This is a genomic window from Poseidonocella pacifica, from assembly GCF_900111875.1.
Classification (GTDB): Bacteria; Pseudomonadota; Alphaproteobacteria; order Rhodobacterales; family Rhodobacteraceae; genus Poseidonocella; species Poseidonocella pacifica.
Window position 1 is genome coordinate 1 of record NZ_FOJU01000005.1, and the last position, 56,527, is coordinate 56,527.

The 56,527-nt window shown below is 60.5% G+C and carries 54 protein-coding genes, 1 tRNA gene and 4 pseudogenes; 31 read left to right on the forward strand and 28 right to left on the reverse strand.

What is annotated here, in order from left to right; genetic code table 11:
- Positions 1–18: 18 nt before the first annotated feature.
- Positions 19–95, forward strand: a tRNA-Met gene (locus tag BM234_RS13970).
- Here the strand turns inward: BM234_RS13970 and BM234_RS13975 are convergent.
- The 4 genes from BM234_RS13975 to BM234_RS13995 all read right to left on the reverse strand — a co-directional run bounded on the left by BM234_RS13975 (position 74) and on the right by BM234_RS13995 (position 3,431).
- Positions 74–1,777: a recombinase family protein gene (locus BM234_RS13975; RefSeq protein ID WP_092066075.1), complete on the reverse strand. Its 1,704-nt coding sequence runs from the start codon at positions 1,775–1,777 to the stop codon at positions 74–76. The two genes, BM234_RS13970 and BM234_RS13975, sit on opposite strands and share 22 nt — an antisense overlap.
- Positions 1,774–2,202, reverse strand: coding sequence for a recombinase family protein (locus tag BM234_RS13980; protein WP_092066077.1), 429 nt, complete (start codon positions 2,200–2,202; stop codon positions 1,774–1,776). The genes BM234_RS13975 and BM234_RS13980 overlap by 4 nt, the downstream gene beginning before the upstream one ends.
- 585 nt (positions 2,203–2,787) lie before the next feature.
- Entirely contained in the window at positions 2,788–3,237 is a 450-nt protein-coding gene (locus BM234_RS13990) for a hypothetical protein (RefSeq protein WP_092066081.1), read from the reverse strand.
- The gene (locus BM234_RS13995) at positions 3,234–3,431 is read right to left on the reverse strand and encodes a hypothetical protein (protein ID WP_139226808.1); all 198 of its coding nucleotides are present in this window, start codon (positions 3,429–3,431) and stop codon (positions 3,234–3,236) included. The genes BM234_RS13990 and BM234_RS13995 overlap by 4 nt, the downstream gene beginning before the upstream one ends.
- A 529-nt stretch (positions 3,432–3,960) precedes the next feature.
- On the opposite strand from BM234_RS13995, the pseudogene BM234_RS14000 reads away from it, so the two are divergent.
- Positions 3,961–4,441: pseudogene (locus tag BM234_RS14000) on the forward strand (IS5 family transposase); the annotation flags it as partial.
- On the opposite strand, the gene BM234_RS17870 reads toward BM234_RS14000, so the two are convergent.
- The gene (locus BM234_RS17870) at positions 4,436–4,687 is read right to left on the reverse strand and encodes an ImmA/IrrE family metallo-endopeptidase (protein ID WP_483878460.1); all 252 of its coding nucleotides are present in this window, start codon (positions 4,685–4,687) and stop codon (positions 4,436–4,438) included. The pseudogene BM234_RS14000 and the gene BM234_RS17870 overlap by 6 nt on opposite strands.
- Before the next feature lie 177 nt (positions 4,688–4,864).
- Positions 4,865–5,575 carry a winged helix-turn-helix transcriptional regulator gene (locus BM234_RS14005; RefSeq protein WP_092066085.1) on the reverse strand — a complete coding sequence of 237 codons (711 nt, stop codon included), beginning with the start codon at positions 5,573–5,575 and terminating at the stop codon, positions 4,865–4,867.
- A gap of 176 nt (positions 5,576–5,751) precedes the next feature.
- On the opposite strand from BM234_RS14005, the gene BM234_RS14010 reads away from it, so the two are divergent.
- The 14 genes and pseudogenes from BM234_RS14010 (at position 5,752) to BM234_RS14060 (ending at position 15,566) form a co-directional block, all read left to right on the forward strand.
- Entirely contained in the window at positions 5,752–5,958 is a 207-nt protein-coding gene (locus BM234_RS14010) for a DUF1127 domain-containing protein (protein ID WP_092066087.1), read from the forward strand.
- 52 nt (positions 5,959–6,010) lie between these two features.
- Positions 6,011–6,907 (forward strand): class I SAM-dependent methyltransferase, encoded by an 897-nt coding sequence (locus BM234_RS14015; protein ID WP_092066663.1) that lies wholly within the window; start codon positions 6,011–6,013, stop codon positions 6,905–6,907.
- Positions 6,908–7,007: 100 nt separating this feature from the next.
- Positions 7,008–7,715 carry an OsmC family protein gene (locus BM234_RS14020; protein WP_217645976.1) on the forward strand — a complete coding sequence of 236 codons (708 nt, stop codon included), beginning with the start codon at positions 7,008–7,010 and terminating at the stop codon, positions 7,713–7,715.
- Positions 7,716–7,827: 112 nt separating this feature from the next.
- Positions 7,828–9,063 carry an NAD(P)-binding domain-containing protein gene (locus BM234_RS14025; protein ID WP_092066091.1) on the forward strand — a complete coding sequence of 412 codons (1,236 nt, stop codon included), beginning with the start codon at positions 7,828–7,830 and terminating at the stop codon, positions 9,061–9,063.
- A gap of 17 nt (positions 9,064–9,080) precedes the next feature.
- Positions 9,081–9,671, forward strand: coding sequence for an OsmC family protein (locus BM234_RS14030; protein ID WP_092066093.1), 591 nt, complete (start codon positions 9,081–9,083; stop codon positions 9,669–9,671).
- A gap of 55 nt (positions 9,672–9,726) precedes the next feature.
- Positions 9,727–9,825: pseudogene (locus tag BM234_RS17855) on the forward strand (GFA family protein); the annotation flags it as partial.
- 19 nt (positions 9,826–9,844) lie between these two features.
- Entirely contained in the window at positions 9,845–10,156 is a 312-nt protein-coding gene (locus tag BM234_RS14035; RefSeq protein WP_483878461.1) for a GFA family protein, read from the forward strand.
- 56 nt (positions 10,157–10,212) lie between these two features.
- Complete coding sequence (locus BM234_RS17570; protein ID WP_217645977.1) at positions 10,213–10,359, forward strand: nitronate monooxygenase; 147 nt, start codon at positions 10,213–10,215, stop codon at positions 10,357–10,359.
- A 195-nt stretch (positions 10,360–10,554) separates the two neighbouring features.
- On the forward strand, positions 10,555–10,677 hold the full coding sequence (locus BM234_RS17750; protein WP_281247975.1) for a hypothetical protein: 123 nt from the start codon (positions 10,555–10,557) through the stop codon (positions 10,675–10,677).
- A gap of 3 nt (positions 10,678–10,680) precedes the next feature.
- A complete protein-coding gene (locus BM234_RS17575) occupies positions 10,681–11,112 on the forward strand; it encodes an NAD(P)H-dependent flavin oxidoreductase (protein ID WP_217645978.1) in 432 nt (143 codons plus the stop codon).
- Positions 11,113–11,809: 697 nt separating this feature from the next.
- The gene (gene osmF / locus BM234_RS14045; RefSeq protein WP_092066095.1) at positions 11,810–12,718 is read left to right on the forward strand and encodes a glycine betaine ABC transporter substrate-binding protein OsmF; all 909 of its coding nucleotides are present in this window, start codon (positions 11,810–11,812) and stop codon (positions 12,716–12,718) included.
- A gap of 210 nt (positions 12,719–12,928) precedes the next feature.
- Positions 12,929–13,903 (forward strand): ABC transporter permease, encoded by a 975-nt coding sequence (locus BM234_RS14050; protein ID WP_245752660.1) that lies wholly within the window; start codon positions 12,929–12,931, stop codon positions 13,901–13,903.
- Entirely contained in the window at positions 13,900–14,835 is a 936-nt protein-coding gene (locus BM234_RS14055; protein ID WP_092066097.1) for an ABC transporter ATP-binding protein, read from the forward strand. Before BM234_RS14050 ends, BM234_RS14055 begins: the two co-directional genes overlap by 4 nt.
- Entirely contained in the window at positions 14,832–15,566 is a 735-nt protein-coding gene (locus tag BM234_RS14060) for an ABC transporter permease (RefSeq protein ID WP_092066099.1), read from the forward strand. The genes BM234_RS14055 and BM234_RS14060 overlap by 4 nt, the downstream gene beginning before the upstream one ends.
- Before the next feature lie 643 nt (positions 15,567–16,209).
- Here the strand turns inward: BM234_RS14060 and BM234_RS14065 are convergent.
- The 5 genes from BM234_RS14065 to BM234_RS14085 all read right to left on the reverse strand — a co-directional run bounded on the left by BM234_RS14065 (position 16,210) and on the right by BM234_RS14085 (position 19,589).
- Positions 16,210–16,818, reverse strand: coding sequence for a protein-methionine-sulfoxide reductase heme-binding subunit MsrQ (locus tag BM234_RS14065; protein WP_092066101.1), 609 nt, complete (start codon positions 16,816–16,818; stop codon positions 16,210–16,212).
- A gap of 87 nt (positions 16,819–16,905) precedes the next feature.
- Entirely contained in the window at positions 16,906–17,751 is an 846-nt protein-coding gene (locus BM234_RS14070) for an NAD(P)H-binding protein (protein ID WP_092066103.1), read from the reverse strand.
- A gap of 64 nt (positions 17,752–17,815) precedes the next feature.
- On the reverse strand, positions 17,816–18,313 hold the full coding sequence (locus tag BM234_RS14075; RefSeq protein ID WP_245752661.1) for a nuclear transport factor 2 family protein: 498 nt from the start codon (positions 18,311–18,313) through the stop codon (positions 17,816–17,818).
- 34 nt (positions 18,314–18,347) lie between these two features.
- On the reverse strand, positions 18,348–19,190 hold the full coding sequence (locus BM234_RS14080; protein WP_217645979.1) for a nuclear transport factor 2 family protein: 843 nt from the start codon (positions 19,188–19,190) through the stop codon (positions 18,348–18,350).
- Positions 19,191–19,280: 90 nt separating this feature from the next.
- Positions 19,281–19,589: a DUF2218 domain-containing protein gene (locus BM234_RS14085; protein WP_092066107.1), complete on the reverse strand. Its 309-nt coding sequence runs from the start codon at positions 19,587–19,589 to the stop codon at positions 19,281–19,283.
- 95 nt (positions 19,590–19,684) lie between these two features.
- On the opposite strand from BM234_RS14085, the gene BM234_RS14090 reads away from it, so the two are divergent.
- Together BM234_RS14090 and BM234_RS14095 are read left to right on the forward strand one after the other, a co-directional pair.
- Positions 19,685–20,593: a LysR family transcriptional regulator gene (locus BM234_RS14090; RefSeq protein ID WP_092066109.1), complete on the forward strand. Its 909-nt coding sequence runs from the start codon at positions 19,685–19,687 to the stop codon at positions 20,591–20,593.
- Positions 20,594–20,677: 84 nt separating this feature from the next.
- Positions 20,678–21,475 (forward strand): annotated as a pseudogene (locus tag BM234_RS14095) (transposase).
- A gap of 241 nt (positions 21,476–21,716) precedes the next feature.
- Here BM234_RS14095 and BM234_RS14100 read toward each other — a convergent pair.
- The gene (locus BM234_RS14100) at positions 21,717–26,663 is read right to left on the reverse strand and encodes an ExeM/NucH family extracellular endonuclease (RefSeq protein WP_092066111.1); all 4,947 of its coding nucleotides are present in this window, start codon (positions 26,661–26,663) and stop codon (positions 21,717–21,719) included.
- Positions 26,664–26,848: 185 nt separating this feature from the next.
- Between BM234_RS14100 and BM234_RS17665 the strand changes: the two are divergent.
- Positions 26,849–27,351, forward strand: a pseudogene (locus tag BM234_RS17665) (transposase family protein); the annotation flags it as partial.
- A 323-nt stretch (positions 27,352–27,674) separates the two neighbouring features.
- Here the strand turns inward: BM234_RS17665 and BM234_RS14110 are convergent.
- From BM234_RS14110 to BM234_RS14145, 8 genes are all read right to left on the reverse strand, one after another.
- The gene (locus BM234_RS14110) at positions 27,675–28,526 is read right to left on the reverse strand and encodes an ABC transporter permease (protein ID WP_092066115.1); all 852 of its coding nucleotides are present in this window, start codon (positions 28,524–28,526) and stop codon (positions 27,675–27,677) included.
- 3 nt (positions 28,527–28,529) lie between these two features.
- Positions 28,530–29,387: an ABC transporter permease gene (locus BM234_RS14115; protein WP_092066117.1), complete on the reverse strand. Its 858-nt coding sequence runs from the start codon at positions 29,385–29,387 to the stop codon at positions 28,530–28,532.
- Positions 29,387–30,478 (reverse strand): ABC transporter ATP-binding protein, encoded by a 1,092-nt coding sequence (locus BM234_RS14120; RefSeq protein ID WP_092066119.1) that lies wholly within the window; start codon positions 30,476–30,478, stop codon positions 29,387–29,389. Before BM234_RS14120 ends, BM234_RS14115 begins: the two co-directional genes overlap by 1 nt.
- A gap of 56 nt (positions 30,479–30,534) precedes the next feature.
- Complete coding sequence (locus BM234_RS14125; RefSeq protein WP_092066121.1) at positions 30,535–31,596, reverse strand: extracellular solute-binding protein; 1,062 nt, start codon at positions 31,594–31,596, stop codon at positions 30,535–30,537.
- Between the two features lie 342 nt (positions 31,597–31,938).
- Complete coding sequence (locus BM234_RS14130) at positions 31,939–34,044, reverse strand: catalase (protein WP_092066123.1); 2,106 nt, start codon at positions 34,042–34,044, stop codon at positions 31,939–31,941.
- Between the two features lie 299 nt (positions 34,045–34,343).
- Positions 34,344–35,648: a TRAP transporter large permease gene (locus BM234_RS14135; RefSeq protein ID WP_092066125.1), complete on the reverse strand. Its 1,305-nt coding sequence runs from the start codon at positions 35,646–35,648 to the stop codon at positions 34,344–34,346.
- Between the two features lie 54 nt (positions 35,649–35,702).
- Positions 35,703–36,287 carry a TRAP transporter small permease subunit gene (locus tag BM234_RS14140; protein WP_245752662.1) on the reverse strand — a complete coding sequence of 195 codons (585 nt, stop codon included), beginning with the start codon at positions 36,285–36,287 and terminating at the stop codon, positions 35,703–35,705.
- Positions 36,288–36,297: 10 nt separating this feature from the next.
- Positions 36,298–37,287, reverse strand: coding sequence for a TRAP transporter substrate-binding protein (locus BM234_RS14145; protein WP_092066129.1), 990 nt, complete (start codon positions 37,285–37,287; stop codon positions 36,298–36,300).
- Positions 37,288–37,519: 232 nt separating this feature from the next.
- Between BM234_RS14145 and BM234_RS14150 the strand changes: the two genes are divergently transcribed.
- A complete protein-coding gene (locus tag BM234_RS14150) occupies positions 37,520–38,422 on the forward strand; it encodes a LysR substrate-binding domain-containing protein (protein ID WP_092066131.1) in 903 nt (300 codons plus the stop codon).
- Positions 38,423–38,569: 147 nt separating this feature from the next.
- Here BM234_RS14150 and BM234_RS14155 read toward each other — a convergent pair whose 3' ends face one another.
- Positions 38,570–39,610, reverse strand: coding sequence for an L-idonate 5-dehydrogenase (locus BM234_RS14155; protein WP_092066133.1), 1,041 nt, complete (start codon positions 39,608–39,610; stop codon positions 38,570–38,572).
- Between the two features lie 9 nt (positions 39,611–39,619).
- Positions 39,620–40,567, reverse strand: coding sequence for a 2-hydroxyacid dehydrogenase (locus tag BM234_RS14160; protein ID WP_092066135.1), 948 nt, complete (start codon positions 40,565–40,567; stop codon positions 39,620–39,622).
- Positions 40,568–40,688: 121 nt separating this feature from the next.
- Between BM234_RS14160 and BM234_RS14165 the strand changes: the two genes are divergently transcribed.
- Genes BM234_RS14165 through BM234_RS14175 form a run of 3 tightly spaced genes read left to right on the forward strand, consistent with a single transcriptional unit; the run spans position 40,689 to position 43,066 of the window.
- Positions 40,689–41,480 carry an SDR family oxidoreductase gene (locus tag BM234_RS14165; RefSeq protein WP_092066669.1) on the forward strand — a complete coding sequence of 264 codons (792 nt, stop codon included), beginning with the start codon at positions 40,689–40,691 and terminating at the stop codon, positions 41,478–41,480.
- Positions 41,467–42,030, forward strand: coding sequence for a gluconokinase (locus BM234_RS14170; protein WP_245752663.1), 564 nt, complete (start codon positions 41,467–41,469; stop codon positions 42,028–42,030). Before BM234_RS14165 ends, BM234_RS14170 begins: the two co-directional genes overlap by 14 nt.
- A gap of 10 nt (positions 42,031–42,040) precedes the next feature.
- Positions 42,041–43,066, forward strand: a complete 1,026-nt coding sequence (locus BM234_RS14175) for a substrate-binding domain-containing protein (protein ID WP_245752664.1) — start codon at positions 42,041–42,043, stop codon at positions 43,064–43,066.
- Between the two features lie 30 nt (positions 43,067–43,096).
- On the opposite strand, the gene BM234_RS14180 is transcribed toward BM234_RS14175, so the two are convergent.
- Positions 43,097–43,771 carry a 4-carboxy-4-hydroxy-2-oxoadipate aldolase/oxaloacetate decarboxylase gene (locus tag BM234_RS14180; RefSeq protein WP_092066137.1) on the reverse strand — a complete coding sequence of 225 codons (675 nt, stop codon included), beginning with the start codon at positions 43,769–43,771 and terminating at the stop codon, positions 43,097–43,099.
- Positions 43,772–43,989: 218 nt separating this feature from the next.
- On the opposite strand from BM234_RS14180, the gene BM234_RS14185 reads away from it, so the two are divergent.
- The 8 genes from BM234_RS14185 (at position 43,990) to BM234_RS14220 (ending at position 50,711) form a co-directional block, all read left to right on the forward strand.
- Entirely contained in the window at positions 43,990–44,445 is a 456-nt protein-coding gene (locus BM234_RS14185) for an acetyl-CoA carboxylase biotin carboxyl carrier protein (protein ID WP_175501279.1), read from the forward strand.
- Complete coding sequence (gene accC / locus BM234_RS14190) at positions 44,442–45,812, forward strand: acetyl-CoA carboxylase biotin carboxylase subunit (protein WP_092066141.1); 1,371 nt, start codon at positions 44,442–44,444, stop codon at positions 45,810–45,812. The genes BM234_RS14185 and accC overlap by 4 nt, the downstream gene beginning before the upstream one ends.
- A complete protein-coding gene (pxpB, locus tag BM234_RS14195) occupies positions 45,805–46,458 on the forward strand; it encodes a 5-oxoprolinase subunit PxpB (RefSeq protein WP_092066143.1) in 654 nt (217 codons plus the stop codon). Before accC ends, pxpB begins: the two co-directional genes overlap by 8 nt.
- Positions 46,455–47,423 (forward strand): 5-oxoprolinase subunit C family protein, encoded by a 969-nt coding sequence (locus BM234_RS14200; protein WP_092066145.1) that lies wholly within the window; start codon positions 46,455–46,457, stop codon positions 47,421–47,423. The genes pxpB and BM234_RS14200 overlap by 4 nt, the downstream gene beginning before the upstream one ends.
- A 1-nt stretch (position 47,424) precedes the next feature.
- Positions 47,425–47,817, forward strand: coding sequence for a biotin/lipoyl-containing protein (locus BM234_RS14205; RefSeq protein ID WP_092066147.1), 393 nt, complete (start codon positions 47,425–47,427; stop codon positions 47,815–47,817).
- Positions 47,814–48,575: a LamB/YcsF family protein gene (locus BM234_RS14210; RefSeq protein WP_092066149.1), complete on the forward strand. Its 762-nt coding sequence runs from the start codon at positions 47,814–47,816 to the stop codon at positions 48,573–48,575. The genes BM234_RS14205 and BM234_RS14210 overlap by 4 nt, the downstream gene beginning before the upstream one ends.
- A gap of 56 nt (positions 48,576–48,631) precedes the next feature.
- Positions 48,632–49,408, forward strand: coding sequence for an SDR family oxidoreductase (locus BM234_RS14215; RefSeq protein WP_092066151.1), 777 nt, complete (start codon positions 48,632–48,634; stop codon positions 49,406–49,408).
- A gap of 94 nt (positions 49,409–49,502) precedes the next feature.
- Positions 49,503–50,711 (forward strand): aspartate transaminase, encoded by a 1,209-nt coding sequence (locus tag BM234_RS14220; protein ID WP_092066153.1) that lies wholly within the window; start codon positions 49,503–49,505, stop codon positions 50,709–50,711.
- Between the two features lie 149 nt (positions 50,712–50,860).
- Here BM234_RS14220 and BM234_RS14225 read toward each other — a convergent pair whose 3' ends face one another.
- The 5 genes from BM234_RS14225 to BM234_RS14245 form a co-directional block, all read right to left on the reverse strand.
- On the reverse strand, positions 50,861–51,832 hold the full coding sequence (locus tag BM234_RS14225; protein WP_092066155.1) for an ABC transporter ATP-binding protein: 972 nt from the start codon (positions 51,830–51,832) through the stop codon (positions 50,861–50,863).
- Entirely contained in the window at positions 51,829–52,821 is a 993-nt protein-coding gene (locus BM234_RS14230; RefSeq protein WP_092066157.1) for an ABC transporter ATP-binding protein, read from the reverse strand. The genes BM234_RS14225 and BM234_RS14230 overlap by 4 nt, the downstream gene beginning before the upstream one ends.
- Position 52,822: 1 nt before the next feature.
- Complete coding sequence (locus BM234_RS14235) at positions 52,823–53,701, reverse strand: ABC transporter permease (protein WP_245752665.1); 879 nt, start codon at positions 53,699–53,701, stop codon at positions 52,823–52,825.
- Positions 53,694–54,614 (reverse strand): ABC transporter permease, encoded by a 921-nt coding sequence (locus BM234_RS14240; RefSeq protein ID WP_092066159.1) that lies wholly within the window; start codon positions 54,612–54,614, stop codon positions 53,694–53,696. The genes BM234_RS14235 and BM234_RS14240 overlap by 8 nt, the downstream gene beginning before the upstream one ends.
- Before the next feature lie 70 nt (positions 54,615–54,684).
- A complete protein-coding gene (locus BM234_RS14245) occupies positions 54,685–56,310 on the reverse strand; it encodes an ABC transporter substrate-binding protein (RefSeq protein WP_175501280.1) in 1,626 nt (541 codons plus the stop codon).
- Between the last annotated feature and the right edge of the window lie 217 nt (positions 56,311–56,527).

The following is a 56,527-nucleotide window of genomic DNA, read 5'->3' on the forward strand; positions in this document are numbered from 1 at the left end:
ATCCGCAGGGCCAATTGGCGCGGGATGGAGCAGTCCGGTAGCTCGTCAGGCTCATAACCTGAAGGTCGTAGGTTCAAATCCTACTCCCGCAACCAACTTCAGCGAAAATTGCATCACCACGAACGGCGTCGAGTTCCCTCGGCGCCGATTTGCGTAGCATCTCCAACAAGTTGCCCTCGATTGTCAGCGAGTGGCCTTGCGCCTTGTCATCCCAGTTGACGACGATCCGATCCATTAGTTCATGCAGCTCGTCCGCGGCTCTGCTGACGATGCTCGCCTCGGTCAGTCTGGTGGCAAGATTGTCCACGAAGTCCCGGTAGAGCTCCGGCAGGTCCTCGGGCAACTCGATATCGGGCGGGACGATCTCGTCGCGGGTGGCCGCGAGGCGCGCGAGGGTTGCATCGATCTTTCTCGACTCGGCGACGATCGAGTCCGACGCCAGACCCTGCTTCGCGAGGGCGATCAGATTGCGTTGCTCCATCTCCAGCTGCCGCACCCGCGCATCGTGAAGGCGCAGCGTGTCCTCCGCGGCGCCTTGGGCCGCCTGCAACTGGTGGTGAACGCGATCCCGGAACCGTGCGTAGGCCTCCGGCTTCAGCAGGTCGTCCCGCAAGCCCGACAGCACCAGAGGTAGGGCCACGCTCTCCCGCAGGCCCCGGAACCCGATGCAAACGCTGGGGCCCTTCTCCTTGGCGTCGGCGCAGTAGTAGGTTTTGTATTTGCCAGCCCCGGCGACGGTCATCCGTCCGCCACAGAGCCCGCAGTGCAGGAGCCCAGACAGCAGATACTTGCGACGGCGCAGGGCCTGGCCCGACGAAAGCTTGTTCCGGTCAGTTGCGGCCATCTTCAATCCCCGCTTCGTCTGCGCCGCCTGGCGCGCCTTCACGGCGTCCCAGAGCTCCTGACTGACGATCCTCAGCTCCGGCACCTCGACGATATGCCAGTCGCTCTCCGGGTTCAGCCTCGAGCGCTTTTTCTCAGTCTGGTGGTGCTTCGTGTAGGACAGGCGGTTCCAGATACGGCGCCCGACATAGAGCTCGTTGTTGAGAATACCGGTGCCGCGCTCGCGGTTGCCGTTGATCGTGTTTTGCTTCCAATGGCCCGACGACTTGCGCTTCGACCCCACGGACGGGGAGGGGAGGCCCTCCTCGTTGAGGCGGCTGGCGATCTTGATGGGCGAGACACCGGCAGCGTAGTCGTGGAAGATGCTCCGCACGACCGCGGCTTCGATCTCGTCGATGGCCAGGGTGCCCTTCACCGGAGCACCGCGCTCGTCAGTGCCGGGGCGATATCCATAGATGCGGCCGCCGCCGCTCAGGCCCCTCAGCACCTTGCCCTCGATGCCGCGGCGCACCTTGTCCGAGAGCTCCTCGAGGAATATGGCGCTCATCATTGACGAGAGTCCCAGTGTGAGCGCATCCACCTTGCCGCGCCCGATTGTGTGGATCTCGACACGCGCGGTTTTCGCGGCCTTGTAGAAGCCCGCCAAGTGCTCCTGGTCGCGAGAAATCCGGTCGAGGGACTCTGCGAGGACGATGTCGAACCCCCCTCGGTGGAGCGCGTCCGACAGGCGCATGAAGTCGGGCCGGGTCCGGCCCGCCGTGCCGCTGACCGCGCTGTCCGAGAAGCGCTCGACGATCGTCCAGCCCTGCTGCCGGGCGTAGCGCTCTGCCTGGCGGAACTGATCCTCGACCGACATCGGGTTCTGCATGTCCGTCGAGTAGCGTGCGTAAAGTGCGACGCGGCGGGGCGCTTCGGTCGTCGTATACTGGCTCATACCGTCGTCCCCCTGTCGGATCGGCGTTGACGCTTGGCGATGTTCTTCTCGCTGGGTCGCGGCATCAGGTCCTCCACCGAGCCAGTCCGGCAGGCATAGGAAATGTCGGCCCCCAACGCCGCGCACGATGCCTTGAAGCCCGCGAGCATCTGCGCATCCCGAAACAGGCGGGACGGCTCTGTCGCAATGACGATGGTGGCCTGTCGCTCGCGCAGGCGCCAGAGCAGCCCGCGAAGGCCCGGACGATCCTCTCCCACGCCAGTGACCCCGTTATCGTTGAAGATGCCTTCGATGCTATAGCCTTTGGCGACGGCGTAGGCAGTGCATTTGGCGCGCTGGTCGGCAATCGCGGCGTCATTGCGGATAGCCGAGCGCGCGTAGATCACAGCCTTGGGCGGGGAAGTCGGGGTGGTTTGTGTAGTCATGGAAACCTCTTTACGGGGCAGGGGCCGTTGCGGGCAGGGGATGCTTCAAAAGCTTGAGAAATCGTTCTGTCCAGCGCGGCGATCTTCTGTAGGTTCGGGGTATCGCGTCAGGTGTCGCGTCCTGCTGTTCCCGCTGCTGCGAGAGTTTGCGGACCGCGGCTTCTGCGAGAAGGTCGATCAGTCTGTCGAGGGGCATCGGCGGCGTCCTTTCCTGTTCGGGCACGCACACAACCGACACGGTGGACGCCCAATCCGGGCCGTCGCACGGAACATGGCCAACAGCGTCCGCGGGGTGTTTCCCGCGGGCGCGTCCATCTCACTTGAACAGCAGGGCAGCGTGCACAAGCAGCAGCACGATCATTGCCGCGCGCACGAACAGGGTAGGGTGCCTGCGCACGCATAGGCGCAGGCGACAAAGCGATCGTCTCATTGAGGCTCCTCGATATGGTGGGATGGCGCGCCGGCAGCTTCGTAGCAGCGAAGGAGTGGTGATCATCGCCGGCGCGCCGAACGCCGGGCGATCCAGTCCCGGCGCCGGGGCCTCTCGGCCCCTCAAGGGATGGCGCCCGGGCGGGCGCCATCGTATCAGTCCGGGTTGATCATGTGGATGCTCATCTTGATCGCCTCGGCGAAGTCGATTGCCCTCCGGACAGCGTGATACAGCTCCACCAGCGGCGGCAGGGCTTCCTGAAGCGCCTCCGCAGCCTGCGAGAGCCGCCGGTGCCGGTCGAAGGCCTCGGTGCAGCCGATCAGCCGCTCTGGCGGGATCTGGATCTTCTCCTCGGTCGTCCCGGCGGCGATCTCGCCACGGATCTCGACGATGGCGATATCGAGGTAGTCGGCGAGGGCCTCGTCGATGTCGGTCTCGTCGTCGAGGTGCTCAATGGTCTCACGGACCATTGCCCGCGCGCCGGCGCCGAGATGCGGCATCACCCGTTCTGTGAGATGCCGGGGCATGCCAGCCCGTCGCTCGATGACGACGCGAACGAGATCGACCTGATGCTCGACGAGAGTCTTCGGCGGGAGCGCAGTCATTGCTGCACCGCCTTTCCTGCGACGGCGAGGCAACGCGGCGCACGCCGTTCGACTGTAAAGCTGCGCCCCCGGCCCACAGCTGCGCGGGAACGGCGCTCGGCCCGGCGTTCTGTCGCGATGTCGCGCTCCGCGTGGATGCGGCCGCGCACCGCGTTCATCGCCGCGAGGGCGGACCCGCCGAGGCGACCGAGCACCGCCGAGCCGGTGGCCCGGCACATGGAGAAGCCGCTGTGCTTCAGCGGCACGAGTAGCCGCCGGGCGCCGACGAAGCGCGTCGGCTCGTTCAGTCCCGCCGAGAGGTAGTCTGCCCGGCGGCGGACATGAACCTCGTAGCCAACATTGGAACGCCGGCGGGAGGTGGTGCCATAGGCGCTCCGGCCGGACTGACGCTCTGGGGGAGCAGTGATCCATCACTGCCCCGGCATGATCAGTCGGGGCCCTGTGGTTCCTGCTTGGGCGCCAGCGAGCCTCGCGTCGCGTGAGGCGAGCTCAGCTTCAAGGTCATCGACCAGGCGGTCGAGATTCCGACGCTCGACGCTCTCTCGCGCCAGCGCTTTTTCCAACACCTCGATGCGATGCAGGAGCGGCGCTTCCGCCTCGGCTCGTGCGCAAGCGATGACGGTCGCGAGGGTGCGGTTGTGGTCGTCGATCGCTGAAGTCAGTTCGGGCGACTGCGCCTCTCCATCGAGGGTGATACCGGCACGTGCCGGAAGCTGGCTGTCCCTGAAGGCGCACCGTACGGCCTCCAGCCTGCGGTCGAAAAAAGGGGGCCAGCGACAAGAAAGGTCGGTTGATTGGGCGAACTAAGGGCGGCATGAACACGAAACTGCATGCCGTTGCCGACAGTATCGGACACCCGATCCGGATCTTCATAACGGCCGGTCAGGTCAGTGATCACACCGATGCCAGAGCTATGGTGAACAGCCAGCCACCGGCCGATTGGCTGCTGGGAGGTCGCGGATACGACGCGGGCTGGTTCCGTGAAGCCCTTGTAGACAAGGGGATAAAGCCCTGCATCCCTGGACGAAAGCCACGCGACAAACCCATCCGATACGACAAGCGCCGCTACAAACGACGTAACCGGATCGAGATCACGATCGGACGCCTGAAGAACTGGCGTCGCGTCGCCACCCGCTATGACAAAAGCCCATCGGTTTTCCTCTCCGCCATCGCGCTCGCTGCAACCGTCTTGATCTGGCTATAGAACAATGAGTCTGGAGCCTACCATCGCCGCGCCTCGATCAGTAAACTCGTTCCACTTCCTCACAGCAGCGAGGAGCGATACGCCATGCCGGTCGGTAATGTGGTCCAGTAAGCTGCGGGTCATTTCCAGCCCGCCGACCTGAATGCGATAATCATCGAGAGGCATCAGAAGATAGGACGCGAATGTATCCGCCTCCTCTTCGCGCTGCTTTTCAGCTGCTTTCCAAGCATTCGACTGGAGCAGCAGGCATTGGAAGTCGCTGCTTCAGCTCAGCTGTCCGTTGGGGTAGTCGACCTGACCCAGCTTAGGGCGGTGCAACATGTAGTGGCCAAGTTCGTGGGCAACTGTGAAACGTTCGCGCCTCCAAAAGCAGGCGCAAATCAACGTACCGCTCTCGGTAAGGAGAGATTCAATTGACGGCAGTCACAAAGCTCCAAGGCTTGGGCTTTCGCCGTGCACGACATCGCGGGGCGAATTGGCGAATACGCCCGGTCTTAGCCAAGACGTTACGGTGCGGGTCAGGCTTGGATCTCCATCCATTATCAGATCGCCGTTCTTGATGGCATCGCGGTAGGTCCGGTCGCCCATCCAGATGTCCGACAGGGTCTGGACCGTGCAATTGAAATAGACGTTGATGTCCTTGCCCGGATCCTTGATGCAAACCTCTGACTTTTCCGGGCTGACGACCAACCACCAGTCACGTTGTTCCTCCAGATCCGAGAAGCGGAACTTGATGATCGTTTCCTGCCCCTTGATCTTTTTGCGGTCGATGCTGCGCTCAAGGTAGAGCATTAGGAATTCGACGTCAAAATCCTGGTCCAGGATCGTGTTCTTGGCCCAGATGATCCCCCATTCGCCAAGTGCGAACAGAACCGGCAACAGGGATTCACACGCCTCGGTCGGAAAATATTCGTAGCCTTTCTGACCGGGGATGCGCCGACGGATCACCATGTTCTGCTCTTCGAGTTGCTTCAGTCGCTTGGTCAGAAGGGCCGGTGAGATATCTCCCAGCCCGCGTTGTAGCGTGCTGAACCGTCTCCCGCCCATCAGGACTTCGCGCAAGATCAGAATGGTCCAGCGTTCGCCAAGGATCTCGGCGGCTTTCGCGATTGGGCAGAACTGATTGTAGTTCATAAGCACTCCTCCTCGTCACCTTGGCAGTGGCGAACTTCACATATTGTAGCAGATTCCTTCGTTTTTTGTAGCGGGTTGCTTCTGGCGGTGAAGTATTTCGCCCGCCCTGGCTCATCTATTCCTTTGGTCATCGGCGAACGGACACCCCGTCGCCAGGAAAAACCGAAGAGAAAACAATGTTTAGCAAAGCAATATCAGGGTTCCGACAGGACGGTTCGGTCAAGCGGACCAATCCCCGGGGCCTTCTCGAACTCCGCCGTCAGAGGCTGGCCCTCTCCCATCTCACTCCGCGCCAGCTGTCCGATATCGGCATCAGCCCGGCGGAGGCAGGATACAAAACCGCCGGATCTTTCTGGGATGCACCCGCCAACTGGCGCGGCTGAAACCACACCGAATTCGCCGATTCCCAAGGCGACCTTTACCGGAGAAACGAAAATGACTTTTCAAAACGAATTCACCACACAGGATCCCGAAATCCTGCCGGCCTCGCCGCTCGTCGAATTCTGGAACGACACGCTGGCCCCCAAATTCGTCAAGTATCGCCACGTGCTCGAAGGCGGGTTGTCGCGCCACAGCGAGACAGTGATGCCGATGCTGGAGATCGCGCGCGGCGACCACGTTCTGGATGTCGGATGCGGCTTTGGCGACACCGCCATCGCGATGGCCAATCGCGTCGGGCCAGAAGGGAGAGTGGTAGGCGTCGACTGTTGCGATGCCTTCCTCGATATCGCCCGCAACCGGCCGGAACGCGGGTTCGCGCCTAATGTCCGGTTCCAGACCGGCGATGCCGAACGAAACTTGGGCGACGCCCAGTACGACTTCGTCTTTTCGCGCTTTGGCACGATGTTCTTTTCAAACCCGGTGGCCGGATTGCGCAGCATGCGTTGCTCTCTCAAGCCCGGCGGTCGGATGGCGCATATCGTCTGGCGCCGGCGCGAGGACAATCCCTGGCTGATCGCGGCCCGAGACGTCGTGCGCCGGTATCTGCCCGCGCCAGGTGCCGATGCGCGGACCTGCGGTCCCGGCCCGTTCTCCATGGCGGACGAAGAGACGACATGCGCTCAAATGAAGGCCGCCGGGTTCACCGACATCGCGTTCCAGCGGATCGACGCCAAGGTGCAGGTCGGCCGCGATATCGAGGACGCCGTGAATTTCCAGCTTGCGGTCGGTCCGGCAGGGGAAACCTACCGCGAGGCCGGTGCACAGGGTGTCGCCCGCCGCGCCGAGATCGTGATCGCTCTGTCGGAGCTGTTCGAAGACGTCGAGGCGCGTGAAGGCGGCCTTTGGATGGACAGCTCGTCCTGGCTGATCACCGCTCGGGCGCCGAGTTGACCGCACGGCGAACGAGGCCCCAAGGCTCGCCACGCCATTCACCCCATTCCGCCGTCCGCGGCGCGAACCCGCCTGCACGCCAGACCTGCCAGGCGGTGGGATGCACCATCCGGCCAACACGCGCCGGCACCTGCACCCGACCCACCTGCTGTTGCCCGCCCGGGCCAGCACCAAAACCCGGGATCGCTTACCCGCGATTCCACAACCTCGAACTCAACCAACCAATCAACCCAAAGGAAATGAAATGACCTACGTATCCACAACCCCCGCCAACAATGGCGTCAACACCGAAGCCCTCATCGGCGCGCGCGGCGCGTTTGCCGAAACCCCTGTCGCAGCGCAATTCACCTTCAAGAGCACCTGCGACTGGATCGAGGGCACCTATAACCGCAACTCGATCAGCGGCTATTTCGGTCTCGGCCAAGAGCATGAGCGCAAGCGAACGTTCTCGATCGAATCCGATCACCCGGAAGTCTTTGCCGCGGCAGACCGCGCTCCGACCCCGACCGAGATCGTGCTGGCGGCGCTCGCCAGTTGCCTGACCGGCGGCGTGGCGGCTGTTGCCCAGCATCGCGGCATCCAGCTGCATTCGGTTCGCGCCACCGTCGAAGGCGACATTGATGTTCAGGGCATCCTCGGCATGGATCCCGAAATCCGCAATGGCTTCTCGGCGATCCGCGTATCTTTCGAGATCGACGCCGATGCAAGCGACGAAGACATCCGCGCGCTGGTTGCCCAGTCGCAGAAGCGCTCCGCCGTGTTTGACATCGTGACCAACCCGACCAACGTCGCCGTCACCGTCGCGTAACACCTCCCAGTCACTCGGCCGAGCCAACGGTTCGGCCGAGTGAACACCGACAAGTACCCGTAATCGCAACGATTTGCAAAAAACGCTGGGTGTTCAGACGAGGAACCATCCCATGAGACGCATTCACACGGTCATCATCGGCGCCGGGCAGGCCGGTCTGGCGATGAGCTACTGCCTGCAACAACGCGCGGTGCCGCATGTGCTTCTCGAGCGCGGCAAGGTCGCCAATTCCTGGGCGACGGAACGCTGGGACAGCCTGCGGCTCCTGACCCCGAACTGGCAAAGCCGGCTGCCGGGCTGCACCTATGCTGGGTCCGACCCGGATGGCTTCATGGACATGGCCGGAATCGTCGGCTTCCTTGATGGATACGCCGCCGCAATCTCTGCCCCGGTCGAGCCGCAGACCAGTGTCACATCAGTTTCCAGCCTGGGGGACGGATACCGGGTGACAACCGACAAGGGCATCTGGGCCTGCCGCAATCTGGTTCTGGCAAGCGGCGCCTGCAATCGCGCCCATGTGCCCTCCTGTGCCGCAGCGCTTCCCGGGCACATCGACCAACTGAGCCCGCTGGACTATCGCAACCCGTCACAACTGCGCGCCGGCAGCGTTCTTGTGGTCGGTGCCTCGGCTACCGGGGTCCAGTTGGCCGCCGAGGTCCGCGCGGCCGGGCACGAGGTCACTCTTGCCGCAGGTCAGCATATCCGCATGCCAAGGCATTATTGCGGGCGCGACATCCAATGGTGGATGGAGCAGTCCGGGCTGCTCGCGACCACGACCGGCGAGATCGACGATCTTGCCCGCGCCCGCGCCGTGCCGTCGCTGCAACTCGTCGGCGATCCCGATGCGCAGTTCCTCGACCTCAACGCGCTCCAGCGGTCGGGCGTCGAGGTTGTCGGCCGCCTTGCTGGCATACGTGACGGTGAGGCGCTGTTCTCCGGAGGTTTGGCCAATGCGGCCATGTTGTCCGATCTGAAAATGAACAGGACACTGGCGACCTTCGACATCTGGGCGGACGAGGCCGAAATCGATAGCCTGGCACCGCCCGAACGGTTCCCCGCGACCGAGGTTCCCGCCAGCCCGACGCTTCGGCTCGACCTGATGCGCAAGCAGATATCTACCGTCATCTGGGCCACCGGGTTCCGGCCGGATTTCAGTTGGCTTCACCTGCCCGTGTTTGACCGCAAGGGGCGGCTTGTCCACAGCGACGGCCTCGTTGCGCCGGGCCTCTACGTTCTGGGCCTTCCGTTCCTGCGCACCCGCAAGTCATCGCTGATCGATGGCGTCGGCGCCGATGCTGCCGCGCTTGCCGATCACCTTGTCCAATTCACCGGCCGCCAAGTGGCCTGAACCGAAAGAAGAGCAACATGACCCGACATTTGACCGCATCCCCCCAGGGCATGGATCGCGACGCGCAGATCCGTGACGCGCAGACTGCCGTGATCGCGCGCATGAAATCCGATCCGGGCAAGGCCCGAAGCACGATAAGGACCAACGGTCACATCGGCGAAGGTCTGGCCTGCCATGTCACACAGGGCCGTTTCGAAATGGTGCTGGATATGGGCCGCGCGATGGGCGGCGAGTGCGCCGGTCTTTCACCGGGCTTCCATGGCCGCGCCGCCATTGCCGCCTGCGTCGCCATGGCCGTCAAGATGCTCGCCGCGCGGCAGTCCGTCCGTTTCGAGGCCGTCGATGTCTCGGTCGAAATGGATTTCGACGATGCCGCGCTGTTCGGCCTGGGCGCGGGGAATGCGGCGCCGCTGGATACCCGCATCGCCATCGACGTGACGACCGATGCCGCTGACAGCACCGTCCAGGGCATCGTCGATCAGGCGCTGGCATGGGACATCTGGTATCTGGCCCTTCGGGATCCCCAGCAGGTTTCAACCCGTCTGTCCACGAAGCCGGCCACGCGCCAGGCTGGCAATGCGCTCAGCAATGCGGGAGAAGCCCGATGACGGATGATACCACCTTTTGCGAAGGCGGATGCGCTACCGCGTGACCTCCGAGCCGATGATTGTGCAAGCCTGCCACTGCCTCATTTGTCAGAGGCAGACGGGCGGTTCCAACGCAATCAATGCGCTCATTGAAGCGGACCGGGTCATTCTGCTGCCGGGCGAGATCGAGGAAAGTGACCGACACGCCCAGCGATCGAGGACAGCGCATCGCGCGCTGCGCGTCGTGCAAAGTCGCGCTGTGGAGCAACTACCTGATCACCAACCAGGGCGAACATCAGCGCTTCTTGCGAGTGGGCACGCTGGACGACCCGTCCCTCATGCCGCCCGGCGTGCACATTCACTCCGCCTCCAATCTGCCTTGGTACATCATTTTGGACGAAACGCCTGCGGCCGATGTATTCTACGACCAGAAGACAACCTGGCCGCAGGACAGTCTGCAAAGGCTGAAAGCACTCTGTGAGAGGACGGGTGCGCCCTACAAGTGACACTCCTGTTCTCCCAACAGCCGCCGATCCGACACCTGCCAGAAAAGGAGCTTCCCATGGGGCCCGACACGCGTCTTCGCGACCTGTTCTCCATCGACCATCCCATCATCCAGGCACCAATGGCCGACGCCGGCGGACTTGACATGGCGCTTTCCGTCAGCGCGGCAGGCGGGCTTGGTTCCTTGGCCTGCGCGGTGTTCTGACGACTGCGCGGGAACAAACCGTCAAATCGCTGAACGTGAACTTCTTCGCCCACGCCGCGCCCAAGGACGATCCCGCGCGACGCCGCCTGGCTGGGCAAGCTGTCGGACTTTTGCGCAAAGTTCGGGCTCGACGCCCCTGATGCTCTGTCCGCCGGCCCCCTCCAGCCGTTTGACGCGGCGCGCGGCGCGGTCATCGTGGCCTTCGCGCCAACCGTGGTCAGCTTTCACTTCGGCCTGCCCGAACCCGCGCTGGTTTCTTGGGTCAAGGGCGCAGGCTGCAAGGTTATCTCTGCGGCCACAACGGTGGACGAGGCGTGATGGTTGGCTGCGAATGGTTGCGACGCGATTATTGCCCAAGGCTTTGAGGCCGGAGGCCGCCGCGGCATGTTCCTGACCGAAAATCGCGGCAGTCAGACCGGAACCCTGGCGCTGGTGCCGCAGAGTACCGATGCGGTCGATCTGCCGATCATCGCTGCGGGGGGTATCTCAGATGCGCGCGGCATCGTCGCTGCCTTCGCGCTGGGGGCGAGTGCGGTACAGATCGGATCGGCGTACCTGTTCACCGAAGAGGCGACCATCAGCCCGCTCTACCGGCAGGCGCTGGCCGATGCCGCCAATGGCGAAACCGCAGTCTGCAATGTGATTTCCGGGCGACCGACTCGCGTGCTCGCCAAACGGATGGCGCGCGAACTCGGCCCGATATCTCAAGACGCCCCGCTTTTCCCTATGGGTTCTCTGCAACAGATCCACTAGGCGCCGCGGCCGAGCGTATAGGGAACCGGGATTTCAGCGCTCACTACTGCGGTCAAGGCGCCCCGCTCGGGCGCGAGACGACGGCATACTCCTTGACCCACGACCTAGCTCACGCTGCTCTACAGCGGTTTGCCCCTCACGAAGCCGAGTAGGCGTGGGCGTTTCCGGTGTTGGCGTCGATTGTCAGCAACAGGACGTCGTGAGTGTCGAGAGGGTCAAGATCATTGATGGTCAGGGTCGTTTCGTCTGCGGGAGCGCCGAGCGATGGCACGTACGGACCGTGGCAGAGTTCTTCGGGAAGGACACTCGGACTCGCTTCAGGCTTTCGCTACGACGGCGCACGAGATGGTAGACTGGGACGATGCCGCAACGGGAGCAGACAAAGCTCGAAGGCTGGTCCAAGGCCCGTCGTGGGGCACGAGGCCCATTTGCCGACCCGGACCTCATAACCACGGATCACTTTTGTTCAGGCCGAGGCGCCGAAGGCGAGTTCGTAAAAGCAGGCGGCGTTCAGCTCGAAAATGTCGACCTGCTAGGCAGGCGCGCCGCTTGGGCTGTTCCGTCGCGCTTGCTGCTCGTCGTAACCTCTGGAGAGTGTGAGATGAGACAGGACTTGGCTTCAATGCCTTTTGAGCTACGCTAAAGCGACACGTAGTTTTGCCGTAACCACAACCCTGCTATATCGGAGCAGTAAATCATGAAATTCAGCCAATTTGTTTCGGCAGTAAGCCTTTCCGCTCTGTTGGCGACCGCTGCTACTGCCGATGTTACTGTTTCTTCCAAAATCGACACCGAGGGCGGTTTGCTGGGCAATATCATTGCTTTGGCACTGGAAGACGCAGACCTGCCAGTCGTGCGTCGCTTGCAGCTTGGCGGCACGCAGATTGTGCGCGAAGCGCTCCTGTCCAACCAAATTGATATTTACCCCGAATATACCGGCAACGCGGCGTTTTTCTTTAATGAAGCAGACAGCGACGTCTGGAAGGATCCTGCCGCCGCTCATGCGCGCGCCGCGGAGCTGGATAGTGAGCAGAACAACGTCACATGGCTTGATTCCGCGCCCGCGAACAACACTTGGGCCATCGCGGTGACTGGTGACGTTGCTGCGGAGAATGACTTGGTGACGATGTCTGACTTTGGCGCTTGGGTTGCGGCTGGCGGCGACGTCAAACTTGCGGCCTCGACAGAGTTTGTTTCTTCTCCCGCGGTCCTGCCAGCAATGCAGGACACTTACGGGTTTAGCCTGACTTCCGATCAAACGGTAATCCTGTCCGGTGGCGACACGGCCGCAACAATCCAGGCCGCCGCACGCGGCACTTCGGGCGTCAACGCAGCCATGGTTTACGGCACTGACGGGGGTGTTGGCGCGACCGGACTTGTGGTGATGGAAGACGATAAAGGCGTGCAGCCAGTTTATGAGCCTGCTCCAATCGTGCGGGCTGACGTTTTGGCGGAGTATCCCTCCATACCGGAAATTCTGAACCCGATCTTTGCCGGTCTTGATATGCAGACTCTGCAACGGTTGAACGGTCGTATCCAAGTCGGCGGAGAGCCTGCTGAAGACGTGGCGCGCCAATACCTGACTGAAACGGGTTTTCTGGATTGATTGCGTAGAGCCCGGAGCATGACGGGCATTCGCACACACATTTCACCGCCCGGATTGCTTTTTGCCGTTCTGGGATTGGCCGCATTGCTGGTCCCTTTCATGACACTTGCAGCCAATCGCATTGTTGCGGGTGATGGCATTGTTGCATGGCGCATTGCAGGGCCTGAAATCACCGCTCCCGGTGTGGCGGCGGTGGCCATGGGTTTGGCGATGGGCCTCGTCGCAGGACGGACACGCCTGCGTTTTCTGGGAGCTGTTCTTGGCCTGACGGGGCTGCTCTGGTTGCTCTCACGGAGTGCGCCCGTTCTTCTGTCTCAAGGCGGAGAGTATGCACGCGTTTCACCAGCGGCAGGCTTTTGGTTCCTGCTGGTCATTTTTATGCTGCTGATGGCTGATGCATTGGCCGCCCTGAAACCGGGGCCGTTTATGCGCGGTATAATATTGGTCGCATTTCTCTTTGTACTGGTCTTTATTTTTCGCTCAGGCCTGCTGTCCGACTTGTCGGTCCTCCAAGAATTTTCCGGTCGTCGCGACGCGTTCTTTACGGAATTTGTGCGGCATCTGGGGCTTTCTTTCGGGTCACTTGCAGCGGCAGCGGTGATCGGCTTTCCACTTGGCATCCTGTGTCATCACCGCGCGGCACTAAGGAGTGCAACCCTGCCGGTGCTCAGTTTTTTGCAGACCATTCCATCCCTTGCCATGTTCGGGCTGATGATCCCAATCCTTGGGTGGGTCGGAAATACCGTTCCGGGCGCGCAAGCAATCGGCATCGCGGGGATTGGGTTTGCCCCGGCATTTCTTGCCCTATTACTCTATTCGCTGCTTCCTGTCGTAGGGAACACGGTTGCTGGCCTCGCCTCTACGCCGCCCGCCGCGCTGGAGGCCGCATGCGGCATGGGAATGACGCGCGGCCAGCGTCTGTTGCGCATTGAGTTGCCGCTTGGTCTGCCGATCATCCTGACCGGTCTGCGCATCGTGCTTGTGCAGAACATCGGCCTTGCCGTCATTGCCGGGCTAATCGGTGGCGGCGGGTTCGGGACATTCGTCTTTCAGGGGTTGAACCAGACCGCTACCGATCTGATCCTGTTGGGCGCATTACCCACGGTTGTGCTGGCCCTAGCGGCGGCGATATTGATGGATATTGTGGTCGAGCTCACTCGTCAAACACCCGAGGAAGCAGCATGATCGAGATAGACCGCATCACCAAAACCTATGGCACGGTAAACGCCGTCGATGCCGTATCCATGACGGTGGAGACCGGATCAATCACCGTGATTGTTGGTACCTCGGGGTCTGGAAAAACCACTTTATTGCGTATGATAAACCGCCTTGAGGAACCGACCTCAGGCGAAGTGCGGATCAACGGTAAATCCACCTCATCGTTAAAACCGCATCTTCTGCGACGGCGCATCGGCTACGCCATTCAGGGCCACGGACTGTTCCCGCACCATACGGTAGCTCGCAATATCGGCGCGGTTCCCGAATTGCTGAAATGGTCCCGCGACAAAATCAATGCGCGCGTCGACGAATTGCTCGCGCTATTTTCAATGGACCCCGCAGAATTCCGCGACCGTTTTCCGGCCGAACTGTCCGGTGGGCAACAACAGCGTGTCGGTGTAGCGCGCGCGCTGGCACCTCGGCCTGATCTGTTGCTGATGGACGAACCTTTCGGTGCATTGGACCCGATCATCCGGACCCGCGCGCAGGCAGACCTGCGGCAGATCCAGCGCAAGCTGGGATCGACGATCATGTTGGTGACCCATGACATGGAAGAGGCTATCAGTTTGGGGGACCACGTAGCAGTGATGGACGCTGGAAAGCTGGTACAATATGCTCCCCCAGCCGAAATCATCGCCCGTCCCGCGACAGACTTCGTGGCAAACATGGTCGGAGATGTCGAGCGGCCCCTGCGGCTTTTGTCGTTGATCTCAGTGTCCGAAATCATTGAGCCGGGTGAAGCAGAGGGAGAAGCAATGCCAGAAACCGCAAGCTTGCGCGACGCCCTCTCGGCCTGTCTATGGACCGGGCGCGATGCCTTGCCCGCCAGCAGAGGGGGTAAAGTTGTAGGGCGTGTGACACTCAAAGCCATTCGCGCACGCGCCGGGGCACACGCATGAAAATAGGGCTGATCCTTCGCCCTGCGCTGATCGCGCTTCTGCTGGCTTTGGTGCTGAGGCCCGAATGGTTTGTTCCGATATTTGCACCTTTTGCACCCGAAGGCGGCCCGGTGATCTATCAGCGGGCATCAATGTTGTCCCTGTCGGTTAGCCACCTTGCAATTGTGGCACTTGCCTCCGCTGCGGCGACGATTGTCGCTGTGACGCTTGCCATCCTCGTGACGCGTCCGGCCGGTGCTGCATTTCGACCGTTGTCGCGCACGATCACGAATATGGGCCAGACTTTCCCGCCCGTCGCCGTGCTTGCGCTTGCTGTCCCTGCTTTGGGTTTTGGCGCGGGACCGACGTTGGTGGCGCTTTTTCTGTATGGCTTGCTGCCGATATTTGAGAACGCCGTCACTGCGCTGACCAATCTGCCTCGCGCCACAATGGAGGCCGCACGCGGTATCGGCCTTAGTCGCTGGCAATGCCTTATGCGGGTCGAACTACCGCTGGCGTTGCCGGTGACCCTGACGGGCATCCGGCTCTCCATTGTCATCGCCTTGGGCACGGCTACGATAGGCTCTACGGTTGCGGCCCGAACTCTGGGAGAGGTTATCATCGCCGGTCTTTTGACCAACAACACCGCGTATGTCTTACAGGGCGGATTGATCGTCGGGCTTTTTGCGGTGTTAATCTATGATGCACTCGTACAACTTGAGTTGTACCTGCTTGGGCGCATGGGTGGTTGAGGCGCCGTTGTTCTCAGTGGCGTCGTTAAATCACTGCACCAAATATGGCCGATCTGAGATACAGATGGTTCTTGACGCACGTTTAGGGGGTACCATTCAATTGAATGGCAGCGGCCTGTTGGCCAAACAATAAACTAGTCTTCTTTTAAAAAATTCATTCCGATTTTTGCACGAACTTCATAAGTTTACCGCCCAGATTTCGGCGCACTAACGTGATTTCCATACACTGTGCCTCGCGACTTGGAATTTTGATTCTTTCACATCCTTGTAGATGAACCTCTCATCCATAAAGCATGAAATTCCAGGCTCCAAACAGTCGTAAAAGCTCCTGTGCTTCTCGTTTGACAGAGGTCATTCGCCTCATTGCAGAACTCAAGTAATTTGGGCTCGGATCCAACTTGCGGCAACGCAGAGAGAATTCCCACCTCGTTACCATTTGAAGGTCGGCTGTGGTTATCGATCCAATCTTACCGCGCCCTTGCAGTGAAAACGCACTTCCCGGCTTTCTGCGGGGCCCTCGCGAACGGGCCGAAGCAGTAAATCGCCCTGCCGCCGATGCTGCCAGTTCTCGGAGCAGCATCGCACGGCCACCCAACCGCGAAGCGGCTCTCGACGCGCAGAACATTCGGAACGCCGTACGTTCTCACGCCACCTGTGGACGTGGGCGAAGGTACCAGTACCACATGCGATAGGCCTCCAGCAGGCCGAGTGGAACGAAATGGATGAGTGCGGGGCCAAGGCCACCCCAATCGTGCAGCGCCGCCCAGTGCAACAGGGTCAGCACCGCCGCAGCATAGGTCGCGCGTTGCAAGGTCTTCCATTTGCGGCCCATCTTGCGGACAAAGTAATCCGACGAGGTGATAGCCAGCGGCACAAAGATCACGAAGGCGATCCAGCCGGTCCAGATGTAGAGCTTGGGTAGATCAGTCAGAACCTTCTGAACGGTGCCAATATCGACAAGGTACAGCACCGTATGCGCCAGCGCGTAGAAAAAGGCCGCAATGCCGAAATAGCGGCGGTTCTTCTTCAGCCAGCGCGGCCCGCGCCAGCCCTTCAAGACCAGCGCCAGCGGTGAGGCCAGCATGGCGATGATCATGAAGCGCGCGCCGAATTCCCCGGTGGGGTGCAGAGCCTCATGGATGGCTGCCACGGTGGCCTCAGTGCCGGCCGCGCCAAGGATACTTGCGAGGATGCCGACGCCCGGCAGCGCCAGCAGCGCCCATAGCCAGTAGGGAGAGAGTCGTAACTGCATGCCTACCGCCTTTCCTGTGGAGATCGGCCGCGTGGCCGGAGGATGGGTGAATTGTTTCACGCCGCAGCGCAGCGTTTCCGTCGGGGGTCAGGCGCGGAGGGTGGAAAAAAGCGCCTCCCACGGTTGGTGCGGGCGGCCGGTGACGGCCTCGAAATCGCCGGGCCGGTCATAGGCGCCTTGCTGGATGCCCTCGTAGATGCCGCCAATGATCGGGCCGATGAAATCGCCCAGTTCGGCGCTGCGGTCGGCGACAAAGTCCTCGGGCGTCATTTCGCGATAGATCAGCTGAGTGCCGAAGGTTTGGTTCAGATACCCAGCCAGTTCTGCTTGCGTGATCGGCTTGCCGTTGAGATCAAAGGTGCCGCCGTTCAGATCGTCACGGGTCAGCAGCGCGGCATAGGCATGGGCCAGTTCCGACCGCGTGGTGTAGCCGCATTTGCCAGGTCCAGCACTGTTGGCGATTTCGCCGCGCGCCTTGTAGCTGTCGATATAGTCGATATCCGGCTCGATATAGATGCCGTTGCGCCCGATGGCCCAGTCCAGCCCGCTGGCGCGGATGTCCGCTTCGGTCTGGCGGTTGCTTTGCACCACGGGGGAAAAGCGCGTTCCCTCTTCGGGGCCGATGATGCTGGTGTAGACCAGCTTTTGCACGCCGGCGGCGCGTGCGGCGTCGATCACGTTGCGGTGCTGCTGGATGCGCTGGTCCGGCGGGGCCATGCCGGACACGATCACCAGCGCATCGACCCCGGTAAGCGAGGCTTGCAGCTGTTCGGGCCTTTCATAATCGCCTGGGCGCAGATCGATGCCCAGATCGGCGACCTTGCCCGGGCTGCGGGCCAGCCCGACAACGGGAACGCCGCCCGGCAGCGCGACAAGGGTTTCGGCAATCGCCCGGCCAAGCTGGCCCGACACGGCGGTAACGGCATAGGTCATGGTCTGTCCTCAGATCGGGTTGGGCAGGGCCACCGGCGCGGGTGGCTCTGCCAGGGGGCGCGGATCAGCCGTGATACGCCTGGCTGACGGCGAAGCTGTCTTCGAACCAGTGCCACAGCACCACCTGACCATCCCGCACCTTGGCGCGAAGGGCAAAAGAGAACGCACCGATTTCCTTGCCGGAATGGGGGGTGACGCCGTTCATCCTGCCAAAGACGGCTACCGTGTCGCCCGAGGCGAAGGCGTCGGTGTTTTCCCACATGGTGGTTTGCAGGTTCTGGGAAAACACGGCGAGGAAGTCGAAGATGTTCTTCTTGCCGCTCGCGCCGCCGATCCAGGGCAGGGAGGGGTCGCCTTCGTTGTGCCAGACCATGTCATCGGCCATCAGCTTGCCCATGGTTTCCATGTCGCCCGATCCCATCGCGCCCATGAATGCCATGACGGTATCAAAGCTGGCTTGGGTCTGCTCGTTCATGTCCTGTGCTCCTGCGTGTTGTGCGAGAATGGTCGCGAGCGACGCGCCAAGCGTGGTGGTCAAAAGGCTCCGCGGTACACGTCTCATGCTCCTTGGTTGGCGCGCTTTTGGGCGCAAGTGGTCAGAATTTGCCGGCTTCGTTGTGGGGGGCATCGGGGCCAGGCATCGGCGCGATGACGTCCCAGTGTTCGACGATCAGCCCGTCTTCGAGCCGGAAGAGGTCGTAGAACGCCGTCGGCTCATTCCCTAGCGCGCCCTCGGATAGGGTCAGCACGAAGTTGCCCTCGCCGATCACCTGGTGGATCTCGGTGTAATCCATGGTGATGCCTTTCTGGGACATCTCGGCCATGAAGGCGCCAAAGCCGTCCAGCCCGTCGGCCACCATCGGGTTGTGCTGATGGTAATGCGCCGGGTTGATGTACTGGGTGTAATCCACCTGCTCGTGCTTGATCAGCGCGCGGGTAATGAACTGTTCCACCTTGGCCTTGTTGGCGTCGGTCTGGTTTAGATCGGCGATCTCGGTCGCGCCGTCCATCTGGGTCCGCCCCGAGGGGTTCACGGAAAGCTCGGGGATGAGGTTGTCCCAATGCTCTGCGATCTTGCCATCCTCAACGCGGAACACATCGAACGCGATCATCGGCGTTTCGCCAAAGCCCTCATAGCGGGCGTGCACGGCGACAAGGTCGTCGTCGGCGATGACGCGCAGGTAGTCTGCCTTGAAGGTGCCTTTGCCCGCAAGGAAGGCAACAACGCCCTTCTGCGTGTCGATGCCGCTGGCGAACATCTCGTTATGCTGAACGATGTCTTGGGCGAAATACTGATCGACGGCATCCACATCGCCCGCCACCAACGTTTTTTCCAGTGCTTGGAGGACGAGGGCCTTGGCGTCGGCGCTGTCCGCCAGCGCGCTGAATGGCAGGGTCGCGATGAGTGCTGCCGATGCAAGAAGTTGGTTCAGTTTCATGGTGGTATCCATTTCAATTGGACAAAGGAGGACCCCTGTAAAGCCCGAAGGGCTGCACACTGGGTTTGGGAACAGGCTGACTTTGGTGGTTCAGGCGGCAGTGCTGCTGACACTGCTGTCCGAATAGGTCCAGTCGAGGGTCGGATTCTCGCGGAAGGCGAAGCGTTCGAGGTGGCTGGAAATCACCTCGATCGTTTTGTCGACCTGAGCTTTGTCAGGGGCTGTGGCAGTCAGGTTCAGGGCCGAAGCGTCTGCCCGCAGCATGCATTGCCCAAACGGCAATTCGATCCGACCGCACCCGGCTTCATGGGTGACTGGAACCTTGTGTCCGAAATGTTTGCAAAGCGTGCCCAGATACCGCTCGGCATTTTCCGTTTTGAAATATGTGCTCGCGTTCATGTCGGTGTTCCTTCTGTTGCAACGAACATCTATCCCTGCCGCATTGATCCGGGTATCCATCGATTTCGGAAGTCATAGTTCGGGTGAGCGGAACAATGATCGAGTATCTACGGCACATGGCGATTTTTGCGCGGGTCGTCGACGAAGGGTCCTTTCGGGGCGCGGCAAAAGCTATCGGCCTTGCGCCGTCACGGGTGAGCGAGACGGTCTCCGATCTTGAGAATTTCCTTGGTGTCACCTTGCTGTATCGAACGACGCGCAAGATCGCGCTGACCAACGAGGGGCGCATGTTCTATGCCCGGGCGGCAGAGATGCTGCGCAGCGCGGAAAGCGGGTTGAACGAACTCAACGCCCTGTCACTGGAACCGGTGGGCGCGCTACGTGTATCGATGCCAGCCTACATGTCCTCTTCGGAGCTGGCCACGGCCATGGCGGAATTTGTCCGGCGGCACCCGCAGGTCGCCGTTTCGTTGACCTTCACCGATGGGCGCACGGATCTTCTGGACGATGGGTACGACGTGAATATCCGCGCGGGATGGCTGGACGACAGCTCAATGATGTCGCGAAAGCTGGGTGAAAGTGAGCGCGCGCTTGTGGCGGGGACCGGATATGCCGCCACACGCCCGCGTCCAAGCAGACCCTCCGAATTGGAGGACTGGGACTGGCTTCGGTACAAGCACCGGTCTGACTACACCACTCTGCATGGGCCGGAGGGCGAGACTGCCAAGGTCTTGGGGCAGTCACGACTTGAGGTCGACAGTATTGACGCGCTCTATCATTTCACTTGTCAGAACCTCGGTGCCACAGTCGTGCCGGAACACCTCGCCGCTCGCGGCGAAGCCGAGGGAAACCTTGTGCGTCTGCTGCCTGACTGGCGACTGATACCGCTGGGCTACTTCGCCGTCTGGCCGGACACCTCCCGCCGGGAAAGCCTGACGCGGCACTTCGTACACTTTATTGCTGAATGGCACAGTGAACACGCGCAACGGCCGAAGGAAATTTAACCGGCCCGAGGTACGTCCCGGTTTCGAAAATACACCGACCGGGCAGGCCGATGTTTCACAAGTCTGCCGCCATGGATGCGGTGCATGACCAAACGATATCCCGCCCGCTACCGCACAACGAACCGCTTCAATTACAGCGCGGCGCTGCGCAAGCGAGGATCCCTGCGTATCTGGATCGACAAGGGCATGACTTGGAACGCGCCGCGTGACTGGTGGGTCGGACTCCCGCCGGTCTTGTCCGACGCCATCATCCCATTCCGCTTGTCAATCAAAGTGCTGTTCAAGCTGCCGCTTCGCCCAGACCGCCGGGATGGTCGCTAGCACGGTATGGATGGCTAGGATGGACTGGCGGATGCCAGACTTTTAGACTCTTACCCGTAGGCAGAAAAACTCAGCCGTGCAGATCCCGTATCGCCGTGCGGATGGACCTCTAAACCTGCTGTTAGGCAGCACCGGGATCAAGCGATGGATGGGGCCACGCCAGACATCCGCGCCTTGGAATTCACCCCCCCCAGCCGTGACGGTGATGGCCCGAGCCGTCCTGACCTACTCAATCAAATGCCCGAGGCAGAGCAGATAGGCACTGTGACTGCCGGCGGCGCCTGTGACACGCGCCATCATTGCTCGCGACGCTATCCACATTATTCCGATCCGTAAAAACGGGCGATCTTTGCAAGAGGACTGTTCCGCCGCTCGGGCCCGAAAAAGTCACTCTGCGCGCCACCCGGCCCTACGGTAGGGTTTTCTGGAAGCGCTGGGCTGGATCCCACGCACGCAAACGCATCGATGCACGAGCCTCCAAGCGCTGAAATCCACGTCCGCATCGCGCTCATGAACCGCTTCAACGCCCTCGCAACTGCCAAGACCATCCGCATCGCCTGACGAAAAAGGGGAAAGGGGTAGCTACGCCTCAGCGGTGAATTCCGCAACGACACCGGGCATACCCAAGAGGCGATTGTCTGAGCGCGCGGTCGAAAATAAGAACCCACACGATAAATTCTTCGCCGATCCAATGAGTTGCAGCCGATTCAAGGCTAGATCTTCACTCACCAGAAGGGCGGCATGCAACGGCTCATGCGCCGCTGCATGTTTTTGGGACCTCTCCCACTTACAGGGGATCAGGTCACGCCAAGTAATCGCCGCCAAGATCCAGACCGATCAGCAGCGGATCGTGGTCGGAAGAACGGTACGGGTCGATACCATAGAGGTCAGCCACCTGATCCGCTGGAGCAAAGTCGGTATTGTAGTCCAGCACTGCGGCTTCCAGCGCATTGATCCGCCATTCTGCCGCACCGGTGACTTGGCCTGAAAGAGAGCCGCTGGCCAGCGCGTGGTCCAATGCGCCAAATGTCTGTGCCTGCGGTGCCAGATCGAGATCGACCGGAAAGCCGAAGGAGAGCTCGAACTCATCCGCGCCCAGGAACTCCTCGACCATGTTCTGATAGCCTTCGCTTTCCAGCAGGGTGATCGGGTCCTCTTTGGCATAAGCATTCAGATCGCCGATGATCAAAACGTCGCTGTCCCCCGAGCCGGTGGGATCACTGTCCAGCCAAGCGTCGATCGCGGCGGCAGCCTGCGTTCGGGCCTCGTTGTTGTTGCCGGTCCCGTCACCGATCCCTGCATTGTCCCCGAAGGGACTGACCGACCCCTTGGATTTCAGATGGTTGACGGCGACTGTAAAGACCTCGCCGCTGGCAATCTCCTCAAAGCTGGCTGCCAATGGCACGCGGCTGGTACCCGAACCCTCGAAGACGGGGTTGCCCGGATCGACGCCGAGCCCTGCGAGGTCGGCATCGGTCAGGATCTCGACCGTGGTGCCGGGGGCGATCCGGACCGTGTCCGCGTCATAGATCATACCAACCATGATCGCGTCGCTGCCCACATAATCGACGCCGGGATCGACGTATTGGTAATTGGCAGCAGGGTCAGCCGCGTTCAATGCATCGACCAGCGCACCGATTGCAAACTGACCATCTCCGTTCTGATCACCGATTTCATTCTCAAGCTCCGTCAGGCCGATCACATCCGCGTCCATCGCCCCGATTGCCGAAACCAGTTTGTCCAGTTGCCGGCTGTATTCCTCAGCATTGCCGGCACCGCGCACCTCAAGCCCGCTTGGCCCGGAAGTCAGGCCCTCATCGCCCAGTGAGGTGAAGAAATTCAGCACGTTGAACGAAGCGACGGTCAGCGATCCCCCGACATCCGGCGCATCGGTCTCGCGCGGGGCGGTGTCCACGAAGCCCGCATCCTGTGTCAGGTTCAAACGGTAAATCTCGTCGCCCGAACCACCCGACGCACGGGAATAGCGCAATACGCCGGTCAAGCCCGAGGCGGTATCGCCCGCGCTCAGCCCATCTTCGGCGTCAAACTCGCCCGCGATACGGCCCGGCTCCCCGGCAATTTCAAACGGAATGACCGAAGGGTTCTGAATGGTGGAACCATCGTCGATGATGAGCGTGTTCTTGACCTGCTCCTCGATGAAGGCGTTGAATCCTGCAACATCCGGCGTGTTGGCCTGCGTAAACGTCTCTACCAGACCCTGAGCGCTCAGCCCGATGTCACCAAATCTTCCCAAGGTGTAGAAGTCACTGACCGTCATCTCTTGCGAGACTGTGACAAGCATCCCCTCGTAAGCCTCAAGATCGGCTATCAGCGCGCCGTCTGAATTCGCGGTTACATTGGCCACGGGGAAGGTGATCGTCGCCGCCGTGGGCAGTTGATTTCCGCTACTGACCACTTCGATTGCGCTGATCGACGTCAGTTGCGTTTCGTTGAAGAACTCCGCCACGGTGCCAGTAACCCGTACGAGGTCACCCGCCTGCACGTTCATCAGTGAAAGCGCGGCTTCGTAGACGAATATGCCTTCGGAGGTCATCAGATCGCCGTCGGCATCAGCGTCTTCCTCTTGCAGATAGAAGCCGTCCAGATCGCCATCCACACCGGCGCTTCCGTTCTGAAAGTCACCGACGACGATTGCCTCGACTGTCACGATCTGAGTTTCTAGGAAGGACGCGCTGCCACTTCCCTGAATGGTCGAAATCAGCGTGGTCTCGGTCGGCGGCGGAGGGGAATCTGTCGCCTCCCCTACTGAAAAGTCGTCGATTTGCCACAGCGAGCTACTGCCGCCGTCCGTGCCTGAGGATTGATAGCGAAAGGCAAAGTGCACCGCGTCCGCGGGGACGCCAGAGAGGTCAATCTCTCCAGAGGACGCCTCAGCGTAGCTGCCGGTTGAGGCGCTGTATGGCAGTTCGATCCATGTCGCCGTGGATGGATCCCCGCTGCCGCTGTAGTCCGTGGAGTAGAGAAAGGTCACTTCGGGATCGGCCAGACCGGTATCGTCGAAGTTCTTGGTATTCGCGAAGCTGACAACTGGGTTGGTTAGGCCGGAGATATCAATCTCGGGTGAGATCAACCAGTCGTCTGCTGCAACGCTGTCACCAAAGGCGTTGACGGCAGCAAAACCATCGCCACTAAAAGTGGAACCGTACCAAGTGTTGGCCGCGTCGCCATCGACCGAGATGGCCTGCCAGTCGGCGTCAGTAAACTCGGTGTCGAAATCAAAGGCGTAAGGCGCGGGGATCGCATCACCGTCGGAGGTGGCGTCGTTTGCAACACCGCGCGTTTCAGCGGCCGGTTCTGCCCAGTTGTCGCCCGTCTCGTCCCTTTGCAGTGAATGGCCAATGATGGTCGAAGCGGTTTCCTGTACACCGATATCGGTTGAGGTCAGGCCTGCGGCCGAGCCGTCCGCCGCAGTCAACGTGCCCTCGTAGGACAGGAACTCGACCACGATACCGTCATTGATCAGGGCAAGACCATCCGGCGAGCCATTCTGCAGGCCGTTGGACGGCAACTCGATCAGATAGTAATCATACCCTCCCGAGGTGCTGGACGGAGCCCCCGGCAAGGATAGCGTGTTATAAACTGTCCCGTTGAGCCCATTGTAAAGCTCGACCGTGGTGGCGGCCACGGTCGTCCCTTCGGCAACACGGATTTCAACAAACTCACCGATATCGCCGCCAGCGTTATCGTAGTGCAATTCGTTGATACGGCCCACGAAAAGAGCTGCAGCCGCAGTGTTCACCATACCGCGCGTGTCCGCATCAGCTTCGCGCCAATCGTCGCCGTCTTCGTTCCGTTGCAGGGAGAACCCCACTTCGGTCGATGAACTTTCGGCGACACCGATATCGGTTGAGGTCAGGCCCGCGGCCGTGCCATCCGTCGCGGTGAAAGTGCCTTCGTAAGACAGAAATTCCACCACGCTGCTCTCGTTGATGAGCGCCAGCCCGTCCGGACTGCCGTTTTGCAGACCATTCGCAGGCAATTCGATGAGGTAGTAGTCGAACCCGCCGGAGGTGCTGGCCAACAAACCGGTCAAGGAGAGCGTGTTGTAGAGCGATCCGTTGGCACCGTTGTAAAGTTCGACCGTTGTGCCCGATACATCGGTACCCGCAGCAACACGCACCTCGACAAATTCGCCGATATCACCGCCGGCATTGTCGTAGTGCACTTCGTTGATACGGCCCATGAAAGGCGGCTCGTAATCGTTGTTCAGGCCGCGGGTATCCGTTTCGGCCACAGACCATGCGTCACCGTCTTCGGCACGCTCCAGCGATGCGCCAACGAGGGTCGATCCACTTTCAGCCACCCCAATATCTGTCGAGGTCAGGCCGGCTGCCGGGCCATCCGTCGCCGTCAGCGTTCCCTCGTAGGACAGGAATTCCAGAACGTCCGTGCCATGTACCAGTGCCAGCCCGTCCGGGCTGCCGTTCTGCAAGCCGTTGGAGGGCAATTCGATCAGGTAATAATCATACCCCCCCGTGGTCGACGTGGGGGCAGCAGGCAAAGCCAAGGTATTGTAGAGCGCGCCGTTCGCACCGTTGTAGAGGACCACGCCAAGCCCCGAGGCATCTTGCCCCGCGCCGACGCGCACCTCGACAAACTCGCCGGTGTCACCGCCGACATTGTCGTAGTGCAATTCATTGATGCGGGCGTTGATCTCTAGCACATCGGTGACGTTTACCGTGATGTCGCGGCTGTCACTGTCCGAGCCATCGCTGACGGTGACGGTCAGGTCATAGACATTGTCGCCATCGGCATTAAGCGGCGTCTCGAAATCCGGTGCCACGGCGAAATCGAGCGCGCCCGTCGCTGCGTCGATCGTGAAGAAGCCTGCGTCCGCGCCCGATAGCGAATAGGTCAGCGCATCGCCTTCCGCATCGGAAGCGGTCAGCGCGGCGACAACGGCTGTGGAGTTCTCCGCTACGTCGTAGTTGGCGGCAGTTGCCAGAACCGGCGCGTCGTTGCGGCCCTCAATCGTTACGGTGACCGTGGCGCTGACGATACTGCCTTCGCCATCGCTGACCTGGTATGTAAAGCTGTCGGTCGCGGTCTCTCCCTCGGCCAACCCGTCGAATAGGGCGCCCGGCGTGTAGGTGACGTTTGTGCCGTCAAAGCTTACTGAGGCACCTGCCGTGCTGTTCGCATCCACCCCAGTGACGGATAGTGCGTCACCGTCAAAGTCCCGGTCGTTTGCGAGAAGCGCGGTTGCCGCGATCGTGAGCAAGTCATTTTCGGCTGTGGCTACCGCATCGTCACTCGCCAACACCTCGTTGTTCCGCCCATCGGTATAATAGGTGAAGTCGTCAAAACGCAGTGCCTCAATGGATTTCAGCACATCTGTGCCGCTGTCCGACGAGAGGATCGTCGTATTGCGTCCGCGGCTGGTGAACGAATATTCGGTGATCGACCCGGCAATAACAGCGGTGTCAAAGCCATGGCCACCGTCTATGTGGTTGAATCCATCCGCAAGAGAGATCGTGTCGTTGCCAAAGCCTCCGAACGCATGAAGCGAGCCGGTACCACCAAAGATAAAGTCATTGCCCCAGCCGCCAAAAACAAGACCGCTTTCTCCCAGTCGCACGATATCATCGCCGCCGAGGGCAAAGACGGTGTCGTAGCCCATCCCGCTGTCGATTTCATCACCACGGTGGCTACCGAAGATGATGTCGTTCAGGCGGAACTTGGCCGCTTGCGATTTTCCGCCCTTCGGCGCGTTCCAGAAGAAACCCATGGTTCAATTCCCCGCGTATGGATGGGGTCTACTCTCATCGGGTTGTAACAATTTTGCGAGTATTTTATTCATTTGCCGTTGCGGCACGACAGAAAAGCACCTGAAAATGCAGCTCCGGTCACCGGGCCTCCTGCTGCTGGAGATGCTCTGACCGGTAGAATTTTTTGGTGGACTCGACGCCTGCTTCTACGTTCGTACAAACGACACGGAAGCTGTTTTTCGCCACTATGTTGGCGGGTTTGGCCGCTGGTCATGGCGAGAACCAGATCGTGATGATCGCGCGACCTACCTGAAACCGCACCGCGCAGCGTCTAGTTTGGGTGTTGAAAAGATGGGCGGGGCCGTCTGATCGGTAAGGCCAGGATCGGAATGACCCCGAAGCGGCGCGATCTGTGACAGTTAGGACCGACCCCTGAACCTGTTCGCATGGTAGGGCAAGTCAACAATTACATCGGTTCACCCGCCCTGGTATGTTGCTTGCCAAACGTTGGATGGCTTTCTTGGAAACCAAGGCTACGATGCGGCGTGTTTTCAAGAAGCGTTGAAAGACGAGGGGATACAGGCATTTTTCCCCGAGCAGAAGCCGCGCAGAACCACGTTCAGTTATGACAAACGCCGATACAAGCGCCGCAACGAGATCGAGATCGTGTTTGGTAGATTGAAGGACTGGCGGCGGGTGGCAACACGCTGAGCCACGAAGGCCATCTTCTCCGCGCTCGCACTCACAGTCCTCGTTATCAAGGGTTTTGAGGTCTGCGCCATAGCGGCGCCTTTGTGCAACAACGCCGGTATGCTCAGGCTTTCGACGGCCCTCGTGCATGAGGCAGCCGTCCAAGCTTCTGCGACGCTGAAATTCGCGTCTCGCTCACCATTCAAGGGCGCATTCGACAAGATCTCCCTCGGTCGTACCGGTCATCAAGGTGTCCTCCCGGGGGAAATTGAAGCGCGGGGAACAAGCACTCGTTTGCCCACCCTAAACTTTCGGTCAAGCAACCGCAGACGAAGGGGAGATCAGCGCCCCCGCTGGAACAAGATCAGTCCAAGCGCAAGCAGCGATGAGCCGAGCATCAGGAGTAGGGAGACTGCGTTGAGCAAAGGGGTAGAGCCTTCTTTCAGGCGGTCGAACATCGCGATGGTCAGCGGGGCGTCTGAACCCACAAGCATCAGCGTCGTGTTGAAGTTCTCAAAACTCATGAGAAAAGCGACGACAATTGCTCCGATCAGCGCAGGTGCAAGGAATGGCAGGGTCACTGTGCGGACTGCGACGAGTTGCGTCGCGCCAAGGTTCAGAGCCGCCTCTTCAAGAGTGCGATCGAACTTCTGCAAACGAGCGGAGATTACCAAGGTCGCGATCGTGGTGATGAAGCTGAACTGTCCAAGGATGACGAGTAGAAGGCCGGGGCGCAGGAATTGCAGGTCGATTTGCGCCAAGTCCCACAGACCGTTTGCCAGCGTTGAGGAAAATACGAGAACAGAAATGCCCAACACGATTCCGGGGATTACCAAGGGTAGAAGCATCAGAACGTATAGCAGCCCCTTGCCTCGAAACTCGTACCGATTGAAGAGAAAGGCGTTTGTGGTGCCCACGCAAACCGACAGCGTCGCCACGCAGAGCGCGACAAAGGCCGATGTGCCCACGGCGCGCAGGATGCCGCGTTCGTGAAACACGCCGATCTGAGGGCGCTCTTCGCCGAAAAACCAGTTCCACGTAAACCCTTCCCAAGGAAGGGAGGGAAACTGGCTGTTGTTGAAAGCAAAGGTGGCAACCACCGCCAAGGGCAGGACAAGGTAGAGAAAGAACAGCAGCACGTAGGTGCCGTAGATCAGGCGAAAACTGCGCGAGCGGGGAATGGTGGGAATCATGGTCTATCCCAACGTTTCTTGCAGCGTGCGTCCGGTGAGGCGCAGCATGCCCCAGACGATCACGGACGACAAAACGAGCAACATGAAGCCAAAGGCCGCGCCCAATTCCCAATTGGACCTGACGATGAACTGATTGTAGATCATCTCAGTGAACCACAGGCTGTCCTTGCCGCCCAGCATGGTCGGCGTCAGGTAGTTTCCGAGCGACAGCATGAAAACCACGATACAGCCTGATACGATACCCGGCATGGCATGGGGGATGATAATCTCTCGCAGGACCGAAAGACCGGTTCCGCCAAGGTCATAGCCTGCCTCCACCACGCTATCGTCGAGGCTCTCGAGCGTTGTGACCAGAGGCACCACCATGAACAGCATGGACGTGTAGACAAGGCCAACCATCATCGCAGCGTCGTTATAGAGCATCTCAACCGGTTGATCGGCAAGACCGGCCCATTGCAGCAGGTGGGAGATAATTCCGGTTTCCCGCAGCAGGATCATCCACCCGAAGGTGCGCACCAGTTCGGAGACGTAGAACGGGATGAGGCAGAGCAGAAAGAGCACCTGCTGCAGACGTCCCCTTGCCATCTTGGCGATGTAGTAGGCCACCGGGAAAGCGATCAGCAACGTGATCACGGTGGCAAGAACTGACATGACCGCAGTGCGCCAGAAGGTGCGCAGGTAGAGAGGTTCGGTCAGTGCCTTTTGGTAATGCGTGAGGCTGGTTTCATAGACACCGAAACTGATGCGTTCCCGTATTGAGATCAGGAACATGTCGATATGCGGAATGATGATCAGCAGGCCGAGCCACAGGATCAGCGGCATCAACAACAGGATGAACCCGATCCTCGCCTGAGCGCGCATCAGGCCGCTCCTTTGAAGCAACTTGCCTGTGCCGCACCCCAGCCGATGTGGACCCTATCGCCCCGTTGCAGAGAGGAAAATTCCCCGGATTGAGGCAGGGTAACTTCGAGGGTCTCGCCCGCCTCATCCTGAACCAGAACGCGCGAGGCTGCGCCGTTGAACAAGATGCTGGTGACCGTGCCCTGCAAGCGGTTTTCGAAATCACCGAGATCACCGGAATTCCCCGCCAGACGGATCGCCTCGGGGCGGACGAAGAGTTCAGCAATGTCCCCTTCGGCCAGCGCATCCGTGGCAGTTGCGCGGATCGCGAGGCCAGTGCTGGTGCGCAGTTGAAGCGCCTTGCCTTCGGCGCGCTCGATCCGGCCTGTCCAGCGGTTCGCATCGCCGATGAACCCCGCTACGAAGGGGGTATCGGGGCGGTAATACAGATCCTGCCCGTTCCCGACCTGCTCGAACCGGCCAGCATTCATCACGGCGATCTGGTCGGACATGACCAGCGCCTCCGACTGATCGTGCGTGATATAGACGAAGGTCGTGTCAAAGGCCGCCTGAAGCGCTTTCAACTCGACTTTCATGTGTTCGCGCAATTTCAAATCCAGTGCGCCCAAGGGTTCGTCCAGCAGCAGAACATCGGGCTCCAGCACCATGCAGCGCGCGATGGCGACGCGCTGTTTCTGGCCGCCCGAAAGCTCGTTCACCTTGCGTCTACCGATGCCCGGCAGGCCGATCCGGTCAAGCGCCTCGTCCACCTTGCGGGCGATTTGGGCTTGAGGCATCTTCTTGCGCCGAAGACCGTAACCGATGTTTTCCGCAATCGTCATCATCGGGAACAGCGCAAGGTGCTGAAACACCATGTTGACCGGGCGTTTGTTTGGTGGCGTGTTGAGGACCGAGTTGCCCTTGATGCGAATATCCCCGGAGGTGGGATCGAGAAACCCCGCAATCATGCGCATGATCGTCGTCTTGCCACACCCTGATGGGCCGAGGATCGAGAAGAAGCTGCCCGGCGGAACCGAAAAGGACACATTGTCGACGGCGGTGGTATCGCCGAACTTCTTCACAAGATCGACGCATTCAAGATCAGGTGCCATGCGGGGTCCGTTCTATGGGCGGCACCCGGTTATCGGATGCCGCATGTATCAATGTCTCAGTTGGCGGCCTGAACACGGTCCAGTACGTCACCTTCGATGATTTCCAGACCTGCGGGAACCGGCGGATACCATTTGATGTTGTCGATGGCCTCTTGCGGGAAGCTGGCTTGATACTTTGCCTTCAGCGCGTCTTCGGCAAACTCGTCGGCGCCTGCTGAGGCCGTGAAATTACCGGCCGCTGCGGTGATCTTGGCCGCGATCTCAGGCTGCATGACAAAGTTGATCCACTCATAGGCGACGTCATCCGCCTGACCCTTGGCGGGAAGAACGAAGGTGTCGATCCAGCCTAGAGCTCCGGAGGCTGGTGCCACGAAGGTGATGTCCGAATTGTCGTCGTTCAGCTTCCAGCCACCGGTATCCCAAGCCATGGAGGCCGTGACTTCACCCGAGCGTACGAGGTTCATCAACTCATCGCCGCCGCCCCAATAGGTTTTGACGTTGGCCTTGCACTCGATCAACTTGGCTTCGACCTTCTCCATGATCTCGGTGTACTTTGCCTCGTCGTCATAGGCAGCAAAAGGATCCTCACCCATGGAAAAGGCAAAACCGATCAGCGTCGGGCGCTTCAACCGGTAGGAGACCTTGCCAGCGACCGCTGGGTCGCAGAGGTCGGTGTAATCCTTCACGATGTCGCCAGCCTCCGCGGTGTTCATGACCAGACCGGATGTGCCCCAGACATGCGGCACGCCATAGACGTCGCCGTTGACGGTGGTGTTTGCCATGGTGGCGTCCAGCATGGAGGGGATGAACAGGTCCTGATCCAGTTTAGAGACGTCGATCGGCTTGTAGATGCCGAATTCCATCTGCGGGCCCATGATGCGGTCTTGGCTCGGCTGTGCCAAGTCAAAGCCCCCGCCGCCCGTGGCACGCAGTTTTGCGATCATTTCCTCATTGTTGGATTTGGTGACTTCGACGGTGTGGCCGGTCTGTTCCTCGAACAGTTCGATCACGTCATCGGGCGCATATCCGCCCCATGTCAGCAGGCGCAGCGTATCCGCCTGCGCGACTGTTGTCAGACCTGCCAGCAGGGTGCCGGTCAGCAGGATGGTTCTGGTCATGGTGGCCTCTCTGTCGTGCTTATGATTCCGCGCAGAATGCGTGGGTTGAACCAGTTGGTCAAATTCTTGTTGCTCTCTTTGGCCATCAAGACCAAAGATGACTGCTTTTTAATCCAGACACCCGCCCCTATGGGTGAAGCTGGCAGGATTTACTAACGTGTAAGCGGATTAAAGCTCCGAAAAATGTAACAAATTCATGACAATACGGGGAATCGTATCCGCAGGCTAAGAGGTCTTGCGGCAAGGCTAGGGCACGGCTCTTCTCTCGGTGAGCCACTGCCGGACACGTCAAGGCCCGCAGCTTTTTGGCTGCGGGCCCTGGTTTCACCGGTCAGGTCTGGCTCAGGCCATCCGATCCCAAAAGCGGACAGCGCGGCACACCTTGATGAAGGCTGGCGCGTCGCTCGCAGCCTTCAGGGTCATCATCCCGTCGTCCGTCTCGTTCACGCCCGAGGCGTCAAACAAGGGGGCCGCTTCGGGGGTGCTGGCAATGAATTTGCCGTGGCCAAAGGCGTCCGCGACGAATTGCTTGCCGGGCAGCATCTCCGCCAATTGCTTGGCACCCTCTTCGCTGACCACCAGCGCAACCGCGTCGTAGAGAACCGAAGGACCACCGTCGATCTTCTGGTTTGCCTTCAGCTTCTCGCCGCTCGATGTGGTGACGCCGCCGACCTTGGGGGCAACCACTTCGACCATGCCGCCTTCGGCCTCCACGGCTTTGACCAGTGCGTCATAGACCGTCTTGTCCATGCCATCGGTGACCAGAATGCCAAGTTTACGGCCCTTGAAGCTGTCAGGACCATTCTTGAGGATCGACAGTTTGTCGGAGGTCTTGAGGTCTACCGGTTCGCGCGCGGGCTTGGCCGGTTCAGGCAGGTCATGTCCCAGCCCATCGGCAACCTTCGAGGCAAGATCCTCGTCGATCACCCGCAGGTGTCCCAGAACGCGCAGGCGGATGTCTTCGACCACGCATTTCGAAAGCTCGAAGGTGAGGCCGTTGGCAATGTGATCCTGTTCGATCGGGGTCTGGCTGAGATAGAATTGCCGGGCCTGGCTGTAGTGATCGGCAAAGCTTTCCGGGCGCAGCCGTCGCTTGGTGCCTTCAAGCTCTTCGCCATAGCTTCTTAACCCCTTCTCCGGATCGGGCCGGGGCCCGCCTTGCGACCAACTGTTGGGCTCATAGTTCGCCCGTCCGGTCGGATTGTGCATCGCCATATGCCCATCCTGCTGGAAGTGGTGGAAGGGGCATTTCGGTGCGTTGATCGGGATATGGGTGAAGTTCGGCCCGCCCAAGCGCTTGGTTTGGGTATCAAGGTAGGAAAAGTTGCGCCCCTGAAGCAGTGGGTCGTTGGTGAAGTCGATGCCCGGCACGATGTTCTGCGTACAGAAGGCAACCTGCTCCGTCTCGGCAAAGAAGTTGTCGACCGTGCGGTCCAACACCAAACGACCCACAACGCGGATCGGGCATTCTTCTTCGGGGATCAGCTTGGTGGCATCTAGCACATCGAAATCGAACTTGTCGGCAAACTCGTCGTCGAAGACCTGAATACCAAGCTCCCACTCGGGGAAGTCCCCGGCGCGGATCGCATCCCACAGATCACGGCGGTGGAAATCGGGATCGGCACCGTTGATCTTGACCGCTTCGTCCCAAACGACGGATTGAAGGCCAAGCTTCGGCTTCCAATGGAACTTCACGAAGTGGCTTTCGCCCCGCTCGTTGACGAAGCGGAAGGTGTGGACACCGAAACCTTCCATGAACCGGAAGGACCGCGGGATCGCCCGGTCAGACATGGTCCACATGATCATGTGCATCGACTCGGGCATCAGGGATATGAAATCCCAGAAATTGTCATGCGCGGATTGGGCTTGCGGAAAGCCGCGGTCGGGGGCGGCCTTCACAGAATGGACGAGATCGGGAAACTTGATCGGGTCTTGGATAAAGAAAACGGGGATGTTGTTGCCAACCAGATCCCAGTTGCCCTCTTCTGTATACAGTTTGACGGCGAAGCCGCGGACATCGCGGGCCACGTCGAAGGAACCCTTGTTGCCCGCCACGGTGGAAAACCGCACGAAGGCAGGGGTTTTCTTGCCCGCTTCCTGAAAAAGTCCGGCGCGGGTCAACTCGGGGATCGCTTCGGTACATTCGAAATAGCCGTGGGCACCATACCCTCGGGCATGAACGACCCGCTCGGGGATCCTCTCATGGTCGAAATGAAAGATCTTCTCGCGAAAATGGAAGTCTTCCATAAGCGCTGGGCCGCGTTCGCCGCCGCGAAGGGTGTTCTGATCGTCCGAAACGGGTACCCCTTGTGCGGTTGTCATTACCGGCGCGTCGGGGTTGGTCTGATGCAACTCCCCGGCGTTGCCCGCTTCGGCGGGATGGGTCGTGCTATCGGGCGATTTTTGGGTGTCTGCGGTCGTGGGGTACAGTTTGCCGGTGTCTGGCATATCGAACATCCTCGAGCTGGAACGTATACACTTCGCGCGATGTAAGGCGCCGCGAACAGACCCTCGGGTCTTGCTAGGGAACGCAACGGTTCCCTGACCAGTTCCGCACTCGGCACTCTATTTCGGAATGGGATGCCTCAGGGCGTCGTGAAACTACGGGCTTGGCCACTTCGGGGGCGTGACGTTCCGGGTTTGGGATGCCCGTCACGATACATAGAAAATAGGCGCCCGGGATGGGGCGCCTATGAGGCGGGGAGAAACAGTGCTCTCCCCCGAGTGTCATATCTCCGGCGAGATGATCAGCCGAGGAGCATATCGGGCAAGATGGTCACGATCTGCGGAAAGACTGCGAGCAGGATCACGAAGAGGATCATGATGACCAGAAAGGGGAAAGTGACCCGCGCGATATAGCCCGTGCTGCGCCCGGTGATGTTTTGGATGACCGCGAAGTTGAAGGCCACCGGCGGGGTGATTTGTGCCATTTCGACAACCAGCACCATGAAGATTCCGAACCAGACCTTGTCGAAACCGGCCGCTTCGACGAGGGGCAAAACCACCGGGAGGGTGGTGGCGATCATCGAGAACCCCTCCAATGCCGTTCCCAGTATCAGGTAGAGCCCGATCAGTGCGAGGATCAGCAAGATCGGCGACAGATCCAGCGCAGTGACGAAATTGGCGACCGCCGCCGGGATGCCCAGCGTAGAGGTCACATTACCCAACACAGAGGCGCCCAGAATGATGATCCCCATGACCGAACAGGTTTGCACGGCGCCAAGGACGATATCGCGTAGCACCCGAAGCGACAGACACCGTTGGTGCAACGCCACGAAGAAAGCCCCGACGACGCCGAGCGCAGCAGCTTCGGACGGGGTGGCGATGCCGCCGTACATGGAGCCGAGCACGCAAAGGATCAAGAACAGCGCCGGGGCCAGATCGCGCAGCGCTTCGATACGGGCACGCAAAGGCATGTGGCGCAGCGCGCGCTCACCCTCAGGGATGAGGCTGGGCTTCATGGCGCTCCGGATCATGATGTAGGCCCCAAAGGTCGACGCGAGCAACAGCCCTGGAAGGAAGCCAGCGGTAAAGAGCCGGAGAACGGATTCATTGGCGAGTACGCCATACATGATCATCACCGTCGAAGGCGGGATCAGAAAGCCCAGTGTGCCCGCGCCCGCAAGGCTGCCGATGGCGAGTTCAGGAGAATACCCGCGTGACAGCAGTTCCTTGAGCGTCATGCGGCCCACCACCTGCGTGGTCGCTGCGGAGGAACCCGAGATCGCGGCAAAGATCGAACAGCCAATGATGTTCACATGCAAAAGGCGCCCCGGCAGCAGGCCCGCCCAAGGTGCAAGCCCCGAGAAGAGCGCTTCGGAGATCTTGGTGCGGAACAGGAATTCGCCCATCAGGATGAACAGCGGAAGCGCCACGAGATCGGGCGTGGTCAGGATGTTGAAGATGTACTGTGGAAACAGGCGGTCGATCGGAATGGACGTAAAGAGGAACGTCAGGCCGATGGCGGTGGACAACAGGGCGATGCCAATCCACGCGCCAGCGGCCAAAGTCCCGAACAGCAACCCGAAGAGACCGGAGACAATTGCTCCCATGTGTTGTTTTCCTTAGATTCTAGTAGCGTTTAAACCACATCGGGTCGCTGCGGGTTACTCGATCGCGCTGGCGGCGCCGAGCTTTGGATCGTTGAGCGGGTGGCCTGCGATTGCGCTGATCAGGCGTGCGATCATCTGGAATGCAAGCACACCGGCCCCGAGGGTCAGGACGGCTTGCGGGATCCAGAGGGGCGTGAAGCTTTCCTGAGAGACTTCGCCATAGCGATGGGTGCGCAGGGTGAACTCAAGGAGCCAGATCGTCATGGAACCGCTCACGATTGAGCCCAGCGTGGCGGAGAAGATCTCCAACACGCGGACCCGGAGCGCATGGCGAGACGACATGATCAATTCGACCCGCAGTTGCAGGCCGGCCCGAAGCGTCATTCCCGATCCCAGCAGAAACGCCGCCCCCATGAGGTAGGCGCTGTATTCCCAGCCAACCCCGGTCCCCGAAGGGACGAAGGAGAGATATTTGCTGAAGAACGCCAGCAGAATGTCGGTCAGAACCAGAAGTGTCAGCCCTACGATGCAAAGTCCTGCTGCCCACGCCCCGAACAACGAAACGACATCTGCGGCTCTCTGAAGAGCCGCAGCAGGTCCGCGTGGTTCCGGTAGGGTGTCGATGGAGCCGTTGGACAAATCGCTCACCTCAGCCGTCGGTTTTGGATTGGATGAATGCGTCCGCAATGGGCTTCGCCGCGGGGACGCGCTCAAAGAAGGCATCCTGAACGGTTTTGGCGCGAGCGCCGATTTCGTCCATCAACTCGTCTGAGAGCGGCACCATCGTCATGCCTTCGGCTTCCATGGTGCGAATGCTCTGCAGGTCGCTTTCGCGGGACACTTCCCAGAAGCTCGGCTCCAGTTCGGCGGCCACGTTCTCGATCGCGGCGCGGTCTTCCTCGGAAATGCTGTTCCACGTGTCCATGTTGATCGTTACGGCATTCGATCCCCATGTGTGGTTCGTGGCATAGATGTAATCGAGGAACTCCCAGAAACGGCCATCAACCCCGGATGTCGCGGAGGTAGCAACGCCATCAACACGGCCAGAGGCCAATGCGGGCAGCAATTCGCCCCATGGCATGACAACACCGTCCATGCCGATGCTGCTGATGATGTCGACGGTGTTCTTGTCGGCGCCGCGGACCGGGATGCCTTCGAAATCGTCAATGCTGTCTACCTCAACCTTCAGGTAGACGTATTGCGCAGGGGAGGGCACCATATAGAGAAGCTTTTGGTTGTGCTGCTCGAACAAAGCTTCGAATTCAGGGCGCAGCACCTCATGATAGGCTTTGAGGTCTTCCATCGAGCTGACGAGGAACGGAACACCTTCCGCGCCGAACAACGGGTTGCTGCCCACTTGCTGGCTGATGTTGATGTCGGCCATATCCACCAGCCCATCGCGCACAGCGCCCAGTTGGTCGGGGCCCTTGAAGCCAAGCGATCCAGCGGCGTTGACGGTGATCGTAACTTCGCCATCTGTCGCCTCGGAAACGGCGTCGGCAAACGTGCGGGCGTTTTCCACCATGAAGTTGCCTTCCGGAAGGACATCGGACAGGCGCAAGTTGGTTTCTGCTGCTGCAAACCCGGCCGTGGCGACAAGTGTTGCAGTCCCCAGAGCGAGTGATTTAAAGATGGACAATTCTAGACTCCCCGAGTGTAGGCTCTTTTGCCGCCGTGGTCCCGGGGCGCAAGGCCATGTTGATCCTTGTTGATGAGGGGAAGGTAAATCCATTGCGGCGTTTGCGAAAACACCGCTTTGCTCTGACGTGATTGCAATATCTTATGTCAGGCGACCCAAAATCCCGACGGATCACGTCGCCGCCGCGTGGATACTCGTCTCAACGACATGAAAAGAATATGAAGAGAATGCCATGGACATCAGAAAATTGCATTCGTTCGTCAAGATCATTGACATCGGAAGCATCACCCGCGCCTCGGCCATTCTCCACATTGCGCAGCCCGCGCTGAGCCAGCAGGTCGCGGCGCTCGAATCACATTACGGTAAACCCTTGCTGGTTCGGTCCAAGCGGGGGGTCGTGCCAACAGAGGCCGGCAAGGCGCTTTATCGGCATTCGCAAATGATCTTGCGCCAGATGGAAGAGGCCGAACTGGATATCCAGACCGCGTCCGAAGACATTCGGGGTGTCGTGCGCGTGGGGCTCGCCCCCTTGGGCCTTGGTGCTCTTCTGGCCGCGCAACTCATCAAGAAGCTCCGTGAAAGCTATCCGGGCGTCATGCTCTATGTGAATGAGAACGTCGGCGGTGGCACGATGAGCGAACTCATCATGACCGGGAAGATGGATGTCGCGCTGATTTTCTATCCGGGTGCCATTCCCAGCCTTTCGTTTGAGAAGATCTCGACCGAAGAACTTCACTTCGTAACCATCAGCGAAGAATTCGAAGAAGACCGCGCCTTGCTGTTCGCGGATGTCGCGGCGCGGCCCCTCATTCTTCCGAGCAAGGTTCACACATTGCGGCAGGTCATTGATACGACCCTCGCCCGAGCGGGAATGACCACGCAAGTGATCGCCCAGACCGAATCCATTTCGGTTTTGTCGAATGCGATCAGTGAGGGGCTGGGAGACACCATCCTACCGCTTTCAGCGGCCCTGGCCGTGCAGCGCAGAATCCCGGAGGCACGCATTTGTCCCATCCACAAGCCCAACATGCGTACCAACATGGCGGTCTGTTGGTCCGCGCAACTGCCGCTGTCGGAGGCGACCGTGGCGGTTCAGAAAAACCTGATTGAGTTGGCGCGCCAACTTACTGAGTAAGCAGGCGCTGACGTTCAAGGGAGCATGTTCGGCCCCCAGAATGTGACCGACGACGGCGGATTTATCGACCCGCCGGGATGATCGCGGTGACAACGCCGGAGGCGGCACAAAGCCGCCCTCCGGTTTCGTTATCGGTAACGAATATACTCATGTGAACCGGAGCTGGGCCTTTACCGCCTTGCTTCGATCAGAGGCCGTCTCAAACGCCTTTACAGCATCCTCCAGAGCAAATTCTTGCGTGATCAGGGGGCGAACGTCGATGCGCTTTTGCTGCATGGCCAATACACCATTCGCGAATTCGGAATGGAACCTGAACGAACCGCGCAAATCGAGTTCCTTTGCCGCGATCTTGGTCATCGGAAGGGGCATTTCCGCCCCCAAACCCAGTTGCAGGATCACGCCGCGCGGGCGCATCGTGTCGATTGCCGGAATCAACGCGGGGGCGACCCCAGTGCATTCGAACAGAACGTCAAAATGCCCTTTGCCGACGCTATAGGCGGCAAGGGCTTCGGGATCTACGCCCGTGTTGATCACCTCATCCGCGCCCATTTTTCGGGCCATTTCCAGCGTGAAATCGGAGAGGTCCGTCGCCACGACACTTGCCGCTCCTGCCAGTCGTGCGGCGGCAATGGCGAGTTGGCCGATGGGGCCGCAACCGGTGACCAGAACGCGTTTCCCGAGAAGGGGGCCCGCACGACCTACCGCATGCAGAGCGACCGCGAGCGGCTCGGCCATGGCGGCTTCGCCGGGCGTCAAACCGTTGGCGGGGGCGCATTGCGTTGCCGTCACGATGAGTTCTTGCCGAAAGGCGCCCTGAATATGCGGAAACGGCATGGCAGAGCCATAGAACCGCATATTCTCACAATGATTTGGCAGTCCGTCGTGGCAATAGGCGCAGTGCCCACAAGGACGGGACGGCGACACCGCCACCAGATCGCCAAGGGTCAAACCACTGACGCCCTCACCGATCTCTGTCACATGGCCAGATACTTCATGTCCCAGAACCATTGCTTCGCGCAGTCGGACCGTGCCGAAGCCGCCGTGGTTGTAATAGTGCAGATCAGATCCGCAGATCCCTCCTGCCGCAATCTTGAGGCGCACCTCGCCAGAGCCAAGCCGTGGTCCTTCGATGGAGGCGTACTCCTCGACGCGGAGGTCCTTGGGGCCGTGAATGACTATCGCTTTCATAGGGTTACCTCAAACGACCGGAGTAAGGGGTGCGTTGCCGCCGAAATGTGCCGCCAAATTCGCGCGCATCAATTCTCCCATGGCCTTGCGGGTCTCTACGGTGCCCGATGCCTGGTGGGGTTGGAGCAGGAGGTTGGGAGCGGACAGAAAGCGGGGATCAAGATCGGGCTCCCCTTCGAATACGTCAAGCGCCGCTGCGCCGAGCGTGCCATCGGTCAGCGCTGCGATCAGGGCGTCTTCGTCAACGTTTGACGCGCGCGAGACGTTGATCAACATCCCATCCGGCCCGAGTGACTGGAGCACCTTGGCATTGACGATATGCCGGGTCTTCTCCGAGGCGGCGGCCGCGACGAAGAGGAAGTCGCACTGTTCTGCGAGGTCTTCGGGGGATGCGACGAAGGTCCAATCGGGCGCATAGTCCTTGGGTGAAACATCGGAATAGCTGATATGCATCCCGAAGCCCGACAGGCGTTTCGCGACCTCAAATCCTATCCGGCCCAGCCCGAGCACCCCGGCCCGGCGGCCAAAAGCACGGCGCTGCAACGGCAATCCGCCTTTTGCGGACCAATCCCCTTGCCGTACCCAGGCATCACCGGCGACAATCCCGCGGGTTTGCGCCAGCATCATTGTCACGGCGAAGTCCGCCACATCCCCCGAGAGTACGTCGGGTGTGTTGGTGACATGAATTCCCCGCGCGCGGCAGGCGTCGAGGTTCACCGCGTCATACCCGACGCCATAGATCGAGACGATCTCCAGATTGGGGCAGGCGGCGATCAGATCGGCGGATGCGCCAAGCTCACCCCGGGTCGCAATGCCGCGAATCCTGGCGCCGTGTTCCGCCAGAAATCCTGCTGGATCGGAGGATTCGAAGTATCGAAGAACGTCGTAGTCCGCGTTCAGAGGCGTTTCATCCCATTCAGGATATGCGCCCATTTGCAGGATAACGGGTTTGGTCATCGGGTAGTCTCCTTCTGAATGGTCTGGTGCAAAAGATCTGTCGATCTTCGCCTTGACCAAAATAGTTATCGTTAACATAATGACGGGGATTTTGAATGTCGACAACCAAAAGGAAGAAACGATGACCACCCAGAATGACTTTCTCAAGGACACCTTCGGGCTGGCCGGAAAGCGCGCGTTGATCACCGGGTCGTCTCAGGGGATCGGCTATGCACTGGCCGTCGGGTTGGCGCGGGCGGGGGCCAGCGTGGTGCTGAACGGGCGCGACGAGGCCAAGGTCGCCAAGGCGAAAGCCGAACTCTCGGCCCTGTGCCCCGAGGCAGAGGTGCATGCCCTTTGCTTCGATGTCACGGATCACGAAGCTGTTCGTACAGCAGTGGACGACTTTGAACTTTCAACCGGAGCGATCGATATTCTCGTCAACAACGCGGGAATGCAGCACCGATCCCCCCTGGAGGAGTTTCCGGCCGACAGGTTTGAGGCACTCTTGCAGACAAACGTCGCTTCCGTCTTCCACGTCGGGCAGGCAGTGGCGCGATTCATGATCGGCCGGGGCCGGGGTAAGATCATCAACATCTGCTCGGTTCAGTCGGCCTTGGCCCGCCCGGGGATCGCTCCCTATACAGCAACGAAAGGCGCGGTCGCGAACCTCACCAAGGGGATGGCAACGGATTGGGCGCAGCACGGGTTGCAGTGCAACGCCATCGCACCGGGTTACTTCGATACGCCGCTCAACGCGGCATTGGTGGCCGATCCTGACTTCACCGCGTGGTTGGAAAAGCGCACGCCAGCACACCGGTGGGGCAAGGTCGAGGAACTGGTGGGTGCCTGCGTCTTCCTGTCCTCGGGGGCTTCAAGTTTCGTCAACGGCCACGTCCTCTACGTCGATGGGGGCATCAGTGTCTCTCTCTGAGACCCGCCATATCGTGCTGATGGGCGTTTGCGGCTGTGGCAAGTCCACCGTCGGAGACGCCCTCGCGCGGGTGACCGGGCTGGCCTATGTGGATGGTGACGATCTGCATCCCCCCGCGAATATCTCGAAAATGCGCAATTCGGTGCCGCTGGATGACGCGGATAGGGAGCCATGGCTTTTGGAATGCGGGCGTAGACTGCGCGCGGCCCCCGAGGGCTTGATCCTTGGTTGTTCGGCGCTCAAGCGCCGGTATCGCGATCTGATCCGTAGCGCGGCGGTCCAGCCCGCCCCGGCTTTTGTCTATCTGCACGGAAGCAAATCGCTCCTCCAAGCGCGCCTCGATGGTCGGGCCAACCATTTCATGCCCAATGCCTTGCTCGAAAGTCAGTTGGCGACATTGGAAATCCCCTCCCCGGTGGAGCGTGGCATCACAGTGAGCATTGATCAGCCTGCTGAGGCCATCGCCCTGCAGATCGCGGCCCGGCTTGCTCTTGGTGGACCATCCATCGCAAATGTCGCAGGCCCCGACCCTGCATCGCAATGCACCTGAGGAGAGATTTTTGAAGACGCCATCCGTGAAGCGCAAGGTCAAGATGGCCGATATCGGTGCGGCGTTGGGGGTGTCTGCCATGACGGTGTCGCGCGCCTTCAAGGGGGATGCCGGTATCAACGCCCGCACGCGGGCCGCGATTTTGGCGAAGGCGGACGAGCTTGGCTATGTGTTTGACGCGACCGCGTCGAACTTGAGGAAAAGCCGTACGGGATTTGTCGCGATTACTGTCCCCTCTGTCGAAAACGCCAATTTCTCGGCCACGGTTCGTGATTTGACCAAGCGGTTGCAGAAGAAGAACCTGCAAATCCTGCTCGCCAATACGGAATACGACCCCGCCGAAGAGGAGCGGTTGATCGTGCAGTTGCTCCGGCGCAAACCCGAAGCGGTCGTCTTGACCGGGGCGCAGCATTCACAGAGGACGCGGGCTCTGCTGACGAATGTCCAGATCCCGGTGGTCGAAATCTGGGATCTGCCCGAGCAACCGCTGGGTCACGTGGTGGGGTTTTCAAACCGCACATCGATGTCCGGTCTCGTCGACCATATGGTCAGAACGGGGCGCAGGCGCCTTGCGTTCCTTGGGGGAGAGACGGCAAACGATCCGCGCGGGGTGCAGCGGCGAGCGGGTTTCGTCGAGGCGATGGAGCGCCACGGGCTTGATGCCACCCGGCTCATTCCTGCGGGTTCTGCCCCTGTCGGCATGACCGAAGGGGCCGCCGGTCTGGACCTCTTGCTCGACCAGTATCCCGATACCGATGGGCTGTTGTGCGTGTCTGATCTCGTTGCCTTCGGCGCGCTGGCGCAATGCAAGCGGCGCGGCGTGCGCGTGCCCGAGGATCTGGCGGTGTCAGGATATGGCAATTATGAGATCGGCCGTGTCTGTGAGCCGCCGCTCACCACCATCGATGTGCACGCGGGCCAGATCGGGTCACGGACCGCTGACCTGATATTGGATCTGTTGGACGCTCCCGCAGAAGGTGCGGCGCAGCGTCATGTCATCCAGCCTGATCTGATCCTGCGCCGCTCAACACCCTGAGGGCGAGCGGCGCAGCATGGTAATAAGCGCTCAAAGGTCGGTGGTAAGGCCTTTGGCTTTCAGAACTGGTTCCAGACCACAAAGGTCGATGACCGTCCGGCCAGCTTTGTACTTCTCGATGAGGTCGCTCTCGACGTCTTCGCGGGCCTGAGACTTTTCGGCAACCTCGGCCGCATCCTCACGCCGCACGACGACAAGACCATCCGCGTCGCCGCGGATGATATCGCCCGGACGGATGAGTTCGCCCCCGAACACGATATCGCAACCGGTGCCGCCAAGCGTTTCCTTGACAGTCCCGCGGATCGAGATGCCTTGGGTAAACACGGGCAACCCCAGTTCGATCAGGTGCTGTGTGTCGCGTGCGCTTGCGTCGGTCACGACGCCTGCAATCCCTTTCGCGACACAGGCGTTGCCCAGAACGTCGCCGAAACAGCCAGCTTCCAGATGATCGCCAGCGGCCATGACGATGATGTCGCCCGGCTGGGCGAAATGGATGGCGAGTTGCAGCATGAGATTGTCACGTGGCGCCCCCAGAACGGTGAAGGCCGGACCGCAAAGCGACATGTTGCGGTCGATCGGTTTGATCTTGGGGTCTATTGCACCCAACCGGCCTTGCGCCTCGTGGATTGTGGCGCTTCCGAACTTGGCCAAGGCGGCAACGTCTTCGGGGCGGGCTCGCTCGAATTTCGTAACTATATGGGGCATTTGTCAGTCTTTCTGCTTGGCATTTCGGGCGTGGCCCGGGTTTGCGCAGGTTAGCGTGCCAGCCAGTATGCCGATAACACGATCTGTGTCTGACATGATCGTGGATTGCTATGCACGGGCGCGCGGGTCATTTCAAAGCGCTCTGACATCATTGTGGCACGGCGATGCTAGCCTCGTCTGGAAATCATACGATCCAGATACAAGGACCCCGAACCCCAATGGCAGTCTCTATCGAGTCCCTCATCTCGAGCATGAAGTGGGCCGCGAAATCCCATCTTGATGAGTACGGCTATGAGGTCGACGGGTACCGCGTAACCCTGCGGCGCGGCACTGCCCCCGCGGCATCGCCGGACTTCGGGGTGAGCGTCGTGACGGAAGTTGAGGCCGGTAGTGTAGCGGGTCCCGGTAGCCCGGCTGGGGATGGGGGCAAAGACGCCCAGAATGCAATCACAGCACCGCTTTCTGGCATCTGCTACCTGTCCAAGGATGCCGACTCCGCGCCATTCGTGACGGCTGGCGATAGCATCGCCAAGGGCCAGACAGTCTGTCTCATAGAGGCCATGAAAGTCATGACCTCGGTTGTGGCGGAGGCCGACGGCACCATCGCGGCGCTTCGCGTCGAGGATGGCGCGACAGTCGAGGCCGGATCAGTCCTCTTCGAGGTGCGGCCATGACCGAGCAGAACCCGCAAACCGTGTTCGTGGCGAACCGTGGGGAAATTGCCCTGCGGATCATTCGGGCCTGTCGCCGTCTCGGCCTGCGCGTTGTTTGCGGCTTTTCCGAAGCGGATCGTAATGCACCCTATCTGGCGCTCGCTGACGCGTCGATCTGTATTGGGCCGGCTGCTGCAGCGAAGAGCTATCTCAATATTCCCGCCGTGATCGCTGCGGCCAAGCTTCTTGGCGCGGACCTTGTGCATCCGGGGTACGGCTTTCTCTCTGAGAATGCCGAATTTGCCGATGCGGTACACGGGGCGGGCATGACACTGATCGGGCCGAAAGCCGACGTGATGCGCCGCATGGGGGACAAGGTACAGGCCAAGGCCGCGATGATTGAGGCAGGTGTGCCTTGTGTGCCCGGCCCGGACAGCGTCCTGCCGCAGGATCCCGATGCCATCGCGGGCATTGCCGATGAGATTGGCTATCCGGTCATTCTGAAGGCCGCAGGCGGTGGCGGTGGTCGCGGCATGCGGATTGTCCGGGATCGTGCGTCGCTCGCCGAAGCCTATATGCTGACCCGGCAAGAGGCCCAGAGGTTCTTCGGAAACCCCGACATCTACATGGAAAAGTTTCTGGAAAAACCGCGGCATGTGGAAATCCAGATCCTCGCCGATAGCCATGGCACCGCCCTCTGGCTGGGAGATCGGGATTGTTCGATGCAGCGGCGGCACCAGAAGCTGATCGAAGAAGCGCCCGCGCCAGGGATTGACCGCGCCTTGATCGCAGAGATCGGGGAGCGCTGCGCGGCCTCCTGCCGGGCCATCGGCTATGTCGGTGCGGGGACGTTCGAATTCCTCTACGAAGACGGGGAGTTCTTCTTCATTGAAATGAACACCCGCATTCAGGTGGAGCATCCCGTCACCGAACTGGTCACAGGGCTTGATATCGTCGCGCTGCAGATCGATGTGGCGCGCGGGGCAAAGCTTCCACTGGCGCAGGATCAGATTATCACCACGGGCCACGCGATCGAGTGCCGGATCAACGCAGAAGATGCCGAAACATTTGCCCCAAGTCCGGGCCGGGTGACGTCCCTGCATTTGCCCGGTGGTCCCGGCATCCGGGTCGATACCCACATCGTTGCCGGCAGCGAAGTGTCCTCCAGCTACGATTCCATGATCGCAAAGGTCATAGCCTATGGCGCGAACCGCGATGAGGCTCTCTCGCGTGCGGCTACGGCGCTAGGGGAAATGCGGATCGACGGCGTGAAGTCGAATGCCGCGTTGCACAGCGAATTGCTGGCCGACCCGGGCTTTAAGGTGGGAGGCGTCTCAATCCACCATTTCGAGCACTGGCTGACTGCCAAGGAGGCGGCCAATGGCTGAGACCGGACTTTTCCCGATTGGCAGCCGTTGCTTCCTGTATCAAGTCGACTGCCCCTTCGATCTGAATCACCAACGGCGGTTCTGGGCCATGGCCGATGCGATGGCCGAAAGAGACGGCGTGGCCGAGGCCGTGCCGGGTATGACCAACCTGACCCTGCGGTTCGAAAAGGTGCCGGAAGATCTGGATGCTTTGGAGCGTGATCTCCAGAGACTTTGGGTCGAGGGACGGCAGAAGGATCTCACGGGAAAGATCCTTGAGATCGACATTACTTACGGCGGCTCTGGCGGACCGCATCTTCGGGAAGTCTGCGATCTGACGGGGCTCAATATCGACGAGGTGATCAGCCTGCACACGGCGCCGGACTACGTCGTCTTTGCTGTGGGTAGTCACGCCGGATATTGCTACCTAGGCGGGCTCGATCCGCGACTGGAGACGCCACGGCGCAAGGTTCCGCTGCAAAGCCTTCCCGGTGGGTCACTCTCGGTTGCCGGGCTTCAGACCGGCGTTTCGGCCTCCGCCGGGCCAAGCGGGTGGAACACCATAGGTGCCGCGGATGTCAGCTTTTTTGATCCCCTATCCGTTCCCGCAGCGCTGCTCATGCCGGGCGATTCCATCCGGTTCAGGGCAGCGGAGGTCATTGCATGATCGATGTTGTATCTCTCCCACCGCTCGCCACGGTTCAGGATCTCGGTCGTGTCGGACACTGGCGTCAGGGGCTGGGCCGCGCTGGGGCAATGGACCCGCTCGCCCACCGGGCGGCGAACTGGCTGTTGGGCAATCACGAAAATGCCGCCACGCTGGAAATACCCCTGACGCCCGCACGGTTTGTCATTGCGCAGGACACGGTCTTTTCGATGGCGGGTGCGGCCTGTGGTGCGCGCTTGGACGGGGTGGCTCTGCCGCGATGCTGGGCCGGGCCTGCGAAAGCAGGTCAGGAGCTTACGCTTGGCGTGATGGATGGCGGTGCGCGGGTGTACCTGGGTTTGCCGGGTGGCATCGATGTACCGATGGTGCTTGGGTCCCGCAGCACCCAACTTCGTGAAGGGTTCGGCGGGTTCGAGGGACGGGTGCTCATGCCGGGCGATCGGTTGCGCGCGGCGGCCCCCAGCCCCATCATGCCTGAAATCAGTTGCGCCTTGCCGGGGCCAAGGCCCGAGGGTTCCGATGACATCGTCCTGCGGGTTTTGCCATCAAGTGAAACCAATGAGTTTTCGGCTCAGTCACGCGATGCCTTTTTCAGCGACGCCTACAAGGTAACCCCGGCCAGCAACCGGCAAGGATACCGACTGGACGGCCCCGTGCTTGAGCGTGACGCGACGGGTGAGCTTCGCTCCCACGGGATCGCGCCGGGCATTGTTCAGGTGCCGGGTGGCGGACAGCCCATCATTCAACTGGCCGATTCCGCGACCATGGGCGGATATCCAAAGATCGCCTGCGTGATCGAGCCGGATCTCTGGCGGGTGGGGCAGGCGCGGCCGGGGGATACCTTGCGGTTTGAACTGATCGATACGGCAACCGCTCGCGCCGCCGAACGAGAAGAGGCCGTGACGCTCAACGCACTTCGCAGCAGCCTCGCCCATCTCGGTCACCTTCAGAAAGTTTGGAGCTGATATGTTTAGCGAAGCTGACATGGCCCGCCTCATTGAGGTGATGCGCCAGACCGCAACCACACATCTGACAGTCGAGGGTGCGGGCGAGTACCTGAGCCTCGGCTTGCGTCCTGCTGGAAGCGCCTCGGCGCGCGCGATCAGTTCCGCGCCGGTCAAAATGATCAAGAGCTCTGCCCTTGGCGTGTTCATCCACTGCGGTGGCGACGATGGGCTGCAGAAGGTGGAGCCGGGCGCAAGGATCAGCGCGAGGCAGGTGCTTGGCTATGTCTCTCTCGACGGCGCGCGGAACCCGGTTCGCGCATCGGAGGCTGGCGTTTTGAAAAGCAGCACTCCGGAAGAGGGGCAAATCGTCGGATACGGGGATGTTCTATTCGAGATGGAGTGCGACGCATGAAGATCGATATCAATTCCGACATGGGTGAGGGTTTCGGCCCTTATACCTTGGCCGATGACGAAGCCCTGATGGCGCAGATCAGTTCAGCCAATGTGGCGTGCGGCTATCATGCAGGCGACCCCCTCATCATGGATCGTACCGTCAGGCTGGCGCGAGATCACGATGTCGATCTGGGGGCGCATGTCAGCTTTCCTGACCGGATGGGGTTTGGCCGGCGCAAGATGGATATGCCCCTCCCCGAGCTGGAGGCGCATGTGCTCTATCAGATCGGTGCGCTTGCCGCTTTCGCTCGCCGGGCGGATTATCGCATCACCCACATGAATCCCCACGGGGCACTGGGCAATCTTGCCAGTTCCGTCCCGGAGATTGCCGAAGCGCTTGCCCGGGCGACAATGCAGTTCGACCCAGAGATCGCTTTTCTCGTACTGCCGGGAAGCGCGCTGGAGACCGCCGCGCTGCAACGTGGGGGGAAAGTCGCGCGCTTGTTTCTCGCGGATCGGGGGTATCTGCCGAACGGGCAGCTTGCACCCCGAGGTACCTCCGGCGCTGTCATCAAGGATGAGGCGGAGGTCGTCTCCCGCGTGTTGGGCGTGTTGCAGCAGCAGACCCTGACTTGCGTGACCGGCGAAGAAATCCCGATGCCGGTGCAATCGGTTCTCGTGCATTCCGACACGCCGGGCGCGGTGCAACTGGCCCGAAGATTGAAACAGGAAATCACCGATGCAGGTGGCCAGATCGCGCCTTTGACGGCGCAATAGAACGGGTGCGGCACAAACGCCGGCCAAATCAAAACCAAGAAAGACAGGACTTCACAATGCCATTTTCCGACTACAAGACAGCTCTCGTAACCGGCGCTTCTGGCGGCATGGGACGTGGCATCGCCGAACGCCTGAGCCAGAAGGGTCTCACCGTCCACGCTTTCGCGCGCAACGCCGAAAAACTCAACGAGTTGGCGGCGGAGTTCGACAATATTGTTCCGCATGCCGTCGATGTGACTGATCTCGACGCTGTCACCAAAGAGCTCGAAGGACTTGAGATCGATGTGCTGGTGAACTGCGCCGGCGTGTCCCGGCCCGGCAGCCTTCTGCAAAGCAACGCGTTCGATATCGATGAACAGATCGACGTGAACCTGCGCGCTTGCCTGCATCTCGCTCGGTTGCTTCTGCCGGGTATGATGGAGCGCGACAACGGTCATATCCTCAACATCACGTCGATGGCTGGGCACTATGAATTCGGCGGTCACATTGCCTATCACGCCACAAAGGCGGCGATGCACACTGTCTCGCGCCAGCTTCGCGTGGATGCGTTCGGTCGCCGCGTTCGCGTGACCGAAATCAGCCCCGGCCGGGTTGAGACCGACATCTTTGCCCATGTCGAAAAGATCAGCCCTGAAGAAGCCAAGAGAAAGTATTTCGAAGGCTTCGAGATGCCTCAGGTGTCCGACATCGCGGATGCGGTGGACTATGCGATCGGAACGCCGAAATACGTCAATATCGGCATGATCGAAGTGCTTCCCATCATGCAGGTTCCGGGCGGTCTGCGTACCGGCAAGCGCGTTGGCGATGAGGTCATTCTCACGGGCAACAAGTAACCTGCCACAGCTTGGCAGACAAATTCGTTCTTCGGCCCGCCAGAATATTCTCGGCGGGCCGCGTACCCACTACACACGTCTCAGGGAGAAAACCGTGACCAGTGAGAAACTAGCGAACCGCGTAACCTCGATCCGGGTATCCCCAAGCGTCGCGGCGGCTCAGAAAGTGCGTGACCTAAAGGCTCAAGGCCGAGAGATCCTCAACCTCACCGTCGGGGAGCCGGATTTCGATACGCCCGAAGAGATCAAGGCAGCCGGCGTCAAGGCCATCGCCGATGGTAATACCAAATACACGGCCGTGAACGGTACCGAGGCGCTGCGCAAAGGCGTGCAGCACGATTTCTCCACCCGTCTGGGGATCGAATGCGGGCTGGATCAAATCTGTGTCGGCGGAGGCGCGAAACAAATCCTGTTCATCGCCATGATGGCTACTGTCGAAGAGGGTATCGAGGTCATCGTGCCCGCGCCCTACTGGGTGTCCTACCCCGATATGGTGGTCGCCAATGGGGGCACCCCGGTGATCGTTTCTTGCGGCGAGGACGTTGGGTTCAAGCTGACCCCCGACGCGCTGGAGGCCGCGATCACGCCGCGCACCCGCTGGGTCATCCTCAACTCTCCTTCAAACCCCACCGGTGCGGCCTATACCGGCGACGAACTGCGCGCACTGGCCGAGGTTATCCGGCGGCACCCCAATGTGCTGGTCATGTGCGACGAGATCTATGACCGCATCTGGTACGCCGATTTCAAGACCGAGAGCATCCTTGGAGTGGCCCCCGACCTGCGCGATCAGGCGCTGGTGGTGAACGGGGTTTCCAAATCCTATGCCATGACGGGTTGGCGGATCGGCTATGCGGTGGGCCCGAAGTTCCTCATCGATGCGATCAACAAGCTGCAATCGCAGATGTCATCTTGTCCCTCGTCGATCAGTCAAGCCGCGGCGGCCGCCGCACTGACCGGTCCGCAAACCAGCGTTGCGGCCACCGTTGAGGTTTATAAGGAACGCCGCGACCGCGCCTATGCCCTGATCAATGACATCCCCGGACTAAGCTGTACCCTGCCGGACGGCGCCTTCTACCTCTATCCGAGCTGCGCAGGGGTGATCGGAAAGACCACTCCGGATGGCGCCCGCATCGAAAGCGATCTGGATTTCGTTCTGTACCTGCTGGAGCATGCCGGTGTTGCGTCGGTCCATGGCGGTGCCTATGGGCTAGAGCCGTATTTCCGGATCTCAACGGCGACCTCGATGGATGTCATCGAGGCGGCCTGTGCAAAGATCGCCGAGGCGGTCGCCAAGCTGTCGTAAGCCCACCCTTCTAACCGTATTGCCAGATTTGCCGGGGACCACTTTAACAGGTGGTCCCCGGTTTTGTTTTGCTCTTGGGTCGGGGCGGGTCAAACGCAAAAAGGCGAGCCACCGGCCCGCCTTCACTTGGATGATACCAGGCATTCAGGTCAGTAGAGATGGCACCCGACGCAATGCCCGGCGGGGTCTGGACTGAGCACGGGCGTCTTGGAGACACAGACATCCCCGATGATGCGGTGGCACCGAGGGTGGAACGTGCACCCGCTCGGCGGCGAGAGCGGCGAGGGAACTTCGCCCCCCAATACGATCTCGTTGCGCTTCATGCCCGGTGTGCTCGGCAGCGCCGCAGAGATGAGGGCCTCGGTATAGGGATGGCTTGGCCTGTCAAACACGTCATCCGTCTTGCCCATCTCGACAATCGACCCGAGATACATCACCGCCACCCGGTCAGCCAGATAGCGGGTGGTGGCCAGATCATGCGCGACCAGCAGGAAGCTGACGCCATACTCCGCCTGCATGTCTTTCAGAAGATTGATGATTTGCGAGCGGATAGATACGTCGAGGCCTGAGACAGGCTCATCCAGAACCACCAATTCCGGGCGCGAAACCATGGCGCTGGCAATCGCGATCCGCTGGCGTTGACCGCCCGAAAACTCATGGGGAAACTTCGACGCATGGGCTGGGCCCAGCCCCACGGCATCGAGCGCCTCATGCACCCGGCGGTCCACTTCGCCCGAGGTCAGGTTTTCGTTCACCACCAGAGGTTCGGCCACGAAATCTCGGATGCGGACGCGGGGGTTGATCGAGGACCAGGGATCTTGAAACACAGCCTGCACGCGCGAGCGGTATTTCCTGAGCGCAGCCCCCTTCAGGGCATGGACGTCTTCGCCCGCGAAACGCACCGAACCGTGGGTCGGATCCTGCAGACGCAGCAAAAGCCGGGTGGTCGTGGTCTTGCCACAGCCGGATTCACCAACGAGCGCCAGTGTTTCCCCTTTGGCGATGTCGAAGTTCAGCCCGTCGACCGCACGAACCACATGGGTTCTCTTGGTCATCACCCCGGCACTGATCGTGAAGTGCTTCGACAGGTTCCGGGCTTCGAGGATCGGTGTTTCGGTCATGCTTCCACGGCCCTCCAGCAGCTTGTCGTGTGGTCGCCGGATTGATCTGCGGCAACGGTGGGTGGGGCCTCGCTGTGGCAACGCGCATCGGCGTATTGGCAACGGGGGGCAAAGGGACAGCCAACCACAATATCGGTCGGAGCGGGCGGTTGACCGGGAATGGTGGTCAGACGTTCCTTCTGGCCATGAAGGCTCGGCACCGCAGAGATGAGCGCTTCGGTATAGGGATGCGCAGGCTTGGCAAAGATCTTTGCCACTGGCCCGGATTCCACGATGCGGCCCGCATACATGACGATCACACGATGGCACAAGTTGGCCACGATCCCGAAGTCGTGGGTGATGAACAGGATCGCCATACCGGTTTCATCCTGCAACTCCTTGAGCAGGCGCAGGTATTGCGCCTGCACCGTCACATCGAGCGAGGTCGTAGGCTCATCCGCGATGATGACCTTTGGTCGGCAGGATATGGCGATTGCCCCGACGACACGTTGCCGCATGCCCCCGCTCATCTCGCCCGGGTAGGAATTGACCCGGTGTTCGGGGGCCGCGACCTTGACCCGGCGCAGCGCATCGATGGTCCGCTCTCGCAGAGTCTTGCGCCCGCCCGGGGCGTGCAGTTTCAGCGCCTCTTTGATCTGATCACCTACCGTGAAGGCGGGATTGAGCGAGGTCTGCGGATCCTGAAGGATCATCGAGATATCGGCACCGCGCACCTTGCGCATCTCCTTCTCGCTGAGCGTGAGCAATTCGCGCCCGTCGAGCTTTACGCTGCCGCCGCGGATCTTGGCCGCGTGTTTCGGGAGAAGCCGCATGAGGGACATCGCCGTCATAGACTTGCCCGACCCGGATTCACCGACGATCCCAAGCGTTTCACCGGATTTGACGGAAAAGCTATGGTCGTTGACCGGGAAGAAGCTGCCGGCCTTGGTCGTGACCTCTACTTTAAGATTTCTGACGTCCAGCAGGGCGTCCGTTTGGGAAGTGTTCATGTCAAACCTGCCTCAGCCGTGGGTCGAGCGTATCGCGAAGCCAGTCGCCGATCATGTTGACGGAGAGAACCGTCAGCATGATGGCAAGGCCGGGAAAGAAGGCGATCCACCAATCAGTCGCGATGAAGTCGCGGCCATCGGAGACCAGAAGGCCCCATGTGGGCGTGGGCCGCGGGATGCCAATTCCAAGAAAGCTGAGCGACGCATCGAGCATGATTGCGATTCCGACCTGAAGGGTGGCCAGAACGACAATGGTGTTGGTGACGTTCGGCAGGATGTGCCGGAACAAGATGCGGAAGTGCGATGAGCCAGCGACCCGGGAGCGGGCCACGAAATCGGCGTTGCGCAACAGAAGAACCTCGGCGCGGACCTGCCGCGCGAAATAGGCCCAGAGTGCGAAACCGACAACGATGACCACCGACAGGAAACTTGCCCCCATGGCCGCGGCCAATGCCAAGGCAAGGAGCATCGCCGGAAGGGCAAGTGAGATATCGACAAGTCGCATCACGAAGCCGTCGAACCAGCCACGGACATAGCCCGCGATCAATCCCAACGTCGTGCCCACGACGACACCGACCAGAATGCCGATGAAGGACACCGCCAAGACATACCACGCGCCATGCACGATGCGGCTATAGATATCGCGGCCCAGCCGGTCCGTACCGAGCGGATATTCCCACGTTCCCCCAAAGAAGATCGGCGGTTGAAGCCGCGCCCTGAGGTTGGGGACATAGGGATCGTGCAAGGCGATCCAGTGGGCGAAGAAGGCAGGAATGATAAAGACGATCAACAGGACCGCAAGCGGCAGGATCGGGAAATCGCGGCTTCGCTGCCAGAGCGAGCGGCGGGGGCGCTGCGCGGAAATCTGAACTTCAGCCATGTTTGATCCTCGGATTGACGATGACGTAGAGCAGATCGACGAGCAGGTTTGAGAGCATGTAGATCACGGCGTAGGCGATGATCACCGCCTGCACGACCGGGAAGTCCCGCCCGCGGATGGCCTCGATCGCGACCCAGCCCATTCCGGGGTAGGAATAGACGGATTCGATGACGACGGAGCCAGTCAGAATGGATGCGGCAAGGATGCCGAAATAGGTCAGTGGGACAACAGCGGCGTTGCGTAGCGCATGCTTGAACACCACGGCCCATTCCGAGACACCTTTGACCCGGGCAAGTTTGATATACTCGGCATCCAGCACCTCAAGCATGGCCGAACGTGTCAACCGAGCAAGTGCAGAGATCTGGAACCATGCAATCGCAATGGCCGGCAGGATGAGATGCGCAAAGCTTCCGATCCCCGAGGTCGGCAACCAGCCGAGCCAGACGGAGAAGATCCAGATCAGCACGATACCTAGCCAGAAGTTCGGCATGGACTGACCCAAGAGCGCGAACCCCTGCGCAATCCGGTCAATCGCCGATCCCTTGTAGACAGCGGCGGCGATCCCGAGCGGCAGGGCGATGATCAGGGTGATCAGAATGGCCAAACCGCCGAGACGAAGCGTGGCGGGCATCCGGTCCAGCACAAAGCCCATGGCGCTTTCGCCGGGCCATTTGAGCGAGACGCCGAAGTCGCCCTGCACCGCGTTGCCGAGGAAGGTCAGATACTGCTTCCACAGAGGCTGATCGAGGCCCCATTCCCGGATGAAGATGTCGATCTGTTCCTGCGTCGCGTCATCGGGCAAGAGCGCGTCGACCGGACTCCCCGAGAGCTGAGACAGTGAAAAGACGATCACCGTGATAATCAAAAGCGCAAAGAGGCTGGAGGCGCCTCTTTGCAATAGGTAGCGCAGCATTGTGGGATTCCTTGCCATGCGGGTCCGGGCGAAGCGCGATATCGGCTCCGCCCGGAGGTGGTCTTCGCGGTTACTTGAGGTCGATGAGTTCGAAGTGGCTCAGTCCCGAAGACGTCGTTCCGGGGAAGGTCCAGCCTTCGACGAGGTCCGAGTTGACCACAACGGACGCGGGAACCGTCGCCATCGGCAGGTGCGCATAGCTGTCGAAGATCCGCGTGAACATCTGATCGAGCATCGCGTCGCGCGTTTCAGGATCGGTTTCAGACACCAGATCGGCGCCAAGCTTGTTCAGTTCGGGATCGCCCACGTCAAGGTGGGGGCTCGCTTGCGAGGTGAAGAAGATCTGGACCCCGAGCGCGCTGGGACGCACTGGCGCATTGCGCATGGGCGTCACGAAATCGGCGGAAAAGCCGCGGATCGCCGTGTTTCCCGTGGCCCAGTCCTGTTCGCGCATCTCGGTCTGAATGCCGGCAATGTCGAAATAGGCCTGAACCAGTTCCGCCATCTGTGCAAATTCCGGGTTGCCTGCCAGGCTCGTCACCACCAGCGGGATCTTAGGGTTTTCGAAGTTGTCGGGATAGCCAGCTTCTTCGAGCAGTTCCATCGCGCGTTCGGGATCATAGCCATAGGCTTCGTCAAAGCGCGCGGCGATCTCTTCGGAATAACCGGGAAAGCGCGGATCCATGGTATAGACGGGCAGGGTTCGCACACCCTCGCCATAGAGCGCCTCGAGGATCGCGTCGCGATCCAGCGCGCGGTTCATCGCTTCGCGAACGCGGACATCGGCCCATGCATAGCTGCGTGCATCCCGATTTTCTTCGGCTTCGGGGTTCATGAACTGCCCGGTGAAAAGCATCGTCGTCTGCATGGCGCCTTCGCTGGAGGCCAGAACGGTTTCCCCGGCTTCGGCGGCATCGTCCTGAAGATCGCGGGGAAGCGTCACGGCATGCGCTTCACCTGCGGACAGCATGGCCATACGGGTGGACGGCTCGCTGACCCAACGAAACTGGATCTCGTCGAATTCTGGCGATGCGCCGGTCCAGTGATCGGCGATGGTGCTGAACGTGATCGACTGGCCCGTCTCACGGCCTTCATAGCGGAACGGACCGGAGCCCGCTGGCGCGGCTTCGTATCCCTCGATGCCTTCGGCGTCGAACTGGGCCTTGCTGTAGATAGCGAGCGAGCCGCGACCGGCATGGGAGAAGAGGAAGTTGGGATCGGGCGCCGGAAGATCGAACTGCACGGTATGGTCATCAACCGCGCCAACGGAGATTTCGCGGAATTGGCTGATGCCGCTCAGCTTGGCGTCATCGCCGATATGGAGGTTGAAGCTGTGCACCACGTCTGCAGAGGTAACAGGGCCCCAGTCATCGTTGAATTTGGCCTCGGGGTGCAAACGGAACGTCCAGGAGGAGAAGTCCTCGTTGTGTTCCCAGCTTTCTGCCAACTGACTGTTGTCGTACTTGCCGGTCTCCGGATCTTGCCCGACCAGCGTTTGCAGCGATGGAAGGATGAATGCGCCGGTTGTTGTCCAATAGAGGTTCGAGTCTGCGCCGAGCGGGCTGACCGCAACCACCACGGTGCTTTGTGCCATCGCCGGTTGGGCGTTGACGGTGCTGAGGATGGTTCCCGCCAGCAGAGCGGCGGTAAAGACCTTGCTCGCCCCGCGAGTTACATCGGCAATTCTTGATTTCATGGATTTTCCCCTGTCATGTCGGTTTGTTTTCGTCTTCCCAGACGCAACCGAGCGGTCGCATTTTTGTCTGGTCAGTTTCGGCTGCGGGGGAGGCATTTGTATAATAGCAATACCAACTGACGACATACGCATTGGCGATGCGGAGTAGGACGGTGAGCTATTCGTGAGCCGGATAATCTGGTTTTTCGTAATCGTTGCGGATGCTTAACCAAAGATC

What these genes read in the sequence shown, in the direction of transcription:
- BM234_RS13975 (WP_092066075.1), bottom strand. Translation starts at nt 1,777, where the DNA reads ATGAGCCAGTATACGACGACCGAAGCGCCCCGCCGCGTCGCACTTTAC.
- BM234_RS13980 (WP_092066077.1), bottom strand. Translation starts at nt 2,202, where the DNA reads ATGACTACACAAACCACCCCGACTTCCCCGCCCAAGGCTGTGATCTAC.
- BM234_RS13990 (WP_092066081.1), bottom strand. Translation starts at nt 3,237, where the DNA reads ATGACTGCGCTCCCGCCGAAGACTCTCGTCGAGCATCAGGTCGATCTC.
- BM234_RS14005 (WP_092066085.1), bottom strand. Translation starts at nt 5,575, where the DNA reads ATGAACTACAATCAGTTCTGCCCAATCGCGAAAGCCGCCGAGATCCTT.
- BM234_RS14010 (WP_092066087.1), top strand. Translation starts at nt 5,752, where the DNA reads ATGTTTAGCAAAGCAATATCAGGGTTCCGACAGGACGGTTCGGTCAAG.
- BM234_RS14015 (WP_092066663.1), top strand. Translation starts at nt 6,011, where the DNA reads ATGACTTTTCAAAACGAATTCACCACACAGGATCCCGAAATCCTGCCG.
- BM234_RS14020 (WP_217645976.1), top strand. Translation starts at nt 7,008, where the DNA reads ATGCACCATCCGGCCAACACGCGCCGGCACCTGCACCCGACCCACCTG.
- BM234_RS14025 (WP_092066091.1), top strand. Translation starts at nt 7,828, where the DNA reads ATGAGACGCATTCACACGGTCATCATCGGCGCCGGGCAGGCCGGTCTG.
- BM234_RS14030 (WP_092066093.1), top strand. Translation starts at nt 9,081, where the DNA reads ATGACCCGACATTTGACCGCATCCCCCCAGGGCATGGATCGCGACGCG.
- BM234_RS17570 (WP_217645977.1), top strand. Translation starts at nt 10,213, where the DNA reads ATGGGGCCCGACACGCGTCTTCGCGACCTGTTCTCCATCGACCATCCC.
- osmF (WP_092066095.1), top strand. Translation starts at nt 11,810, where the DNA reads ATGAAATTCAGCCAATTTGTTTCGGCAGTAAGCCTTTCCGCTCTGTTG.
- BM234_RS14050 (WP_245752660.1), top strand. Translation starts at nt 12,929, where the DNA reads ATGGGCCTCGTCGCAGGACGGACACGCCTGCGTTTTCTGGGAGCTGTT.
- BM234_RS14055 (WP_092066097.1), top strand. Translation starts at nt 13,900, where the DNA reads ATGATCGAGATAGACCGCATCACCAAAACCTATGGCACGGTAAACGCC.
- BM234_RS14060 (WP_092066099.1), top strand. Translation starts at nt 14,832, where the DNA reads ATGAAAATAGGGCTGATCCTTCGCCCTGCGCTGATCGCGCTTCTGCTG.
- BM234_RS14065 (WP_092066101.1), bottom strand. Translation starts at nt 16,818, where the DNA reads ATGCAGTTACGACTCTCTCCCTACTGGCTATGGGCGCTGCTGGCGCTG.
- BM234_RS14070 (WP_092066103.1), bottom strand. Translation starts at nt 17,751, where the DNA reads ATGACCTATGCCGTTACCGCCGTGTCGGGCCAGCTTGGCCGGGCGATT.
- BM234_RS14075 (WP_245752661.1), bottom strand. Translation starts at nt 18,313, where the DNA reads ATGAGACGTGTACCGCGGAGCCTTTTGACCACCACGCTTGGCGCGTCG.
- BM234_RS14080 (WP_217645979.1), bottom strand. Translation starts at nt 19,190, where the DNA reads ATGAAACTGAACCAACTTCTTGCATCGGCAGCACTCATCGCGACCCTG.
- BM234_RS14085 (WP_092066107.1), bottom strand. Translation starts at nt 19,589, where the DNA reads ATGAACGCGAGCACATATTTCAAAACGGAAAATGCCGAGCGGTATCTG.
- BM234_RS14090 (WP_092066109.1), top strand. Translation starts at nt 19,685, where the DNA reads ATGATCGAGTATCTACGGCACATGGCGATTTTTGCGCGGGTCGTCGAC.
- BM234_RS14100 (WP_092066111.1), bottom strand. Translation starts at nt 26,663, where the DNA reads ATGGGTTTCTTCTGGAACGCGCCGAAGGGCGGAAAATCGCAAGCGGCC.
- BM234_RS14110 (WP_092066115.1), bottom strand. Translation starts at nt 28,526, where the DNA reads ATGATTCCCACCATTCCCCGCTCGCGCAGTTTTCGCCTGATCTACGGC.
- BM234_RS14115 (WP_092066117.1), bottom strand. Translation starts at nt 29,387, where the DNA reads ATGCGCGCTCAGGCGAGGATCGGGTTCATCCTGTTGTTGATGCCGCTG.
- BM234_RS14120 (WP_092066119.1), bottom strand. Translation starts at nt 30,478, where the DNA reads ATGGCACCTGATCTTGAATGCGTCGATCTTGTGAAGAAGTTCGGCGAT.
- BM234_RS14125 (WP_092066121.1), bottom strand. Translation starts at nt 31,596, where the DNA reads ATGACCAGAACCATCCTGCTGACCGGCACCCTGCTGGCAGGTCTGACA.
- BM234_RS14130 (WP_092066123.1), bottom strand. Translation starts at nt 34,044, where the DNA reads ATGCCAGACACCGGCAAACTGTACCCCACGACCGCAGACACCCAAAAA.
- BM234_RS14135 (WP_092066125.1), bottom strand. Translation starts at nt 35,648, where the DNA reads ATGGGAGCAATTGTCTCCGGTCTCTTCGGGTTGCTGTTCGGGACTTTG.
- BM234_RS14150 (WP_092066131.1), top strand. Translation starts at nt 37,520, where the DNA reads ATGGACATCAGAAAATTGCATTCGTTCGTCAAGATCATTGACATCGGA.
- BM234_RS14155 (WP_092066133.1), bottom strand. Translation starts at nt 39,610, where the DNA reads ATGAAAGCGATAGTCATTCACGGCCCCAAGGACCTCCGCGTCGAGGAG.
- BM234_RS14160 (WP_092066135.1), bottom strand. Translation starts at nt 40,567, where the DNA reads ATGACCAAACCCGTTATCCTGCAAATGGGCGCATATCCTGAATGGGAT.
- BM234_RS14165 (WP_092066669.1), top strand. Translation starts at nt 40,689, where the DNA reads ATGACCACCCAGAATGACTTTCTCAAGGACACCTTCGGGCTGGCCGGA.
- BM234_RS14180 (WP_092066137.1), bottom strand. Translation starts at nt 43,771, where the DNA reads ATGCCCCATATAGTTACGAAATTCGAGCGAGCCCGCCCCGAAGACGTT.
- BM234_RS14185 (WP_175501279.1), top strand. Translation starts at nt 43,990, where the DNA reads ATGGCAGTCTCTATCGAGTCCCTCATCTCGAGCATGAAGTGGGCCGCG.
- accC (WP_092066141.1), top strand. Translation starts at nt 44,442, where the DNA reads ATGACCGAGCAGAACCCGCAAACCGTGTTCGTGGCGAACCGTGGGGAA.
- pxpB (WP_092066143.1), top strand. Translation starts at nt 45,805, where the DNA reads ATGGCTGAGACCGGACTTTTCCCGATTGGCAGCCGTTGCTTCCTGTAT.
- BM234_RS14200 (WP_092066145.1), top strand. Translation starts at nt 46,455, where the DNA reads ATGATCGATGTTGTATCTCTCCCACCGCTCGCCACGGTTCAGGATCTC.
- BM234_RS14205 (WP_092066147.1), top strand. Translation starts at nt 47,425, where the DNA reads ATGTTTAGCGAAGCTGACATGGCCCGCCTCATTGAGGTGATGCGCCAG.
- BM234_RS14210 (WP_092066149.1), top strand. Translation starts at nt 47,814, where the DNA reads ATGAAGATCGATATCAATTCCGACATGGGTGAGGGTTTCGGCCCTTAT.
- BM234_RS14215 (WP_092066151.1), top strand. Translation starts at nt 48,632, where the DNA reads ATGCCATTTTCCGACTACAAGACAGCTCTCGTAACCGGCGCTTCTGGC.
- BM234_RS14225 (WP_092066155.1), bottom strand. Translation starts at nt 51,832, where the DNA reads ATGACCGAAACACCGATCCTCGAAGCCCGGAACCTGTCGAAGCACTTC.
- BM234_RS14230 (WP_092066157.1), bottom strand. Translation starts at nt 52,821, where the DNA reads ATGAACACTTCCCAAACGGACGCCCTGCTGGACGTCAGAAATCTTAAA.
- BM234_RS14235 (WP_245752665.1), bottom strand. Translation starts at nt 53,701, where the DNA reads ATGGCTGAAGTTCAGATTTCCGCGCAGCGCCCCCGCCGCTCGCTCTGG.
- BM234_RS14240 (WP_092066159.1), bottom strand. Translation starts at nt 54,614, where the DNA reads ATGCTGCGCTACCTATTGCAAAGAGGCGCCTCCAGCCTCTTTGCGCTT.
- BM234_RS14245 (WP_175501280.1), bottom strand. Translation starts at nt 56,310, where the DNA reads ATGAAATCAAGAATTGCCGATGTAACTCGCGGGGCGAGCAAGGTCTTT.